The following is a 46,373-nucleotide window of genomic DNA, read 5'->3' as shown; positions in this document are numbered from 1 at the left end:
CGGTGGTCATAGCGGAGGGGAAACGCCCGGTCTCATTCCGAACCCGGAAGCTAAGCCCTCCAGCGCCGATGGTACTGCACTCGGGAGGGTGTGGGAGAGTAGGACGCCGCCGGACTCAACGTGACAGCCGAGGGCCGCCCCGAAATCGGGGTCGGCCCTCGGCTGCTTTTGTTTGTTCGTACCCGAGTAGTTTGAACGTCGAGGCAAGCCCGCCACGCCAGGAGGGCCGGCCGTATCGGAAGGATTGATCCGTGACTACTGGACCCCAGGACGAGGGCGGCTCCGCCCCTCGCGACGACGAGCGCCGAGGCGGACGCGGTCGCGAGGGCGACCGCGGCGGCTTCCGGGGTGACCGGGGCGGTGACCGTGACCGCGGCGCCTCCTCCGGTGGTGACCGCGGCGGCTTCCGAGGCGGCGACCGTGACCGTGGTGGCTCGTCCGGCGGTTCCGCCGGTGGCTTCCGCGGCGGCGACCGTGGCGGCTTCCGCGGTGGTGACCGTGACCGCGGCAGCTCCGCCGGCGGCGACCGGGGTGGCTACTCCGGTGGTGGCGACCGGGGCGGCTACCGGGGTGGTGACCGTGACCGTGACCGTGGCGGTTACTCCGGTGGTGGCGGCTACCAGGGCGGCGACCGGCGTGGCGTGACCGGCGGCGACCGCGACCGTGGTGGCTACCGCGGCGACCGTCCCCAGAGCGGTGATCGTCCGACCGGTGGTGGCTACCGCGGCGACCGTCCCCAGAGTGGTGACCGTCCGCAGGGTGGCGGCTATCGCAGTGACCGTCCGCAGGGTGGCGGCGGCTACCGCGGCGACCGTCCTCAGAGTGGTGGCTACCGTGGCGACCGCCCGCAGGGTGGTGGCTATCGCGGTGACCGCCCGCAGAGCGGCGACCGTCCCACCAGCGGTGGCTACCGCGGTGGCGACCGTCCGCAGAGCGGTGACCGTCCGCAGGGCGGCGGCTACCGCGGCGACCGCCCGCAGAGTGGTGCCTTCCGCAGCGACCGCCCCCAGAGCGGTGGCTATCGCGGTGACCGCCCCCAGAGCGGTGGCTACCGTGGCGACCGCCCGCAGAGCGGCGACCGTCCCACCGGTGGCGGCTACCGCGGTGACCGTCCGCAGAGTGGTGGCTTCCGCGACCGCGAGCGTGGCGGTTTCCAGGACCGGGGTGACCGTCCCCAGGGGGGTTACCGCGGCGGCTCGTCCGATCGTGGTCAGAGCCGGGACGACCGTGGCGGCTTCCGCGGCGGCGACCGCCCGCAGGGCGGTGGGTTCCGGGACCGCGATCGTGGCGGCTTCCAGGACCGTGGTGACCGTCCCCAGGGTGGCGGCTTCCAGGACCGTGGTGACCGTCCCCAGGGTGGCGGCTTCCAGGACCGTGGTGACCGTCCCCAGGGCGGTGGCTTCCGTGACCGTGGCGGCTACCAGGACCGCGGACCGAGCCGGGACGACCGTGGCGGTTTCCGCGGCGGTGACCGTCCGCAGGGTGGCTACCGCGGCGACCGCGAGACCGGTGGCCCGCGCGGCAGCTTCCAGGGCGGCTCCGGTGGCTCGGGCGGCTATCGCGGCGACCGTGACCGTGGCGGCTTCCAGGACCGTGGCGACCGTGGTGGTTTCCAGGACCGTGGCGGCTTCCGGGACCGGCCGCAGAGCGACCGGCCGGGCAACCGCGGCGGCAGTGGCTTCCGGGACCGTCCCCAGGGCGACCGCCCGCAGGGGGACCGGCCCAGCGGTGACCGTCCGCAGGGCGGCGGCTTCCGCGACCGTGACGACCGTGGTGGCTACCGCGGCGACCGCGGCCCGCGTGAGGGTGGCTTCCGCGACCGCGACGACCGTGGGCCCCGTGACGGTGGCTTCCGCGGTCGCGAGGACCGGGCGCCGGGTGTCCGGGACGACCGGGAGAGCCGGCACCCCGCCAACGAGGAGCGGGACCGCGACGACCACCAGGCCTTCGTGGCGCCCGAGATCCCCGAGGACATCGAGGCCGCCGACCTCGACAAGGAGGTGCGCACCGAGCTGCTGTCGCTGGCCCGGGAGATCGCCGACAAGGTCGCGCGGCACCTCGTGGCGGCCGGCCAGATCATCGACGAGGACGCCGAGCTGGCGCTCCAGCACGCGATCGCCGCACGGCGGCTGGCGTCCCGCATCGCCGTGGTGCGCGAGGCCGTGGGCCTGGCGGCGTACGCGGCCGGGGACTGGACGACCGCGATCGCCGAGCTGCGCACCTATCACCGGATGACCGGGCTGCAGACGCACCTGGCCGAGCTGGCCGACTGCGAGCGCGCGCTGGGCCGTCCGGAGCGGGCGATCGACCTCTACCGTGGCGCCGACGTCGAGAAGATGGACAAGTCCGGGGCGATCGAGCTGCTGATCGTGGCGGCCGGCGCCCGCGGTGACCTCGGCCAGCACGACGCGGCCGTGTCGATGCTGCAGGTGCGCGAGCTCAACACCGATGAGGACGCCGAGTGGGCCGCGCGCCTGCGGTATGCGTACGCCGATGCCCTGCTCGCCGCCGGCAAGCGCGAGGAGGCCCGGCAGTGGTTCACCCGGGCCGCCGCGGCCGACGACGAGGGTCTCACCGACGCGGCCGAGCGCCTGCTCGAGCTCGACGGTGTGACGCTCGAGGACGAGGACGTCGACTCCGCCCAGGGTGACCAGCGCAGCGGCACGACCGCCGGCGAGAACGAGGACGAGCGGGCGGCCCTCGACGAAGACGACGACTACGACGAGGACGAGGACGAGGACGAGGACAGCGACGACCTCGCCGCCCGCAACGACGACCTCGACGACGAGGACGAGGACGACGAGCCCGCCGCCCGCAACGACGACCTCGACGACGAGGACGACGAGGACGACGACGAGGCTGCCGCCCGTAGCAGCGAGCTCGACGACGACCTAGCCGCCGGAACGGACGACGAGCCTGCCGCCCGCGACGGCGAGCTCGACGACGACGAGCCGGTCGCCGCGGCGGACACCGACGTCAACACCGACCCGGTCGCCGTCGAGGACGTGGCCGAGGAGCTCGAGGCCGACGCGGAGGACCTGGCCGACGAGCAGCGCGAGCGGGCGGCCGGCGGCGACGTGAAGGCGGCCGGCAAGGACGACGAGGGCGACGAGTTCGTCAGCGAGCCGAAGCAGCCCAAGGAGTGAGCGGCGATCTCGCGGCCGGCTACGACCTGGTCATCTTCGACCTGGACGGCGTCGTCTTCCTGATCGACAAGCCGATCCCGGGGGCCGCCGAGGCGGTCGAACGGCTGCGGGAGCGCAAGACGCCGGTGGCGTACGCGACGAACAACGCGTCGCGTCGCGCCGCCGACGTCGCCACCCTGCTCACCGGCATGGGTGTGCCGGCGCAGCCGGCCGAGGTGCTCACCTCGGCCGGCGCGTCGGCCGCCGTGCTGGCCGAGAAGCTGCCCGCCGGCTCGCCGGTGCTGGTGGTCGGCGCGGACGCGCTGCGGGACGAGGTCACCGACGCCGGGCTGACCCCGGTCGACAGCCTGGGCGACAAGCCGGTCGCGGTCGTGCAGGGCTACGGCCCCGAGGTGGGCTGGCAGATCCTGGCCGAGGCCTCCCTAGCGGTGCGCGCCGGTGCGATGTGGGTCGCCACCAACACCGACCGCACCCTGCCCAGCCCGCGCGGTCCGCTGCCCGGCAACGGCTCGCTGGTCGCCGTGCTGCGCACCGCGCTCGACCGGGAGCCCGACCTGGTGGTCGGCAAGCCCGAGCCGGCCCTGTTCACCACGGCCGCTTCGCAGTCGCAGGCCAAGCGTCCGCTGGCCGTGGGCGACCGGCTGGACACCGACATCCAGGGCGCGGTCGGGGCGGGCATGGACAGCCTGCTCGTACTGACCGGGGTGAGCGGCCCGGCCGACCTGCTGGCCGCCGACGAGTCCCGCCGTCCCACGTTCGTCGCGGCGGACCTGTCCGGCCTGTTCCGCCCGGCCGAGGAGGCCGCCGTGCCGCTGACCGCGGACGAGGCGGGCGGCTGGCGGGTCGCCCGCGAGGGTGAAACGGTCACCCTCGACGGCGCCGGCGATCCGGTCGTCGCCTTGCGTCTGCTGTGCGCGGCCACCTGGAACGGCGTGCCGTCGACCGGCATCGAGCCGGCTTCGGAAGCCGCCCGGGGGCTGCTCAAGTCCTGGGGCCTCTGAACGCTGCTCGCCCGGCCCGGCCGGTGCCCGGATGCAAAACCCGGACACCGGCCGGCTCCGATGCGACGTCCGGGATCCGGTCGGAACGGACCCGACACCCGTGGGCACGGCGTCCTCCGCGGGGACGCGACGTCTGAAAGCCGCCAGCCCCGGGACCGGCCGGCGGGTCAGCATGGGGCATGCATGTCGTACCGGGTCTCAAGGTTCTTTATTTCGGCACTCCTGTCGTGCTGATCAGCACGCTCAACGTGGACGGCACGGCCAACTTGGCACCCATGTCGTCGGCCTGGTGGCTGGGTCAGACGGCGATGCTCGGGATGGGTGACCGCAGCCGCACGGCCGAGAATCTGCGGCGCGAGCGGGAGTGCGTGCTCAATCTGCCCTCGTCGGCGCTGGTGGCGGCGGTCGACCGGATCGCGATGACCACGGGACGGCCGGACGTGCCGGCGGCCAAGGCCGAGCAGGGCTACCGGTACGTGGCCGACAAGTTCACGCTCGGCGGCCTGAGCGCACAGGCGTCGGTCCTGGTCGCGCCGCCGCGGGTGGCCGAGTGCCCGATCCAGCTGGAGGGCCGGGTCGTCCGCGCGCACGGCCTCACCGGGGATCTGCACGCCACGGCGTACGAGATCGAGGTCCTTCGCACCCACGTCGACGACCGCCTGCTGATCCCCGGCACGGCCCACGTCGACCCGCTGCGCTGGGACCCGCTCATCATGAAGTTCACCGAGTTCTTCGGCGGCGGCGTCAACCTGCACCCGTCCCGGCTGGCCGCGGGCTGGCGGATGCCCGCGCTGGGGCACATCGGACGCTGAGCAGCAGACGACTTCGCGGCGTCAGAGGAGTTTGCGCAATTTCAGCAGGTCGAAGGGGTTGGCCTTGATCTGGATCTGCCGGCTGGCGATGGCCCGGGTGACGTCGAGCTTGCCGGCGATCAAGGCCAGCAGGTCGTCGCCGGCCGCGATCAGCGCGATCTTGGCTTTGGGGTCGTCGCCGTCGGCGATGTCGGTGAGCGTCCCGCCCGTGAGCCGGCCGTGGAAGGCCGTCCCGAGGTCGGTGACGCGGCATGCCAGCGTGCGGTCGAAGTCGAGCCGGCCGCGCGTTTCCGCGTTGCGCTCCAGCCTCGCCGCCAGGTCGTGCAATGCCTGCCGGCACTCGTCCACGGTGGCCATCGGTTCCCTTTCCTCACGACACCCGGTACGCGTACCGCACCGTACCTCACGAAGTCCTGCGAACCGCCCGGTAGCGTGGCACCCGACGAGCCGTGAGAGGAGCGGAACATGCCGGACGCATGGCGGGCGTATCTGGAGATGGCGCTCGGACTGACCGAGACACCGCGTAAGCGCGCCCAGAAGGTTGCGGGCGAGCTGGTGAACCGTGGCGGCGCCACGGCCGCGCAGTTGCAGGGCCTGGTCGACGATCTGCTGTCGGCCGGTATGGCGAACCGTGAGGCGTTGACGAACATCGTCCGCTACGAGGTGGACAAGGCGCTCGGCGTGGTCGGCCTGGCCACCGCCGAGGAGGTCACCGAGCTGACCGACCGCGTACGGGATCTGGAACGGCAGCTGCGGGACGCGGAGTCGCGCGCCCAGGGCGGCGTGTCGGCCGACGCTCCCAGCGCGGGAGTGGGCGGCACCCGGATCGACGAGCCGGCGCCGATCCCGCGCCCGGCCAAGAAGGCGGTGGCCAAGGCGGTGCCCAACGCGATGCCGTCGGCCGGCACCACCCCGGCGCAGCCACCGGCCAACACCGCACCGCGCACCGACACCCCGGCCAAGAAGGCGGTGGCCAAGAAGGCGGTCGGCAAGAAGGCGCCGGCCAAGGCCGTCCCGCCGCCCGACGAGGTGATCCCGGCCGGGAAGCGGGCCACCGCGAAGGTCGCTCCGGCCACCGTGGAGGCCGAGCAGCAGGGCACGCCGGCGCAGAAGGCGGCGGCCAAGCGGACCGTGGCCAAGAAGGCGGTGGCCAAGGCGGCCCCGGCCAAGAACGCTGAGCCGCCGGCCAAGAAGGCGGCGAAGAAAGCGGCCAAGAAGGCCACGCCGGGCGCACCCGCGGGCACCGCCGAGTCGCCGACCGCGGGCGTCCGGGACGCGGCCGCCGCCACCGAGCTGCCCCCGGTGACCCCGACCGAGCCGCGGCCGGAGGCGTGAGCCGATGACCTTCCCCAAGCCCGGCCCGATGCCCGGGGGTTTCCGCCCCGGGCCCCCGCCGGTGCCGCGTCCGCCGGTGCAGCCGGTCGCCCCGCAGGGGGTCGCGGTCAGCCTGCCGCCGGCGGTCGACGAGGCCACCGGCGAGATCGTGCGGGAGACCGGCCACCCGGCCGTGGACGCCGTGCTGAGCTCGCTCGAGAACGCGGCCCGGCTGGCGCCGTCCGAGCAGATCGCCGAGTACGAGGCCGCCCACCAGGTTCTCCAGGAGACCCTGGCGAGCATCGACCGGTGAGGCGCTGATGGCCCGTCGGGCCCGGCTCGACGCCGAGCTGGTGCGCCGCAAGCTGGCCCGCTCGCGGGAGCAGGCCGCCGCGCTGGTCGAGGCCGGCCGTGTGCAGGTGCGCGGCACGGTGGCCCGCAAGGTGGCCGCGATGATCGACCCGGCCGACCCGGTGATCGTCACCGGCGAGGACCCGGCCACCGAGTACGTGTCGCGCGGCGGTCACAAACTGGCCGGGGCGCTCGCCGCGTTCGGCCCGCGCGGCCTGGTCGTCGAGGGTCGCCGCTGCCTGGACGCGGGCGCCTCGACCGGTGGGTTCACCGACGTGCTGCTGCGCGCCGGCGCCCGGCAGGTGGTCGCCGTCGACGTCGGCTACGGCCAGCTGGCCTGGCCGATCCGCACCGACGAGCGGGTGGTCGTGATGGAGCGGACCAACGTCCGGGCGATCACGCCCGAGTCGATCGGCGGCCCGGTCGAGCTGACTGTGGCGGATCTCTCGTTCATCTCGCTGCGGCTGGTGCTGCCCGCGCTGGCCGGGTGCACCGCGCCCGCCGGCGACCTCGCGCTCATGGTCAAACCCCAGTTCGAGGTGGGCAAGGAGCGGGTGGGTGCGGGCGGGGTCGTACGGGACTGGACGTTGCGGGCCGAAGCGGTGCTGGACGTGGCGACGGCCGCCGCCGAGCTCGGTCTCGGGGTGGCCGGGGTGACCGCGAGCCCGCTGCCGGGGCCGAGCGGCAACGTCGAGTTCTTCGTGTGGTTCCGCCGGGACGCGCCGCCAGCCGATCGAGCGGAGATCGAAGAAGTTGTCGCCGCCGGGCCGGGGAGCAAGGTAGCTTCTGCCGGGCCGGAGCAGACGGCCGCCCCCTTGGAGGACTCATGACCCGCTCGGCCCTGCTGGTCACGCACACCGGCCGGCGGCAGAGCACGCAGCACGCCCGCACGGTCGCCCAGGACCTGCTGGCCGCCGGCTTCCAGGTCCGCGTGATCGCCGAGGAGGTGGCCGACCTCGATCTGCCGCCCGAGGTGACCACGGTGGACGGCCCGCACGCGGCCGACGACGTCGAGATCGTGCTGGCGATGGGCGGCGACGGCACGTTCCTGCGCGCCGCCGAGCTGGCCCGCCCGGTCAAGGCGCCGCTGCTCGGCATCAATCTGGGCAAGGTCGGCTTCCTCGCCGAGGCCGAGATCGACCACCTCGACGAGGCCGTCAAGGACGTCGTCGAGGGCGCGTACAAGGTGGACGAGCGGCTGACGCTCGACGTGCGGGCCGAGTACGGCGGCCGGGTGATCGCCGAGTCGTGGGCGCTCAACGAGGTGAGCGTCGAGAAGGGCCAGCGCGCGCAGATGCTCGAGCTGCTGGTCGACGTCGACGGCCGCCCGCTGGCCCGCTACGGCTGTGACGGTGTCGTGTGCGCGACGCCGACCGGCTCGACGGCCTACGCGTTCTCGGGCGGCGGCCCGGTGGTCTGGCCCGAGGTCGAGGCGCTGCTGCTGGTGCCGATCAGCGCCCACGCGCTGTTCAGCAAGCCGCTGGTGACCGCCCCGACGTCGACCTTCGCGCTGACCGTCGACCCATACACCTCTTTCGCCGTGCTCTGCTGTGACGGTCGCCGCACCTGGGACCTGCCACCGGGGGCCAAGGTCACCGTCGAGCGCGGCCGGCTCCCCGTACGCCTGGTGCGGCTGCAGCCCAGGCCATTCACCGACGTGCTCGTGGCCAAGTTCGCCCTGCCGGTGGAGGGCTGGCGCGGCAATCGACGCTGATCGGCGGTTCGGTACCGCCCGGTTTTCCCCGCGGGAAGCACGGCCGGTGGGCAAATGTCGGGGGGCACCGATACTGTCTGCCGTGTGCTGGAGGAACTGCGCATCACCGGGCTCGGCGTCATCGACGACACGACGCTGCGGCTGACGGCGGGCATGAACGTCATCACCGGTGAGACCGGTGCAGGCAAGACGATGGTGGTGACGGGTCTGGGGCTGCTGTTCGGCGGCCGGGCCGACGCGGGACGTGTGCGGGCCGATCCGGGCCGCGCGGTCGTCGAGGGCCGGCTGCGGCTGGGCGGCAAGCTGGCCGACGAGGTCGGCACCCGCATCACCGACGCGGGCGGCGAGATCGACGACGACGGTTCGGTGCTGCTGAGCCGCACGGTGACGATCGAGGGCCGCTCCCGCGCCCATGTCGGCGGCCGGAGCATGCCGGTGTCGATGCTCAGTGATCTGGGTGAGCGGGTGCTGGCCGTGCACGGTCAGTCCGATCAGCTGCGGCTGCTGCGACCGGCCGAGCAGCGCGGCGCGCTCGACCGTTTCGCCGGTCCCGAGCACGAGAAACTTCTGGAGACCTACCGCGAGGCGTACGGGCGGTGGCGGGCCGTGGTCGACGACCTGGCCGACCGCCGGCGCAACGCGCGGACCCGCTCGCAGGAGGCCGACCTGCTCAAGCTCGGCCTCGACGAGATCAGCCGGGTCGACCCCCAGCCGGGCGAGGACGACGACCTGCGCGCCGAGGTGCAGCGGCTCGAGCACGCCGAGGGACTGCGCGTGGCCGCCGCGCTGGCCGCCCAGGCGCTGGCCGGCGGCATCGAGGTGACCGACGAGGCGCCCGACGCGACGCAGCTGCTGGGCACGGCCCGCCGCACGCTCGAGGCGCAGGCCGCGGTCGACCCGATGCTGGGCGAGCTGGCCGGGCGCATCGAGGAGGCGGCCACCCTGGTCGGCGACGTCTCGGCCGAGCTGTCGGCCTATCTGGGCGGTCTCGACGCCGACCCGGCCCGGCTCGAGGAGATCTACGAGCGCCGGGCCGCGCTGCGCGCGCTCACCCGTAAGTACGCCGACGACGTCGAGGGTGTCATCGTCTGGGCCGAGGAGGCCCGCACCAAGCTGGCCGCCCTCGACTCGTCCGACGAGCTGCTCGAGGAGCTCGACAAGGAGCGTCAGCGGCTGGCCGTCCAGGTCGGCGAGCTGGCCGCCCGGCTCACCGAGGCGCGCACCGAGGCCGCGGGCCGTTTCTCCGAGGCGGTCAGCGTCGAGCTCGCCGGCCTGGCCATGCCGCACGCCAAGGTCGAGGTCGCGGTCGTCCCGCGGGTGGCCGGCCGCGACGAGCCGACCGCCGGCGACCTGCCGGTCGGTCCGGACGGGGCCGACGAGGTCGAGTTGCGGCTGCTGGCCCACCCGGGCGCGCCGTCGCTGCCGCTGCAGAAGGGCGCGTCGGGCGGTGAGCTGTCCCGGGTGATGCTGGCGATCGAGGTCGTCTTCGCCGGGGCCGGCGGTCCCGAGACGCTGGTGTTCGACGAGGTCGACGCCGGGGTCGGCGGGCAGGCCGCGGTCGAGATCGGCAAGCGGCTGGCCCGGCTCTCGCGCACCCATCAGGTGCTGGTGGTGACCCACCTGCCGCAGGTCGCCGCGTTCGCCGACCGGCATCTGGTCGTCGCCAAGGACACCGGCGGGGCGATCACCACGAGCGGGGTGCGGATCGTCGAGGAGACCGAGCGGGCGCGCGAGCTGTCGCGCATGCTCGCGGGGCTGCCCGACTCCGATCTGGGCATTGCTCACGCGGAAGAGTTGCTCGCGGTCGCGGGGCGCGAGAAAAGGGCCTGACCAGCACGTTCGGCCATGGCACCATGGCTGAGAGGGACTAGCGGGGCGAATGCCCCTTTTGTGGGTGAGATCGCGCATGTCGCGTGCCAGGCGGGTGACGCGGCATGTCAGGATGGCCGTGATGCGACTTCCCACTTTGCGCCGCGCGCGGAGCACCGATCCCGATGCCCTCGCCGGCACCGCCCGCCTCGACCGCCGGACCAAGCGTCTGACCGGCCGGCTGCGTCCCGGTGACATCGCCGTGATCGATCACGTCGACATCGACCGGGTGGCGGCCGATGCGCTCGTCGCCGTCGGCGTGTCCGCCGTGCTCAACGCGAAGCCGTCGATCTCGGGCCGTTATCCCAACCTCGGCCCCGAGGTGCTCATCAAGAACGGCGTCGTGCTCATCGACGACCTCGGCGAGGAGGTCTTCGAGCGGCTCAGCGAGGGCGCCTCGGTGGTCATCGAGGGCGACACGGTGCTGCTCGACGGTGAGCCGGTCGCCTCCGGGGTGCGGCAGGACGCCGAGACCGTGGCGCGTTCGATGGCCGATGCCCGTGAGGGCCTGTCGGTACAGCTCGAGGCGTTCGCGGCCAACACCATGGATTACCTCAAGCAGGAACGTGACCTGCTGCTCGACGGCGTGGGCGTGCCCGATGTGCAGACCCGGATCGCCGGGCGGCACGTGCTGATCGTGGTGCGGGGTTACGACTACAAGGACGACCTCGACGTCCTGCGGCCCTACATCCACGAGTACAAGCCGGTGCTGATCGGCGTCGACGGCGGGGCCGACGCGCTGGTCGAGTCGGGCTACACCCCCGACATGATCATCGGGGACATGGACTCGGTGACCGACGACGTGCTGCGCTGCGGGGCCGAGGTGGTCGTGCACGCCTATCCCGACGGGCGCGCGCCGGGCCTCGAGCGGGTGCACAACCTCGACGTGGCCGCGCTGACCTTCCCGGCCGCGGCCACCAGCGAGGACCTGGCGATGCTGCTGGCCGACGACAAGGGCGCGACGCTGATCGTGGCCGTGGGCACGCACGCCAACCTGGTCGAGTTCCTCGACAAGGGCCGCGGCGGCATGGCCTCGACGTTCCTGACCCGGCTCAAGGTCGGCGGCAAGCTGGTCGACGCCAAGGGCGTGAGCCGGCTCTACAAGCAGAACATCTCCGGCTCGGCGCTGCTGCTCCTGGTCCTCTCGGCGACCGCCGCGATGGCTTCGGCGGTGGCCGTGTCGACGGTCGGGAAGGCATACCTGACCGTGGTTTCCGAGTGGTGGGACAATCTCGTCTTCCAGCTCGGGCATCTTTTCTGACGACGGGGCTTGTGTCGTGATCAACTTCCGGTATCACGTGGTGTCGCTCACCGCGGTCTTCCTGGCCCTGGCCATCGGCCTGGTCGTGGGCACCGCCGCGCTCAACGGTCCGGTGGCCGACAACCTCAAGAGTCAGATCACCGCGCTGAACAAGGATCTCGGCAACAAGCGCGACGAGATCAACCAGTACCGCGAGGAGATCAACCGCAGCCAGGAGTTCGCCACCGAGCTCGCGCCGACCGTGCTCAACGGCCGGCTGGCCGGGCGCAAGCTGGCCGTGCTGGCCCTGCCGGGCACCGACCAGTACGCCGACAAGGTGATCACGATGCTGACGATCGCCGGCGCGACGATCACGGCGAAGGTCACGGTGCAGGACAAGTTCTTCGACCCGGCCGTCGGGCTCGACCTGCTCGACCTGGCCAACGCGTCGTCGCAGCCGACGATCCCGATCAACCTGGTGCCGCTGAACAGCGACGGCGTCGAGACGGCCAGCGCCCAGCTGGCGCTGGCGCTGTTGCAGCGCACCGGCGCCGCCACCACCCAGCCGGCCGCCGGTGATGTGACGGCGGTGCTGACGGCGTACAGCGAGCAGGGTTACATCGCCGTCGACGACAAGGCCGTGGGCGGGGCCGAGGCCACCGTGATGATCAGCGGCGCGCCGGCCGTCGACAAGGACGCGGCCAAGAAGTCGCAGTCGACGGTCACCATGGCCAACGAGACGAGCAAGAACCGGCCGCTGGTGGTGGCCGGGGTCGGCGTGGGCGAGGGCAACCTGATCTCGGCCGTGCGTGGCGACCCGACGCTGGTCAAGGCGATCTCCACGGTGGACAACGCGAGCACCGCCGACGGCCAGGTCGCGACCGGCATGGCTACCGTCGAGCGGGTGGTCGACAACAAGGTCGGTCAGTACGGTCTCGCCGCGGGCGCCGCCTCGCTGGTGCCCAAGGCCGCGTCCTAGCGGTCGGTCTCTAGACTTCGCAGCCATGGCCAATGCTTCAGTTCCTTTCGGTTTTCCGCCGCGGGGAGGCTCTAGTAGTTTCCGGTCGTTCAGCGTCGGCACGGCCGTCGCCCGAGCCGCCCTCGCCTGGATCCGCCGCGACCAGCACGCCGCCGCCCTGGAGCGCACCAACTTCCACGGCCGCACGGTCACGCTGGCCGGTGGGCCCGCGCTCGCCCTGGGTGCGACCGCGGCGGCCGCGCTCGGCGCGCCCGGCGGCCGGCTCAGCGCCGCCATCGTCACGGCCGGCGCGGTCTCCGGGGCGGTCGGCCTCTACGACGACATCGTCGGCAACCGGCCCGAGCAGAAATCGGCCAAGGGCTTCGCCGGTCACCTGGGCGCGCTGCGCGAGGGCCGGGTCACCAGCGGCCTGGTGAAGATCGCCGGGGTCGGGGCGGCCGGTCTGGTGGCCAGCTCGCTGATCGGCAGCCGCCGGCCGGGCCGGGCCGGGCGGGCCGCCGACGTGCTGGTCGGCGCCGGGGTCATCGCCGGTCTGGCCAACCTGGTCAACCTGCTCGACCTGCGGCCGGGCCGGGCGATCAAGGCCGGGATGATGATCGGCGCGCCGCTGGCCGTGGGCCGGGGTGGCGGCCTGGCCGCGGGCGCGCTGGGCGCCTCGGCGGCGCTTCTCCCCGACGACCTGGGCGAGGAGATCATGCTGGGCGACTCCGGGGCGAACGCGCTCGGGGCGCTGCTCGGCGTGGCTCTGGTGGCGCGCAGCGGGCCGGCCGGGCGCCTCGCCGCGCTGACCGTGCTCGGCGCGCTCACCGCGGCCAGCGAGAAGGTCAGCTTCACCAAGGTCATCCGGGACACGCCGTGGCTGCGCTACGTCGACGAGCTGGGCCGCCGCCCGCCGCAGGCGTGAGCGACAGCCGCGGGAGCGAGCTCGGCGAGAAGCGGGGCGTCGCCGCGGGTCCGGCTGCGCGGATAGCGGGCGCCGCGGTGCTGATCACCGTGCTGACGGTGGTCGCGCGGATCGCCGGGTTCGGGCGCACCTTCGTCTTCCTGCACACCGTCGGCCACGGCGACCTGGGCGACATCTACAACGCCGCCAACACGATCCCCAACATCATCTTCGAGCTGGTCGCCGGGGGCGCGCTGGCCAGCCTGGTGGTGCCGCTGTTGGCCGGCGCGGTCGTGGCCGGCGACCGTGAGCGGGTCGGCGCGGTGGCCTCGGCGCTGCTCGGCTGGGTCCAGGTGCTGCTCGTGCCGCTCGCGATCCTCGTCTTCGTGCTGGCCGGCCCGATCGCCGGCCTGCTGCCCGGCGTGCCGGTCGAGCATCAGGAGACTGCGGCGAGCATGTTGCGGGTCTTCGCTTTCCAGTTGCCGCTCTACGGGCTGGGCATCGTGTTCACCGGCGTGCTGCAGGCCCACCACCGGTTCGCCTGGCCGGTGATCGCCCCGCTGTTGTCCAGCGTCACCGTGATGGGCGCCTACCTGGCCTACGCGTCGGTCGACGGCGTCGAGACCGGCTTCGCCGGGCTGAGCCGCTCCGGCGAGCTGATCCTGGCCTACGGCACCACCGCCGGGGTCGCGGTGCTGGCGCTCTGCCTGTTGATCCCGCTCGTCAAACTGCGGTTGCCGCTGCGGTGGACGTTGCGTTTCCCCGGCGACGAGGGCCGCCGGGCGGTGCGGCTCGGCTGGGCCGGCGCGGTCACGGTCGGCTCGCAACAGGTGATGATCGTCGTGGCGATCGCGCTCACCGCCAGTGGCGGGCTGGCGCTCTACAACGCCGCCCAGACTGTGTTCCTGCTGCCCTGGGCGGTCCTGGCGGTGCCGGTGGCGACCGCGGTGTATCCGTCGCTGTCGGCCGCGGCCGATCAAGGTGACGAGGTGGCGTACCGGAAGGCCTTGTCGGGCACCGCGCGGTCGGTGATGCTGCTGGCCGGGCTGGGCGCCGCCGCGCTGGTCGCCCTGGCCGGCCCGGTGGCGTACCTGATCGGCGCCGCCCCGGCCGCGGCCGGCATCGCCGGTTTCGCCCCGGGGCTGCTCGGCTACGCGCTCTTCGCGCTGCTCTCCCGGGCTCTCTATGCGCGGGGCGCGACGGTCGCCGCCGCCGGCTCGACCGCGGCCGGGTGGCTGGTCGGCGCCGGGGTGGCCCTCGCCCTCTCGGGAATCGGCGACGACGTTCTCACCCTGGGCCTCGCCAACGCCGTCGCCATGTCGGTGATCGGACTGATGCTGGTCGTCGCCGTGCGCCGGCACGCCGGCTCCGGCGCGCTCGACGGTCTTGGACGCACCACGCTGATCACCCTGGTCGCGGCCGGCCTCGCCGCACTGGCCGGCCGGGCGGTCGTGGCCGGTCTGGCCGGGCTGGGGGGCGACACCCCGCAGGCTGTTCCCAGCATCGTGCAAGGCATATTGGGTGGGCTCGCCGTGCTGGTGGTGTTCGTGGGCGTCGCCTACCTGCCGGCCCGGCACGACCTGGCGCCGCTGGTCCGCCGCCTGCGGCGCCGTGCGGCCTGACGAAAAAAAGGGGAGTTCGTGGGCGACGACTGGCGTGGTTCGGTGGCTCTGGTGCTGGCCTCCAGCACGGGCGGGGTCGGCCAGCACGTCGCCTCGCTGGCCCGCGGCCTGGTCGCGGCCGGTTGCGACGTGCTGGTGGGCGGTCCCGAGGCCACCGACGAGCTGTTCGGTTTCGCGGCCGCCGGCGCCACCTTCGTCCCCGTCGAGATCCCGGCCGGCCCGGGCCCGCAGGACGCGAACGCCGTCCGCCGGCTCCGTGGCGCCCTGGCCGCGCGGCGCCCCGACGTGGTCCACGCGCACGGCTTCCGGGCCGGTTTCGTCGCGCAGCTCGCCCGCTCCGGCACCCCGCTGGTCGTCACCTGGCACAACGCCGTGCTGTCCCGCAAGGGGCTGCGCGGGCAGGCCGCCCTGCTGGTCGAGAGGGTGGTCGCCCGCAGCGCCACGCTCACGCTGGGCGCCTCGGAGGACCTCGTCGAGCGGGCCACCGAGCTCGGCGCCCGGCACGCCCGCCTGGGCGCCGTCGCCGCGCCGGCCCTGCCGCTGCCCAGGCGCACCCGGGCGGCCGTGCGGGCCGAGTTCCGCCTGCGCCCCCGGACGCCGCTGATCCTCTCGGTCGGCCGCCTGCACCCGCAGAAGCGTTACGACCTGCTGGTCGACGCGTCGGCCCGGTGGCGCGAGCTCGACCCGGCGCCGGTCGTCGTGGTCGCCGGGTCCGGCCCCAGCTACATGTTCCTGGCCCAGCGGGCGTCGCGGAAGCACGCGCCGTTCCACCTGCTCGGGCGGCGCAACGACGTCGCCGACCTGCTGCTCGGGGCCGACCTCGCGGTCATCACCAGCGACTGGGAGGCCCGTCAGCTGTTCGCCCAGGAGGCCCTCGAGTCGGGCGTCCCGCTGATCAGCACGGCGGTGGGCGGGCTGCCGGGGCTGGTCGGTGACGCGGCCGTGCTGATCCCGCCCGACGACGTCGACGCGCTCGACAACGCCGTCCGCGACATGCTCTCGGACCCGGCGCTGCGTGCCGATTACGCGGCCCGCGGGCCCGAGCAGGCGGCGACCTGGCCGCGGGAGGCCGACACGGTCGCCGACGTGCTGGCCGCGTACGCCGAAGTGACGAGCGCCCGGTGAAGGCCCTCGACCGGTTCCGCCGGGTCCGCCGCGTGTCGGCGCCGGCCGGGCGGCGGACCGCGGCCTGGGTGCCCTACCTGATGGTCGGGCTGATCGCGGTGGCCTCCCTGGCCGGTCTGGCGGTGCGCCCGGCCGCCGACAACAACACCGGCAGCGCCGACTACGTGATCGTGGCCGCATCGGCCGGCCTGCGCTGGGACGACCTCGACCCGCAGCGCACGCCCACGCTGTGGCAGGAGGCGACCAAGGGCTCGATCGGCTGGCTGTCGGTGCGCTCGGCGATGCGGGTGACCTGTCCCTCCGACGGGTGGCTCACGCTCGGCGCGGGCAACTACGCGGCCTGGCCCCGGCGCGCCACGGGCAGCCGGTGCGATCCCGCCGGGCCGGCCCTGACCCAGCCCGACGACATCGGCGCCAACCTCACCGAGCAGCGTTCCGTGGTGCAGAACAACCAGGACCGGCTGCCGTACGGGGCCGTGCCCGGCGCCCTGGCCGAGTCGGTGCGCTGCACCTACGCCTTCGGGCCGCCCGCGGCGATGGCCGCCGCCCGCCCGTTCGGCCGGGTCGACAAGTACCGGCCGTCGCTGCCCGCCGACCCCGCGGGCCTGCTCACCCAGTGCAACCTCAGCGTCGTCGACCTGGGCACGGTGTCCGGCTCGGGCGACCAGCGGCAGCAGGCCGTGCGCGCGGCCGACGCCACCCTGGCCCGGGTCGTCGCGGCCCGCCCGCCCCGCTCCCTGCTGCTGATCGCCGGGGTGTCCGACACCGAGCGCCCGGCGCGCCTGCACGTGGCCATCGCCGAGGGGGACGGCTGGAACGGCGGCTGGCTCACCTCGGCCGGCACCGGCCGCGACGGCTACCTGCAGCTGATCGACCTGGCCCCGACGGTGCTCACGGCGCTGGGCCGGCCTGCCCCCGAGAAGCTGTTCGCCGGACGACCGGCCACGGTGGTCGAGGACCGGCCGGCCGACGTCGCCGACGCGATGCTGGGCGTGCACAACGCCGACCAGCGGGCCCTGGCCCAGAACGCGGTCGCCGGCATCTTCTTCAAGGTGCTGGCCGGGCTCCAGATCCTGCTGTTCCTGCTGGCCGTCCCCGTGATGGTGCGCGCGCGCCGGCACACCGGGCCGCGCGGCCCGGCGCTGCCGCCGGCGCGGCTGGTCGCCGTCCTCGAGCTGGCCCTGATCGCCGCCGCGCTGGCCATCCCGGCCGCCCTGCTGGCCGACGCGACGCCGTGGTGGCGGTTCGGCCACCCGGCCTGGGTGTTCGGCGGCGTCACCGGGTTGTTCATCGTGATCGGCACCGCGCTGGTGCGGTTCGCGCCCCGGTACGGGCGCACCCTGTGGCCGATGGGCGCGGTCGCCGCCATCGGCGCCCTGGTCGTCGGGCTGGATCTGCTCACCGGCGCCCAGCTGCAGCTCAACGGGGTGGCCGGCTACTCGGCGGTGTTCGGCGGCCGGTACGCGGGCGTCGGCGGCGTGGGTCTGGGCGTCTTCGTCACCGGGCTGCTCGTGCTGGCCGGCTCGCTGGCCCAGTGGGTCACCAAGCAGTGGCGCCCGGTCGTCGTCGTGCTGCTCGGCGGGATCGGCGTGGTCGTCGTCGGCAGCCCCTACATGGGAGCCGACCCGGTCGGCGCGATCGCCGTGACGGCCGGCGTCTGCGTGGCCGCCGCGATCACCACCGGCGGCTGGCTGACCTTCCCCCGTTTCGCCTGGGCCGCGCTCGCCGGTCTGGCCGTCACCATCGCCTTCGCGGTGGTCGACCTGCGCCGCCCGGCGGCCGACCAGGGCATCGTCGGACGGCTGCTGACCGAGCTGGGCAACGGCACCGCCGGGCCGGCCATGCAGCGCACCGCCACCGCCAACGGGCAGGCGCTGCTGGACAGCCCGCTGACGATCCTGGCCATCGCCGGGGTGCTGATGCTGGCGTTCTGCCAGTTCTCCCCGTGGGGCGGCCTCAACCGGCTCTTCGGGCTGCATCCGGCGCTGCGGGCGGCCGGCGCCGGGGTGACGGTGGCGACCCTGATCGCGGGCGTGCTCAACGGATCGGCGCTGACCGTCGCCGGGGCCGCGGCGGCCGCAGCGGTGCCGACTGCGGTGCTCACCGCGCTCCGCGTGTTGCAGCACGCGGCCGACCGTACGCGGCCCGAAGGGGAGACGGATGGCCCCGGCGGGCCAGGCTTGCGCGAGCCGGAACCTACCGCTTCACCCGTTCGGGGTGTGTAATCGCGTGACTGCGGACACGCGTCGCGAGCAGGCCGAACGTGCGGCCGTCGCCGCAGGTGTTACGGTGGACTCCCGTGGATGGGGCCCAGGCCCCGGCCGCAGTCACAATCAGGCGACCACGGGAGCAGGGCCTTGGCCTCATCAGTGCGCGAAACGCGGCACATCTTCGTCACCGGGGGCGTCGCCTCCTCGCTGGGCAAGGGCCTGACCGCCTCCAGCCTCGGTAATCTTCTGACCGCGCGCGGGCTCCGGGTCGTCATGCAGAAGCTCGACCCCTACCTGAACGTCGATCCGGGCACCATGAACCCGTTCCAGCACGGCGAGGTCTTCGTGACCGAGGACGGGGCCGAGACCGACCTCGACGTCGGCCACTACGAGCGGTTCCTCGACCGGTCGCTGTCCGGCAAGGCGAACGTCACCACCGGTCAGGTCTACTCGGCGGTCATCGCCAAGGAGCGCCGCGGCGAGTACCTCGGCGACACCGTCCAGGTCATCCCGCACGTCACCAACGAGATCAAGTCGCGCATCTTCGCGATGGCCGACCCCGACGAGAGCGGCCGCAAGCCCGACGTCGTGATCACCGAGGTCGGCGGCACGGTCGGCGACATGGAATCGCTGCCGTTCCTCGAGGCGATCCGCCAGGTGCGCCACGAGGTCGGCCGCGACCGGGTGTTCTACCTGCACGTCTCGCTGGTGCCCTACCTGGCCCCGTCGGGCGAGCTCAAGACCAAGCCGACGCAGCACTCGGTGGCGGCGCTGCGCAACATCGGCATCCAGCCCGACGCGCTGGTCTGCCGCAGCGATCGCGAGATCCCCGAGAAGCTCAAGCACAAGCTGGCGCTCTACTGCGACGTCGACCGTGAGGCCGTGGTGGCCGCGCCCGACGCGCCCAGCATCTACGACATTCCCAAGGTGCTGCACCGCGAGGGGCTGGACGCCTATGTCGTACGGCGGCTGGGTCTGTCCTTCCGCGACGTGAACTGGACGACGTGGGACGACCTGCTCAACCGGGTGCACCACCCGAAGCGCACCATCACCGTCGCGCTCGTCGGCAAGTACGTCGACCTGCCCGACGCTTACCTGTCGGTCAGCGAGGCCATCCGGGCCGCCGGCTTCGGCAACAACGTCAAGATCCAGCTGCGCTGGGTGCCGAGCGACGACTGCGAGACCACGGCCGGCGCGGCCGCGGCTCTCAAGGGCGTCGACGGCATCGTCATCCCCGGCGGCTTCGGCGTCCGCGGCATCGAGGGCAAGATCAACACTTCCCGGTACGCCCGGGAGCACCAGATCCCGATCCTGGGCATCTGCCTCGGTCTGCAGTGCATGACGATCGACGCCGCCCGGCACCTGGCCGGGCTGGCCGGGGCCAACTCCCTGGAGTTCGACGAGCAGGCCCCCTACCCGGTGATCTCCACGATGGCCGACCAGGAGGACATCGTGGCCGGCAAGGGCGACCTGGGCGGCACGATGCGGCTGGGCGCCTACCCCGCCGCGCTGCAGGAAGGCTCGATCGTCGCCGAGGTGTACGGCTCGACCGACATCTCCGAGCGGCACCGTCACCGCTACGAGGTCAACAACGACTACCGCGCGAAGCTGGCCGACGCCGGCCTGGTCTTCTCGGGCACCTCGCCCGACGGCCGGCTCGTCGAGTTCATCGAGCTCGACCGCGCGACCCACCCGTACTTCGTGGCGACGCAGGCGCACCCCGAGCTCAAGAGCCGGCCCACCCGTCCCCACCCGCTCTTCGACGGCCTGGTCAAGGCGGCCATCGGGTACGCGGCGGCGGACGAGCTGCCGGTGGAAGCGTCGTGACCTCGTTCCAGCACGAGACGCGCTCGCGGGTGGCCAAGTACGAGGGCCCGATCTTCAGCGTCTTCACCGACGAGGTGACGATGTCCAACGGGCGCACCGCCCAGCGCGACGTCGTGCAGAACAAGGGCGCGGTCGGCGTGGTCGCGCTCGACGAGGTCGGCCGGGTCGTGCTGATCAAGCAGTACCGGCACGCGGTGGGGCAGCGGCTGTGGGAGCTGCCCGCCGGGTTGCGCGACGTCCAGGGTGAAGGTCTGGAAGTGGCGGCCGCCCGCGAGCTGGCCGAGGAGGCCGACCTGCGGGCCGGCCGGTGGCACCTGCTGATCGACCTCTACACGTCGCCGGGCTTCGCCGACGAGACGATCCGGATCTTCCTGGCCCGGGAGCTGACGCCGGTGCGGGAGGACGAGCGCTACGAGCGTACGGACGAGGAAGCCGACCTCGAGATCGCCTGGATCGACCTCGACGAGGCCGTGGCCATGATCTCGCGCGGCGAGATCACCAACGCGGCGGCCGTGGGCGGTCTGCTCGCGGCGGCGCGGGCGCGCGACGAGGGCTGGGCGACGTTGCGGCCGGCCGACACACCGGCCATCTGATCCGGGCGAACGCGGGCCGGCCGCCACCGGCCCGCGTTCGATTCCTGCCAGTCGGTCCGCCCATGGCCCGTGATGTGATGCCATCGCGGTCGAGTGCCGGGACCATCGAGGTGCCGCGATTTCGGCCGTTATCTGGCATCGGTGCGCCGACTCCGCACCGCGCCGCCTCGTGGAGCCGGTCCATTTTCGATGCCGACCTTGCCCGGCGGCGGATCGGCGTGTCGGACCCTATACTCCCTCGATGGCCGCTCTCAAGAAACCATACGTCTTTGTGGAACAGTGGGGCGCGCCTTTACCTGTAGAGCAGGTCTTCGCGCGAATGGTGGCAGAGGTGGAACTGTCGAAGGGTTCCGTCGACCATTCGTCCGCAAGCAAGATTGTGGCGCATTTCGGATCCAGGCTCCGACTGAGGCTATGGGGAATATTTCAGTCCGATCTCGCGTCCCGGTTGCCGATGAGGGCTGAAATAACCCTGGACGACAACGGGTCGTCGACCGGGATCACCGTCGCGATGAGCAGCGACGAAGGTTGGTACCTGGGCCGCTTGCCGCAGCTGGCCGAGGAATACCGGTTGGCCTTTGCGGCCAGGGCCACAGCATGGAAAAGCGCCACCGTGGCGTAGGAAGCGTTTCGAGGGCGCATCATCCCTGTAGAGCTCTGTCGCTGGGAAAGCAGGTCGGGTGCGGCTGCCACCATCGGCAGTCGCGCCGGAGAAGTGGCGGCCAGGAGACCAGTACTCTTTGGAGCTGACAATCCGGGCTTTGCGCGCAGCTTCTTACCCGTGCTGTGACCCGACGCCGTCATGAGATAACGGCGTCGGGTCATTCCGGAAAATCTATTCCGCGCGGGGTCACCGTTGACACTTTCGCCTTCTGTCGTGACCGTGACCGGCGGGCATTGCCCGACCGGCGTCACATACGGGACTGCGCGCCGACGTGGCCGGCGCTGGTTGAAACGGCGTAGGCAGATCAGGGCCCGGCTCCACCGCCAACTTGTCACGAGCGTCGGCCTGTCTCGTGGGTGGGTGGACCAGGCCCCGGCCGGAGGTGCTCATCGCCGTCCTCTCTGTGGGCGAGGGAGGCGGTCGCTGCCCCGCGGCGCGCTAATTTTCAAGATTTTCTAGCAGGCAGTCTGAGCTGGGCATTTGCTGGCCTGCAAGCGTCGTTTTGGGGGGTCTGGTGGGGAAGGGCGTTGAACCGGGCGGCGGGTGAGCGCCGTACTGGCCCGCAACACCGGTGACATCGACGTCCGACGACGAGGAGTGGTCATGAGGTCCCGCACGTACCGACGAGGGAACGACGGCAACCGGCGTAAGACAATCGGCGCGGTGGTGGTCGCGGGCGTGGTTGTCGCCATGGGTGTGGCCGGGGTGCAGCTGGCTTCGGCCGCCACCGACACCAAAGCTGTGGACCTCGTGACTGTGGACGGTCAGCAGTTCGACGTGTCGCAGTGCACGGACGTGCAGGTCAACGCCGGCGCGGTGGTCTGCGACGGCGAGGAGCTCGCCCCGGCCGAGGAGCAGGCGCCCGGCGACGCGGCCGCCGCTTCCGCCGCGACGTTCGTGGCTGCCTGCGACACTTTCGCGGCCGACGCGGCGGCTGCCGCTGGCGGCGGTGAGGAAGCCGGCGAGGAGGCTGCGGCCGGTTCTCCCGCGGCCAAGGCCCAGAACAAGGCTCAGGCCAAGAAGTGGGCCAAGACCCTGAAGGCCGGCGCCGCGAAGGGCGAGAAGGCGGCCGGCGAGAAGGCCGGTGCGGCCGAGGACGCGGGCGCTGGTGAAGAGGCGGGTGCCGGCGAGGAAGCGGGCGCCGGCGAAGAGGCCGGTGCTGGTGAAGAGGCCGGCGCGGGTGAAGAGGCTGGTGCCGGTGAGGAAGCGGGCGCGGGCGAAGAGGCCGGCGCTGGTGACGCGGCCGCTGCTGCGGCCAAGGCTGTCGCCTCCGCGCAGCAGAGCCTGCTGCAGGCCTGCCTGGCGCTGGCCGACGCCAAGGCTGCGGCCGGCCTCGGCGGCGAGGACGCGGGCGCTGGTGAGGAAGCCGGTGCCGGCGAGGACGCTGGTGCCGGTGAAGAGGCCGGCGCGGGCGAGGAAGCCGGCGCTGGTGAAGAGGCCGGTGCCGGCGAGGAAGCGGGCGCGGGTGACGAGGCCGGCGAGAGCGCGGCCCCGGCTTCCAAGAAGTAGCAGCGGCCCGGCCAAGAGCTAGAGGCAGCAGCGGCAGGCCGGAGCAGCAGGCAACAGCGGCAGGCCGGAGCGGCAGGCGGCAGCGGCAGGCCGAGAGAGTAAGAAGCGGCAGCGGTAGGCCAAGAATCGGCAGTAGCAGAAGCGCGGCGGTGTGGGGCGGTCCCGACCCACACCGCCGCTTCTCGTTGCGGTGGTCCGCGGTCCAGAACACCGCGCCTCGCCGCCGGCGTTCAGGCGCCCGGTAACTGTCGCCTCGCGCGTCCGGTGACACAACTCCTTGATGTGCCGCAGCGCATGAGCATTCCCCTTCGGTGAACGGCTGGTCGCTTTCCCGCGATCAGTCGTTCACGTTTGTCGCGAGCCATTCCCGGAGCATCGTGAGATGGCCGTCTCAGCGCGCTGAACAGGCGATATGCAATTAAATCAATGCCGCGTCATTTCTCCCTCGTACGGGTCCGATCCGGCGCACAGGCTGCGGCCGTACTCGCCTGTAGCAGCCGGCCGATGGTCGATTGCGGGGATGAAGGAGGGCAAGGAAATGGCGAGAAGGCGTGTGGGGGCCAGGAAGAGCAGGCGCTTCCTGACGGCCGGTATCTGTGCCGCTGTGGTGGCGACCGGCGCGGTGGTGACGCCGCAGGCGTTCGCGGGCACGACCGGCAGTTCGTCCGCGAGCGCGGGCGGCGGTTCGTTCATCGAACGGCTGCGGGCCCGGTTCGGCCAGGGCGGCAACGCCGGCGGCGGCAACACGGGCGGCAACGCGGGTGGCAACACCGGTGGCAACGCCGGCGGTGGCAACGCCGGTGGTCAGAACGGCGCGGGTTGTTCCGATGTGGAGCTGGTGTTCGCGCGAGGCACCGGTGAGCCGCAGGGGCTGGGCATCCTCGGGCGTCCGCTGGCTCAGGCGCTCGCCGACGAACTGCCGAACCAGTCGGTCGGCTCGTTCGCCGTCGTCTACGCGGCCGCGAGCAATCAGCGCAGCGCCGGGCCGGGCGCCACCAACATGACCCAGCACATCCAGCAGGTGGCCCAGAGCTGCCCGGAGACCCAGTTCGTGATCGGCGGATATTCGCAGGGCGCCTCCGTCACCGACATCGCCATCGGCATCCGCGGCGCCGGCACCCAGGGCGAGGCCATCCCGGCCGCGCTGCGCGACCGGGTGGCGGCCGTGGTCGTCTACGGCAACCCGCTGGGCATCCGGCGGCAGACGATCGCCCGGGCCGCGCCGGAGTTCGCGGACAGGGCGGTCGAGTTCTGCGCGACCGGCGACCCGGTCTGCGGCGGTGGCAACAATTTCTCCGCGCACCTCTCCTACGCCCGCAACGGCGACGTCCAGGACGGCGCGGAGTTCGCCGCCGGCAAGATCGGCGGCTGATCCTCCGAGGCGGGCCGGTCGCGCTCGGCGCGCCCGGCCCGCTTTGCTGTGCATCAGGCTTTAGGGAAGCGGCCGGCGCAGCAGCGCGATCGGGCCGAAGTCGGTGACGACCGTGCGGATCTGCTCGAAGCCGGCGGTCACGGCCTCGGCCACGACGTCGGCGATCGGCCGGGCGAACGCCAGCCCCTGGGCGTGGGCGACGAGGCGGCGCAGCGTGAAGGCGGACTGGTCGCCGGCCGGAGCGGCGTCGAGCTGCTGCACCAGCAGGAGGCCGCCGGGGCGCAGGCTGCGCAGGATCATCGCCAGGGTGCCGGCCCGGGTCGGCTCGGGAAAGAACGGCTGGGCCCAGAACGCCGCTTCGTAGGCCGCCGGCTCGTCGAAGTCGCGGGCGTCCGTCACCCGCGCGTCGATCCGGTCGGCGACGCCGAGTTCCCTGGCCCGCGCGACGGCGACGGCGGCCACCTCCGGTACGAGCTCGATCGTGGTCGCTCGCAGGCCGGGCAGCGCCGTGGCCGCGCTGAGCACGAAGCCGCTGACTCCGCTGCCGACGTCGAGCAGCCGCCCGCCGTCCATCGCTTGCCACATCTCGGGCACCGACTCGAACAGCTTCTCGACCAGGGCGGCGGCGCCGGCCGCGGTCGGCCGCAACGCGTTGGCGTGTCCGACGATGACGGCTTCGGCGGCCGTCAGCGGGGCTTTCCCGGTACGGATCACCGCCGCCACCTGACGGGCGGCGAGCTCGGCTTCCTCGATCTTGGCGACGAGGTCGGAGGGTCCGGACAGTGCGGCGGCCAGGTCGTCGGTCAGGCTGAACCGGCCGTCCGACTCCGCAGCCACGCCGTGGGCGACCAGGGCCGCGAGGACATCCTCGGCCGTGCCGCCGGGCAGCCCGGAGAAGGCCGCGAACTCCGGGACCGTCCGCGGTCGGGCGAGGTAGGTCAGATAGCCCCGCTCCTGCGCCGCGCTCAGCAGGGCCAGGGCCTGAGCGCCGTGCGCCCACGTCGCCAGGGAATCGGTCACCATCACCGCATGATCGCACTGTGGCCTGGTGGAGGGCGTGTCCTACCTTGACGGCTGTGATGGTCGTCGCGACAGTGGCGTTCTGCCTCGGGGGCGTTCTGCTCGGTGGCGCCGGCATCTTCGTGCTGCTCAACCTGGGTGACTACCGGGCGCTGCGCACCCTGCGCCGCATGACGCCCGTGGCGCTGTCGTCCGTGCGGGGCGGCCGGGTCGCCGTGCAGGCCCGGACCGAGTACGGGCCGTCGGGGCGCCACCTCGCGCCGGTCACCGGTGAGGACTGCGCCTGGTTCCACGTACGGCTGATCCGGGAGCCCAGCCGGCACTACGTGGGCAGCGACGATCCCGACCACGACGTGCTGGCCGACTTCACGTCGCCGGACGGGTTCGCGCTGGCCGATCCCAGCGGGCGGGTACCCGTCGATCCCGCCGTCCTCGACATCTCGGACGTGGCCGGCCCCCGGGTGCCGGTGACGACCACTCTGGAGCACCGGCTCAAGGCTCCGATCGCGTTGCCCGCCGTGGTGCCGCGGGAGGTCGTCGACGATCTGCGCAAGAGCGAACGGCTGACGCTCACCGAGGTCCGGGTGCCGCGGGCCGTGCCGGTCTTCGCCCTCGGGCGGGTCTCGCGGGGGCAGTTCAAGCGAAGCCTGGCCGGGCTGACGGCCTTCACCACGAGCGGCCGGGAGCGGGTGATCGCCGGCCTCGAGGACAGCATCCGGCACGTGTCCCGGGTGATCGTCGTCTTCGCGCTGGCCGGGCTGGTGCTGGCGGGCGGCGGCGCGGGTTACCTGACCACGCTCGCGTGACGCGGGTGACGGCGTGCGCCGTCACCCGCGTACGGGTCAGGACCTGGTGATTTTGACGTTGTCGACGGCCGCCTCGACCAGCGACGCGGTGGAGGCGTCGGCCGCTTCCACGCTCAGGCGGACGGTCTGGCCGGCGAACGCCGACAGGCCGGCCGAACCGGTGGCCCAGGCCGCGGCCCGGTCGGTGGCCGACGCGGACTGGGTGAACACCGTGGTCGTGGTGCTGCCCGAGACGACGCGGATCCGCAGGTAGTCGGCGCTGCTCGCGTTGTTCAGGTGCGAGAGATACCAGCTGAAGCCCAGCGTCAGCGTGCCGGTGGGCAGGGTGATCGACGGGGACAGGATCGTGGTCGTGCCGCCGTCCACGTCGTTGGCGCCGGCGCTGCTGCCCGCGGTGGCCCCGGTCACCAGGTCGTAGGTGCCGCCGGCCGCGGTGCCCAGCTGCGAGGTGGTGGCGGCCGGGTCGGCCCGCTCGAAGCGGCCCGACGTGGCCGTGTCGCCCGTGCCCGCCGTCCAGCCCTTGGCCGTCTCGAACGTGTCCTCCCACACTGTCGTCCCGGTCGGTGGGGGAGTGGTCCCGCCGTCGGCGAGAGTCCAGACCGCGTACGCGATGGCGTCCGAGTTCCGGTCGAGCGCGGTGTCGTTGATGTTGGAGATGGTGTCGCACGAGGCGTGATAGCAGGGGTCGAACGCCGCCGTCGTGCCACCCCACAACTGCACCTGCGCGGCCGTCTTGCGGCCCTCGGCGCCGGTGAAGATGCCGCCGGCGGGGATGCCGTTGGCGATGAACGGGCCGTAGTCGCTGCGCCCGTCGAAGTCGGTGCCGCGGGTGGGCACGCCGATCGACGTGAAGTAGGCAGCCAGGGTCGACTCGATCTGGGCCGAGCCGGACGGGCCGGGACCGGCGCCCGTGCCGTCGGAGTTGTCGCCGTCGTACAGGAAGTAGCCCGGGTTGGGCGAGCCGACCATGTCGAAGTTCAGGTAGCCGGTGATCTCGCGTTTCTGGGCGGTGGTCAGCGAGTTGACGTACGCGGTGGAGCCGCGCAGGCCCAGCTCCTCGGCGCCCCACCAGGCGAAGCGCAGGTGCCGGTCGGGCTGGAAGCTCGTGCGGGCCACGGCCAGCGCCACCTCGAGGTTGGCCGCCGAGCCCGAGCCGTTGTCGTTGATGCCCGGGCCGGCGGTGACGCTGTCGAGGTGCCCGCCGATCATCAGGGTGTCGGCGGTGTCGCCGCCCGGCCAGTCGGCGATCAGGTTGTAGCCGGTGGCGCCGTTGTAGGTGAACGACTGCTGGCGGGTGGTGTAGCCGGCCGCGTCGAGCAGGTTCTTGACGTACGTGACCGAGGCGAGGTAGCCGGGCCGGCCGTGGGCGCGGTTGCCGCCGTTGGCGGTGGCGATGCTCTGCAGCTGGGTCAGGTGCGCCTTGACGTTGCCGACGGGGATGTCCGGCGCGGCGACGGCTTCAGCCTGGGCGGGGGCGGTGGCCAGGCCCAGGATCAGCGCCGCGGCGCCGAGGACGAGTGGTGCTCGCACGAAGGTCCTCCGTGAGGCTCGGGGGTGTGCCCGCGAGCATGGCAGCGGAGGAGAGTCATGCACTCATCCCAATCAATACATATCAGGATGCTGCTTGAAAGGGCCCGTGCAGGGCGGCCCACTGCAGCAGCATGACGGTCTTGGCGTCGGCGATGCGGCCGTCGGTGGTGCCGCGCAGCGCGTCGTCGAAGTCGAGCTCGACCGGTTCGATGTCCTCGCCCTCGTCGGCCACGCCGCCGCCGGGGCCGGTGCGGTCGGCCGCCGTGTAGGGGGCGGCGTAGAAGTGCAGGCGTTCGGTGACCGAGCCGGGGCTCATCCAGACGCCGAACACGTGCTGCAACTCGCCGACGGTCACGCCCAGTTCCTCGGCCGCCTCGCGCCGGATCGCGCTGGCCGGGTCGTCGTCGTCGAGCAGGCCGGCGGCGGCCTCGACGAGCATGCCGTCGGGGTGGCCGTTCACGTAGGCCGGGTAGCGGAACTGCCTGGTCAGCAGCACGGTGCGGCGCTCCCGGTCGTACAGCAGGATGGTCGCGCCGTCCCCGCGGTCGTACGTCTCGCGCTGTTCGGTGGTCCACCGGCCGTCGCGGTGGCGGTAGTCGAAGGTGGTGCGGCGCAGCACGTGCCAGGCGGTGGCCAGCAGTTCCACGTCACGGATGACCACGTCGGGGTTTCCGGTGAGATCGCGGCCGATCCGGTCGAGGCCGGTACGCCCGCGGCTGTCGGGCCGGTCGATGCCCTTGATTCCGTTCATGGTCCGGTACGCTAGTCATCAAACGCGCAACAGTCGACAACAATGAGGAGAAACACGTAATGCTGCCGGCCGAGCGCCGCGATCTGCTGCTGACCCGCCTGCGCGTGGACGGCAAGATCGTGGCCAAGGACATCGCCGTCGAGCTCGGCCTGCCCGAGGACACCGTCCGGCGTGATCTGCGCGAGCTGGCCGCGGCCGGTCTCTGCCAGCGGGTGTACGGGGGAGCGCTGCCCGCAGCGCCGGCGGCGGCCGACTACCAGACCCGTACGGCGGTCGCCCCCGACAGCAAGAAGCGGGTCGCCGCCACCGCCGCGGGCCTGATCCGCCCGGGCGCGACCGTGCTGCTCGACGGCGGCACCACCGCGCTGGCCGTCGTGGACGCGCTGCCCGCCGACCTGTCGGCCACGGTCGTCACGCACAGCGTCACCGTCGCCGCCGCCCTCGTCGGGCACCCGGGCGTCGAGGTGCTCGTGCTCGGCGGCCGCCTCTTCAAGCACTCGGCCGTCACCTGCGGCGCGATCACCGCCGAGGCCGCGCGGGGCGTCGCGGCCGACCTGTTCCTGCTCGGCGTCACGGGCGTGCACCACCGCGCCGGGCTCACCACCGGCGACGCCGACGAGGCGGCCCTGAAACGGACGCTCTCGTCGCGCGCCGCCGAGACGTACGTGCTGGCCAGCGCGGAGAAGATCGGGGCGGTCTCGCCGTACACGGTGCTGGCGTTCGAGGAGGTCGCCGGCGTCGTCACCGATGTGCCCGCGGACGACCTCGAACTGGCCCGGCTGGGCGCCGCCGGGGTGCCGATCGTGCGGGCCTCCTGAACTCGCCGCGCCGTCTACCGTTGAGTCCATGAAGCAGTTCCGCCGTGACTCCGGCCCCGGCAACTCGCAGTGGGGCCTCGACATGCTGCGCGCCGAGGTGGCCCGCCTGGGCGCGCTGATCGACGCCCCCGCAGCCGACCTGGTGGCCTTCGAGCCCGACGACGCCGGCCGGCCCTATGTGCTCGTCGACGCCGACGGCGCCTATCACTGGCTGGTGGCCGAGGGCGGCGAGATCCGCGAGGACCGCACGACCACGTCCCGCGACGAGCTGCTCTATTGGTCGTTCGACGCGACGACGTACGCGATGGCCGGCGCCTCGGCGACCCGCAACCCGGTCGAGGGACAGGAGTTCCGGGTCACGATCTGGCTGAAGCAGTTCGAGCTGCTGCGCGCCCTGGATCCCGGCTGGGAGCAGCGCCGCCGCCGCGAACTGGCCGACCACGTCGCCGACCTGCCGCCGCTGCCCTGACCATTCGGCCTACCCAAGGCCCCGGGTCCGGGCGATGTGCTCCACGGCGTCCTTGGCCTCGGCCAGGCTCACCCCGGTCCGCTCGCGGTAGACCTTGATGGCGTGGATCTTCTCGCCCTTCACGAGGTGGGAGACCACGTCCGGATCCTGCGCGGGCGCCGGCTCCTCGATGCCCAGATGCCGCATGACCGCGTCCAGCTTGCGCTCGATCGCCGCCAGCCGCGCGGTCTCCACGCTGCTCCTCCGCGCCTTTCCGGACGCCAGGATCAGAACCAGCCCGACGACGGCGATGACGATGGCGACCACGGTTGTTGCGTCCATGCGCCCATCGAAGCAGCCGCGCGCCATCCCACCCGGCTTCGTCAGCGAGCTTCCGGTTCCGTTGAGGGCGAGCGGAAACGGGTATACGCCGATCATGAGCGATGCCAGCACCGAGCAGTACGAGGAATTCGTGACCGAGGACGGCCCGGGTTCGGCCGACGGCAAGGCGGCGCCGGCCGAGCAGGAGGCCCACGGCGGCAGCATGGCCCCGGGCCTGGTCGACGACGCCGGCAACCAGGTCGCCGAGCCGCCGCCCAACCCGCAGGACCGCCTCTGAGTCAGGGAAGCGCTTTGCCGAAGCGCGCCGCCACCGTCGCCACGGCGGCGCGCAGTTCGGGGCCGTCCTCCACGGTGAAATCGATCGGCACGGCGGCCAGCCACTCCTGGGCGTACATCCGGGGGTTGCCGGTCGTCCCGGTCAGCACACAGCGGTCGCCGTCGGCCTCGAGCCGGCCCATCGGCGGGCGGATCCACGGGGCCACCTCGTCCAGCGGCGCGTGGAAGACCACCCGGGTGGCGTATTTCCAGCCCACCCCCAGGTTCTGATCGAGGGCGGCGACCGGGTCGAGGTCGGCGGGCGGCGTGAAGGACTGCGGCAGCCGGTCGACCGCGCGGATGCGGTCGACGCGGTACGTGCGGATCGCGTCGGCCCGGTGCGAGTGGCACAGCAGATACCACCGGCCGAACCGCACCACGACCGCCCACGGGTCGACCTCGGCGTCCCACGGGTCGCCGCTCTCGCCGCGGTAGGTGATCAGCACGCGGCGGCGGTCGGCCACGGCCGCGACCAGCGCGCTGGTCAGGGCCGGATCGGGGCGGGAGGCCTTGCGGTCGGGGGCGGCTGAGGCGTACGCCCGCAGGGCCGCGGCCTGACGTCCGATGCCCTCCGGCAGCGCGCGGATCACCTTGCTGAGCGCCGCGCCGACCAGGTCGTCGGCGTCGATCGCGGCCGGCTGCCCGTCGAGCACGGCCATGACCAGCCCGAGCGCCTGTTCCTCGGTGAAGACGACCGGCGGCAGACGGGTGCCGCGGCCCAGCCGGTAACCCCCGTACGGCCCGCGTTCCGCCTCGACCGGGACGCCGGCCTCGCGCAGGATGCCGATGTAGCGGCGCGCGGCCCGCTCGGTCACGCCCAGCTGCTCGGCGAGCTGGCCCGCGGTCGTGCCCGGGCGCGCCTGCAGGATCTCGAGCGTGCGCAGGGCCCGCGCGGTGGGACTCGAACCGGTCGGCACACCGACGACCGTACCGGAAGCCGAACGTCCTGATCAGGTCCTACGTTGGTCGCATGACTGGAGAACAGATCGTGCTGGCCGCCGGCTTGTGGCTCGACGCCTCGGCGTGGACCGGCGTGGTGTCCGAGGTGGAGAAGCGTGACCGCCGCGCGGTGCCGGTGACGCTGCCCGGCCAGGGTGACGGCAACACCTCGGCGACGCTCGACGACCAGGTGGCCGCGGTGCTCGCCGTCGTCGACGCGGCGCCGGGGAAGTCGATCGTGGTCGGCCACTCGGCCGCCAGCGGGCTGGCCTGGCTGGTGGCCGACGCCCGGCCCGACCGGGTGGCCAAGGTGGTGCTGATCGGCGGCTTCCCCGCCGCCGGCGGCGGGGAGTACGCGAACTTCTTCCCGATCGTCGACGGCGTCATGCCGTTCCCCGGCTGGGAGCCGTTCGAGGGCGCCGACGCGGCCGACCTCGACGAGCCGGCCCGGCGGGCGTTCGCGGCCGCGGCCATCGCGGTGCCCGAGGGCGTGGCCAAGGCGGTCGTCCGGCTGACCGACGAGCGGCGCTATGACGTACCCATGGTCCTGATCTGCCCGGAGTTCACGCCGGAGCAGGTGCGCGAGTGGCTGGCCGAGGGTGAGCTGCCCGAGCTGGCCAAGGCCAAGCACCTCGAGCTGGTCGACATCGACTCGGGTCACTGGCCGATGCTGACCCGCCCGGTCGAGCTGGCCGGCCTGCTGGCCGCGCTCTGACCCGGCCGCCGCCGGGGGACAACCCGGACCGATCGATGGATCGGGCCTCGCAAAAGGGGCGTTCCGGATCGGGCGCGGAGTAGTCTTCGGCCGAGGCGGGCCGGGAGGCGGCCGGCCGGGGGACGTCACTCAGCGTTGAGAAAGGACGGTGTCGGCTCGATGAAGGTCGGCATTCCCAGCGAGGTCAAGAACAACGAATTCCGGGTGGCCATCACGCCCGCGGGGGTCTACGAGTTCCGCCGGGCCGGGCACGAGGTGCTGGTGCAGGCCGGGGCCGGGACGGGGTCGTCGATCACCGACGGCGACTACATCGCGGCCGGCGCGACGATCGCCGGCACGGCCGACGACGTGTGGGGCGAGGCCGAGCTCATCCTGAAGGTCAAGGAGCCGATCGCCGAGGAGTACCCGCGCATGCGGCCCGGCCAGGTGCTCTTCACCTACCTGCACCTGGCCGCGTCCAAGGAGTGCACCGACGCGCTGCTGGACCGCAAGGTCACCGGCATCGCCTACGAGACGGTCGAGCTGCCGGACCGCTCGCTGCCGCTGCTGGCCCCGATGAGCGAGGTCGCGGGCCGGCTGGCGCCGCAGGTCGGGGCCTACCACCTGATGCGCTCGGGCGGTGGGCGCGGCGTGCTCATGGGCGGTGTCCCGGGCGTGTACGCGGCCAAGGTCGTGGTCATCGGCGCCGGCGTCTCCGGCATGAACGCCGCCGCGATCGCGCTGGGCATGCAGGCCGAGATCCTCGTGCTCGACCGCAACATCGCCCGGCTCCGGGCGGCCGACGCCGACTACCGCGGCCATCTGCAGACGGTGGCCTCCAACGCGTACGAGGTCGAGAAGGCCGTCCTGGACGCCGACCTGGTCATCGGCGCGGTGCTGGTGCCCGGGGCCAAGGCCCCCAACCTGGTCTCCAACGAGCTGGTGTCGCGGATGAAGCCGGGCAGTGTGCTCGTCGACATCTCGATCGACCAGGGTGGCTGCTTCGAGGACTCGCGGCCCACGACGCACGCCGACCCGGTCTACCAGGTGCACCAGTCGATGTTCTACTGCGTCGCCAACATGCCGGGCGCAGTGCCCCACACCAGCACCTACGCCCTGACCAACGTCACCCTCCCGTACGCCCTGGAGCTGGCCAACCTCGGCTGGCGCGACGCCCTGCGGGCCGACCACGCGCTCGCCCAGGGTCTGAACACCCACGACGGACGCGTCACCTACGGACCTGTCGCGGAGGCGCACGGCATGTCGGCACTCGACCTGGCCGAGGTGTTGAGCTGACCGTCCAGCGCGTCCTGACCGCCTACCTCGACCACCTCACGGTCGAGCGTGGGCTGTCGCGCAACACCCTCGCGTCGTACCGGCGCGATCTGGAACGGTACGCGCAGGCGCTCGCCGCGGACGGGATCGACGATCTCGCCGCGGTGCGCGCCGGCCAGATCACCGGTCACCTGGCCACGCTGCGGGCCGAGGGGCTGGCCTCGTCGTCGGCGGCCCGGGCGATCAGCGCGGTCCGCGGCCTGCACCGCTTCGCCGCCCGCGAGGGCCTGGTCGCCGCCGACGTGTCGGCCGAGGTCCGCCCGCCCGCGCCGGCCAAGCGGCTGCCCAAGGCCCTCGACGTCGAGCAGGTCGGCCGGTTGCTCGACGTGCCCGCCGACAGCCCCCTCGGCCTGCGCGACAAGGCCCTGCTGGAATTCCTGTACGGCACCGGCGCGCGCATCTCCGAGGCGGTCGGGGCGGCCATCGACGACCTCGACCTGGGCGACGACGCCGCCGCCGTCCTGCACGGCAAGGGCGGGCGGACCCGGGTCGTGCCGGTCGGCGGGTACGCGAAGGCCGCCCTGGGCGCCTACCTCGTCCGCGGCCGCCCCACCCTCGCGGCCAACGGCAAGGGCACCCCGGCGATCTTCCTCAACGCCCGGGGTGGACAGTTGTCGCGGCAGAGCGCGTGGACGATCCTGCACCGCGCCGCGTCCGCCGCCGGCCTGCCGGTCGAGGGGCCGCACGCCGTGAGCCCGCACACTCTGCGGCATTCGTACGCCACCCACCTGCTCGACGGCGGCGCCGACGTCCGGGTCGTCCAGGAGCTGCTCGGGCACGCCTCGGTCACCACGACGCAGGTCTACACGCTGGTCACCGTGGACAGGCTGCGCGAGGTCTACGCGACCGCACACCCGCGCGCTCGTTAAAGCTTGCGCACCCATAGACAGCGACACGCCGACGGGCTGGCCCGGATCGACGGCGCGCGTGGCGTACAGTCGGGCATCGGCTCCAGCGGTACGAGTCGGCGAGGGGGCGAGGGCATGGCGGGTAACGATCGGGCAGAGGCCTGGACCTCGGCACTCCGCGAGCAGCAGGGCTCCTTGGATCTCGGCGCCGACCTCGGCCCCGCGGACCCCACGGCGTACACGATGCGCCGTCCGATCCCCGAGCCGATGCCGACCGACCGGCACGGCCCCGCGCGGATCATCGCCCTCGCCAACCAGAAGGGCGGCGTGGGCAAGACCACCACGACGATCAACCTGGGCGCGGCCCTGGCCGAGTACGGCCGCAAGGTGCTGCTCGTCGACTTCGACCCGCAGGGCGCCTGCTCCGTCGGCCTCGGCGTAAACCCGCACAACCTCGACCTCAGCATCTACAACCTGCTCATGCAGGACGACGTGGCCGCTGAGGACGTCATCATCAAGACCGACGTGGCCGGGCTGCACCTGCTGCCGGCCAACATCGACCTGTCGGCCGCCGAGATCCAGCTGGTCAACGAGGTCGCCCGCGAGATGGCCCTGGCCCGGGTGCTGCGCTCGGTCCGCAAGGAGTACGACTTCATCCTGATCGACTGCCAGCCCTCGCTGGGCCTGCTGGCGATCAACGCGCTGACCATCGCGCACGGCGTGCTCATCCCGCTGGAGTGCGAGTTCTTCTCGCTGCGCGGTGTCGCGCTGCTGCTCGACACCATCGACAAGGTCCGCGAGCGGCTCAACTTCGACCTCGAGCTCGAGGGCATCCTGGCCACCATGTACGACTCCCGCACGACCCACTGCCGCCAGGTGCTGCAGCGTGTGGTCGAGGCGTTCGGCGACAAGGTGTACCAGACCGTCATCACCAAGACGGTGAAGTTCCCCGAGTCCACCGTGGCCGGCGCGCCGATCACCACGCTCGACCCGGCCTCGTCCGGCGCCCGCAACTACCGGCAGCTGGCCCGCGAGGTTATCGCCGCCAAGGACGAGCGCGGCTGATCCTGTGTTGTACGCCCTCGGGGAACCGGTGGCCTTCGTCGCCCTGGTCGCCTCCTTCCTGCTCGCGCTCCTGCTCCGCGCCGTCGCCATCCGGCTGACCGCGCGCAGCCTCGGCCTGGCCGAACGGGGCGACTCGATCACGCCCCGCCTGCGCGAGGACATCGACCCGTTCGGCGGTGTCGCGGCGGCGATCGGCGGCATGGGCTGGGGCAAGATGCTGTCGGTGGACGAGGTGCCCCGCTATCGGGGCAAGGCGCGGGCCATCGCGGTGTTCGCGGCCGGGCCGGTCCTGTGCATCGTGCTGTCGCAGTTGCTGCTGGTGGGCTACGCGCTGGCGTTTCCCGACAATGTTCTGTCGATAATCGGACCGGCCGACGTGCTGCTCGGCATCGGCCTGCCGATCGTCCACCAGGTGCTGCTGTCGCTGGCCGTCGGGCTGCTGTGCTTCGGCATCCTGGCGCTGATCCCGATCCCGCCGCTGGACGGCTTCGGCATCCTCTACAACGCCGTGACCAGGCCCGGCCGGGCACTGCAGTGGATGCGGCTGTGGTTCGAGGACAAGAACATCGGCGTCCTGGTGCTGCTCATCCTGTGCCTGTTCCCGTTCAGCGCGCCGCTCCTGCTGCGGATCCTCAACGCTCTCGGGCTGGTCTTCGTCCGCGTCTGGGGGTAACCCCCGATTCGTGCCCCGGGGGGAAACCTGGAGGCGATCGGTGGCGCCGGGGGCGCACTCTGAGGTCGTAGCTCTTCCGCTCGTACGACCGGAGATGATCGAGATGCGAAGCCAGATGCTCGCCGCCCGCGCCGCCGCCCTGTTCGCCAGCGATCTGCCGTCGGGCTCACGGCCCGGCGCCGCCCTCATCGAGGACGCCATCGTCCGGTCGGTGCGCCGCTGCGGCGGCACGAGAGGCTGTGTGGCCGCGCTCGCCACCGCGTACGGCGACTACCCGGAGACCGCCGTGGTGCGGATGCGCTGGGCGCGCAGTGCGGTCCAGAGCGCGTACGACCGGAAGCGCGCGCCGGTCGAGCTGGCGCTGGCCGCCTGAGACCGGGGGGAGCGGCCGTCGCGACCGCTCCGCCGCCGGTCGTGGTGGCCGGCTCTCCGTCAGGTCACCGGTGTGGTGGCCGGCTCTCCGTCAGGTCAGCGGCGGGTGATGACGGCCATCGGGAACTTGCGGTCGGTCTTCGTCTCGTAGTCGGCGGCGTCCGGCCAGTACGCGCGCCAGGTGGCGTAGAGCGCCTCCCAGTCGTCGTCGCGGCCCGGGCGGGCGACGCGGTGGTCGGCCTGCACCGTCTCGGTGCCGAGCTCGACGGTGACCGGGCCGTCGAGGGCCTCCAGGTTGGCGACCCACTGCGGGTCGTCCGGAGCGCCACCGGCACTGCCACAGACCAGATACGAGCCGTCTTGCGGACAGGCCACGAGCGGGTTGATGGTCACCTTGCCGGATTTGCGGCCGGGAGTGTGCAGGAGAATGGTCTCCTTGCCCTCCCAGTGGCCGCCGAGCACGCCGTCGTTGGCCCGGAAGTTCTCGATGATCGTGTCATTGAACGATGCCATGGTGAGCACAGTAGTTGACCGAGAAAATACCACCATGGACAGTGACTCTTTGCCTACCGAATTCCGGTATGCCCGTTCACGGCAGTCACTCCGCGCGCACTTCGGCGTTGATCACCACGAGTGATGGGGGTGACCTGTGAGCCGGGAGCAGGTTGTCGGTGCCGTGGTCTACGGTCAGTTCGTGCCTGAAGAGTCGACCCATCCACCGGCCGAGAGTCCCGTGCCGGTGACCGACGCCGAGCCTGACGCCGCCGCCGTGGCTCCGGTTCCGGCTCCGGTTCCCCTTGAGGGCGTTGTGCTCGACGCCGAGGGCAACCCGGTCGACGACGGCAAGTTCCTGGTGCGGCTCGACAACTTCACCGGCCCGTTCGACCTGCTGCTGCAGCTGATCGGCAAGCACAAGCTCGACGTCACCGAGGTCGCGCTGCACCAGGTGACCGACGACTTCATCGCCTACATCCGGGCCATGGGCGACGACTGGGATCTCGACGAGGCCAGCGAGTTCCTGCTGGTCGCGGCCACCCTGCTCGACCTCAAGGCGGCCCGGCTGCTGCCCGCCGCCGACGTCGAGGACGAGGAGGACCTCGCCCTGCTCGAGGCCCGTGACCTGCTCTTCGCCCGGCTGCTGCAATACAAGGCCTACAAAGAGGCCGCGGCCCACATCATGGATCTCGAGAGCACCGGCCTGCGGCGCTGGCCCCGGGCGGTGTCGATGGAGCCGCGCTATGCCGAGGCGCTGCCCGAGCTGGTCCTCGGCATCGGGCCGGAGCGGCTGTTCAAGCTGGCGCTCAAGCAGTTCGTCCCCAAACCGGGCCCGCCCCAGGTGTCGATCGCGCACATCCACCAGGTCCGGGTCAGCGTCCGCGAGCACGCGGCCCTGCTGCGCGACCGCCTCCGCCGGGCCGGCCAGGCGACGTTCACCCTGCTCGTCGCCGACTGCGACAACACCCTCGAGGTGGTGGCGCGGTTCCTGGCGCTGCTCGAGCTCTACCGCGAGGGCCTGGTCGACTTCGACCAGCCGGTGTCCCTCGACGAGTTGACCGTCCGCTGGATCGGCGGCGACGCCGACGCCACCGACCTCGACATCGACGACTACGAGGGCAGCAAGCCCGACCCAGCCGCCGACGCCGAACCGGCCACCACTGACCTCGACATCGACGACATCGACGACATCGACGACATCGACGACATCGACGGCGATGAGGGCGGCGAGCGCGGCCCGGCTGCCGTCGCCGGACGGGCCGCCATTGATTTCGACATCGACGAAGACGACGAGAGCAGTGAGCCCCACCCGGCCGCCGACGCCGACCCGGCCGCCGATGCCGGACGGGCCACCATTGACATCGACGACGAGGGCGGCGAGCCCGACTCAGCCACCGACGCCGGACCGGCAGTCACCGATGAGAGCAACGAGCTTGACCTGACGGACGAGGACGAGGTCAACCCGGTCTCTGGCTACGCCCCCGCAGGGGTGAGCACCGAGCCCGGCCTGGCCGACCCCGCCCCCGATCCGCCCGCCGCTGATGAGAGCAACGAGTTCGATCTGGCGGAGGACGACGACGAGCCGGTCTCTGACTACGCCGCTGCGAACGAGAGCAGCGGGCTGGGCTCGGCCGCAGGTGGTTTGCAGGACGCCACTTCTTACTACGCCTCTGCCGTGGGCGAGTCCGGTGCCGAGGATGGCGTGCTCGACGATGTCACCGCCGAGCGGTCGCCTGGTGCGGCCGAAAGTGACCGGCGCGCTGCGAATGAGGCGCACGCCGCCGTCCGGGAATCGTATGCCGACGCGAGAATGTCGGATGTCCCGGTAAGTGGGTGGGGTGATGCCGCCTGGGATCTCGACGCCGCCGACGATGTGCCCAACGTTCCGGGTGAGGGCGTTGAGCCACAGTTGCGCACTTCGGAGGCGAACGCCGTTGCCGGCCGGCTTGGCGTCGTTCCCGGTAATTCGGGTGCTGCGGAGCGCGGCCTGTCTGCCGTCGAGGGGAGGCCGGGCGCTGCCGTCGACGAGTCGGGTGCTGCGGCAGCGGCGCGGGGTCATGCCGCGGGGAACGCGCCGGGGATCGCGACGGATGAGGGCGACGGGCCACGGTTGGGTAATCCCGAGGCGGATGCCCGACTTGACGGGGGCGCTCGGCTCGATGATCTTGGCGGGGACGACGACGACGCGGAGGAACGATCGTGAGCGACGACGAGCGGCAGGACTCACTCGCGGCGCAGGCGGCTGCCTGGGTGCCGCCGTGGGAACGCGCCCCGCGTACGCCGGACCGGGCCTACCAGGCCGCAGCCGAGGAAGAGGCGCGGGCGGGGCGCGGCACCGACGACGTGCCGGCCGAGGAGCGCACGAACGAAGCCGGGACTCCCGCCGACGAAGCGGTTGAGGCCCAGGCGGTTGAGGCCCAGGCGGTTGAGGCCCAGGCGGTTGAGGCCGACGCGGTGGAGGCCCCGGCAGTCGCGGTCCAGACGGATGCGCCGGTTGAGGCTCGGGCGGACGACGAGGTCACGGCTCGGGCGGCCGGGGGAGCGCCCGACTCCGGGCCGGCGGTCGGCGCGCCGGAAGACACGGAATCGCGGGACGAGTCCGGGCTCTCGGATGACGACGACGACTTCGACCCGGCCTTTGAAGGGTCCGACCCGGCGGTGGAGACCGGCGACGAGCCGACGGTGGAGACCGGCGACGAGCTGACGGTGGAGACCGGGGACGACGCCGCGGGGGTCGATGTGGAGGTCGACTTCACCGGGGCGGTCGAGGAGACCGAGCCGGTCGACGTCGAGCCCGGGCCTGAGTTGCCGCTGCCCGAGTCGATCGAGGAGGCCGTCGAGGCGGCGGACGAGAACGAGCCGGGGACGCCGGTCGACGCGCCGATGCCGCCCGAGGGTGACGACGCCGGCGATGTCTTCGACGTGGCGGCCGACGACGACGTCAGCGACGACGGTGAGATGGACCTGCCGTTCGCCGACGAGGTGCCGGTGTCCGACACCGAGGACGACCCGGACGACGACATCGTGGAAGTCGGCTACGACGACGATGACGACGACCGGGACGACGACGACATTCGGGACGACCCCGAGGTGCCGGCCGCGACCGCCGACGCGCCCGCGCCCGAGTCGGCGGTGCCGGGGCAGACCCGCCGCGTCGCTCAGCCCGCCGTGGCGATCGAGGAACCCCTGCGTACGACGGAACTCGATCTGCCGGGGTTGAGCGAGGACGCGGAGCTCGCGGCGGCGCTGGAGGCGATCATGCTGGTCGTCGACGAGCCGGTCGCCGAGCTGCAGCTGGCGCAGATCCTGGAGCAGCCGACCGAGCGCATCGCGCGGATGCTCGACAACCTGTCGGCCAGCTACACGGCGGCCGGGCACGGCTTCGACCTGCGGCGGGTCGCCGGTGGCTGGCGTCTCTACACGCGGCCGGAATACGCGGCGTACGTGGAACGGTTCGTACTCGACGGGCAGTCTGTGCGGCTGACCCAGGCGGCGCTCGAGACACTGGCAGTGGTCGCCTACAAGCAGCCTGTGACCCGTTCCCGGATCAGCGCCATCCGCGGTGTGAACTGCGACGGGGTCATGCGTACGCTTGTCACTCGCGGCCTGATCGAGGAATGCGGCACCGAGAGCGAAACCGGGGCACACCTGTATCGCACGACGGGGCTTTTCCTCGAGAAGCTCGGCCTCAACTCGGTCGACCAGCTGCCGCCGCTCGCTCCGTTCCTGCCCGACGACGTGGAAGAAGTGCTTGATGCCACAGGCTGACACCGCCGAACGCCTCCAGAAAGTCCTGGCGGCGGCCGGTGTTGGATCCCGCCGCGCCTGCGAAGACCTGATCTTCCGCCGGCGCGTCACGGTCAACGGCAAGGTCGCCAAGCTCGGCGACAAGGTCGACCCCGCCACCGTCGAGATCCTCGTGGACGGGCAGCGGGTGATCACCGACACCAAGCTCGTCTACCTGGCGCTGAACAAGCCTCGCGGCGTCGTCTCCTCGCTCGACGACGAGAAGGGCCGCTCCGAGCTCGCCGACTTCATCGCCCAGTTCGGCCAGCGGCTGCACCACGTGGGCCGGCTCGACGCCGACTCCGAGGGCCTGCTGCTGATCACCAACGACGGTGAGCTGACCAACAAGCTCACCCACCCCCGGTACGGCATCCAGAAGACGTACCTCGCCGAGGTGATCAACGGCCCGCTGCCCCGCAACGTCGGCCGCCAGCTGCTCACCGGCGTCGAGCTCGAGGACGGCCCGGCCAAGGTCGACGGGTTCAAGCTGGTCGGCGCGCTCGGCAAGACGGCGCAGGTCGAGCTCGTCCTGCACGAGGGCCGCAAGCACATCGTGCGCCGGCTCATGGAGGCCGTCGGCCACCCGGTGACCCGCCTGATCCGGACGTCGGTCGGCCCGGTCAAGCTGGGCGACCTGCGCCCCGGTGGCTTCCGTCACCTGTCGAACGCCGAGATCGGCGCACTGTTCAAGGCCGCCGGAGATTGATGTTTGTGCCCGGTTATGCCGGGCACCCGGTCCGTCCCCACAGAAAGGACGGATCGCATGGCCAGCCACTCCACGGCAGGCGTTCCCGCAGCCGTACGCAGCCCTGTCCGTACCACGGCCATGGCCGTCAGCATCGTATTCGTGCTGGTCGGTCTGGCCGGGTTCATACCTGGCATCACCACCAACTACGGCGACATGACGTTCGCCGGGCACCACTCCGACGCGCTGCTCCTGGGCGTGTTCCAGGTGTCGGTGCTGCACAACATCGTCCACCTGCTGTTCGGGGTGGCCGGGCTGGCCCTGGCCCGCACCGCGTCCGGCGCCCGAGCGTTCCTGATCGGCGGCGGCGCGGTGTATCTGGTGCTGTGGCTCTACGGCCTGGTGGTCGGCGAGAACTCGAGCGCCAACTTCGTGCCCATGAACAACGCCGACGACTGGCTGCACCTGTTCCTCGGTCTCGGCATGATCGCGCTCGGCTTCCTGACGTCCCGGCGAGTCGATCCGGCTCGGCGCTGACCTCGTACGCACCTGACGGCCCGCCACGGCGGCGACCCGGGAAACCGGGCGTCACCGAGGCGGGCCGTCGCCGTTCGGCGGTTGGCGGTTGCCGGCAACCTGCGATGTGGTCGGGCTCGGCGCTGACCATCTTGGGCTTCCGGGCGACGCCCTTGTCGGAGTCGGTGCGCGGCCGGCATCGCTTGCCGGCGACGGGTATGTGTCGGCGCACGAAACAGGGAGCCGGATCGCCCCGGCTCCCTGCGTTGTCTGCGTCCGGTTCAGTCCGGTCGGTAGTTCGGCGAGTCGCCGGCCACCGTGCGGGTGTCGTAGCCGGCGCGGTCGACCTCGGACGGCTGCGGGCCCTCGTCGCCGGTGCCGCGCTTGTCCTCGGGGGCCAGGTCGCCCTGGTCGTCCTCGGAGAACTCGATCGAGCGACCGGGCGGCTGCAGCGACGCCTCGTAGGCCGTGGTGCCGTCGGGTTCGTCGGTCGGGTGGATGTCGATGCGGTGAGGTTGCTCGGTCATGCGGCCCGGGTTCCCGCGTGGTCGTCCGACAAACGGCCACCGGACAAAACGGTCGGCGCGCGGCCAGGTGTAATCGGCGGCCGGCCGGGCATGCCGCCGCCATGAACGCGGTTGCTGCGTCGAGCGAATGGATCGGACCGGACGGTGTGCGCCAGCCCGGCGGCGAAGTGCACGCCTGGCGGCAGGGCACCAACCAGACCGTGTGCGGGCTGCAGCTGAGCCGCACCCGGCTGCGGCGCTTCCCGCACGTGCCGTTCGACTTCCGCTCCACCGACGTGATCACCCCCGAGGACCAGGTGCGCCACATCTGCCCCCGCTGCGTGGCCGCAACCTCGAAGCGCGGCGCCCGAAACTGGACCCGCGTCTCACCCAGACCATGATCAGCATGTTCCGGACGGTGCGCCCGCCGGCGAAGTCGGTCGGCGTCGCCTGAACGGCGTCGCTCAGCGGACGAGCATCCGTGATGTGCGGGGTGCAGGTTTTCACAACGGGGCTTCGGCGTCAGCGCGGCGACCTCCGCCATGCGGCCCGGGTGCCTGCCCGCTGCCGGGCGCATACAGCGGTGGCCTGGAGCCCAGCCACCCACCATCACGTGCGTGCGCAACGGCCTGGCCACCCACCCGGGTCGCAGCGGCAGCCGCCGAAGGCGGGGAGCTGCGCTGGTGCGGTTGCGGGAGTCGACGTGGCGTACGTCAGCGGTCGGGTCTTGATCTGTTGCCGTTGACTGTCAGTCGAGCGTGCGCAGGGCTTCGAGCACGGGCGCGTACAGGCGGGTCTTGATCGTTTCCAGCGTCGGGCCGGCCTTACCGGCCTGGGCGGCGGCCAGGGCGATGGCCGAGCTGAGCACGTCGGTCTCGCTCACCGCGTGGTCGACGATCTGCCGGGCGTACGCCTCGTCGCCGCCGAAGCGACGGGCTGTGACCATCGCCTCGTGCGCTGTCTGCGGGGTCAGGCGAGACTGGACGAGTGCGGACATCCCGGGCGTGAACGGGATGTTGATGTCGGCTTCGGGCAGGCACCAGAAGCCCCGGTCGGCGCGCATCACCCGCAGGTCGTGGGCCAGAGAGAGCATCGCGCCGGCGGCGAAGGTGTGGCCCTGCAGCGCGGCGACCGTCACGCAGGGGAGGGTCAGCACGCGGGCGAAAAGCGCCTGCACACGTACGCCGTACGCGGTGAACTGCTCCGGGTTCTCGCCGAGCCACTCCAGGTCGAGGCCGTTCGACCAGATCTTGCCGCGCCCGGTGGTGACCAGCGCGTGCGGTCCGTCGGCCTTCGCGATCTCGTCGAGCGCCGACTCGACGCCGGTCAGCCAGTCGGGGTGGAAGCGGTTCTCGCCGTCGCCCAGATCGAGGATGAAGACGGCATCGTGGCGCTCGAGCGTGGGCATGGCGGCCTCCCGGGACGTTACTTGCCGGTAACATACCCTAGTTCGTCGCTCGCCGGTGCTCCGGGCACAATGGGACGGTTGGTCGTGCGGCAAACTCAGGAGGAACGGTGGCGGAAGAAGTACGGCCGGAGAAGTGTGTGGTCGCTGTCGACGGACCCTCCGGTTCCGGCAAGTCCACCGTGTCCCGGCGGCTCGCCACCCGGATCGACGGCGTCTACCTCGACACCGGCGCCATGTACCGGGCCGTGACCTGGGCCGTTCTGCAGGCCGGCGTCGACCTCACCGACCCCGACGCGATCGCCAAGATCGCGCTGGAGACCGAGCTGTCGATCGGCACCGACCCGGCCGCCCCCCACTTCGCCGCCAACGGCGTGAACGTCGACGCGCCCATCCGCGGAGCCGAGGTCACGCAGGCCGTCTCGGCCGTGGCCGCCGTCCCCTCCGTACGCAAGCAGCTGGTGGCGTTGCAGCAGGCCATCATCGCCGCCCACCCGCGTATCATTGTGGAGGGCCGCGACATCGCCACGGTCGTCGCGCCCGACGCCGACCTCAAGGTCTATCTGACTGCCTCGTCGGCGGCGCGCGCCCGCCGGCGCAGCGCCGAGGACGCGGTCGATGTGGCGGCGACCGAGGCCGACCTGGCCCGGCGCGACAAGCTCGACTCCTCCCGCGCGACCGACCCGTTGCGTCAGGCCTCCGACGCGATCGAGGTCGACACCACCGGCATCGGCATCGACGAAGTGGTCGCGCACCTCCTGGACCTTCTGAACAGCAAGGTGAGTTCGTGACTGAAGTACCCTTCCCGGCTGTCGACGACGCCGTCGACGACGAGGCCCCCGAGGGCCCCGTGCCGGTGGTCGCCGTCGTCGGCCGCCCCAACGTCGGCAAATCAACCCTGGTCAACCGCATCATCGGCCGCCGCCAGGCCGTCGTCGAGGACGTCCCCGGCGTCACCCGCGACCGCGTCCCCTACGACGCCCAGTGGAACGGCCGCCACTTCACCGTCGTCGACACCGGCGGCTGGGAACCCGACGCCCGCGACCGCGCCGCCGCCATCGCCGCCCAGGCCGAGATCGCCGTGCAGACCGCCGACGTCGTCGTCTTCGTCGTCGACGTCACCGTCGGCGCCACCGACGTCGACGAGGCCGCGGTCAAGATGCTGCGGCGCTCCCACAAACCGGTCATCCTGGTCGCCAACAAGGCCGACAACCAGAACCTGGAAATGGAGGCGGTGTCGCTCTGGTCGCTAGGCCTCGGCGAGCCCCACCCCATCTCCGCCCTGCACGGCCGTTCCTCCGGCGACCTGCTCGACGACATCCTCAACGCCCTGCCCGAGCCACCCCCCATCGTCGAGGGCGGCCCCCGCGGCCCCCGCCGCGTAGCCCTGGTAGGCCGCCCCAACGTGGGCAAGTCCTCCCTGCTCAACAAGGTGTCCAAGGAGGAACGGGCCGTAGTCGACTCGGTAGCCGGCACCACGGTCGACCCGGTGGACAGCCTGGTCGAGATGGACGGCGAACTCTGGCAGTTCGTCGACACAGCCGGCCTGCGCAAACGAGTCAACCAGGCTTCCGGTACGGAGTACTACGCCTCCCTACGCACAGCCGGCGCCGTGGAAGCCGCCGAGGTGGCCGTCGTGCTCCTGGACGCCGCCGAGGTCATCTCCGAGCAGGACCAGCGCGTGCTCACCCAGGTGGTCGAGGCCGGCCGAGCGCTGGTGATCGCCTTCAACAAGTGGGACCTGGTCGACGACGACCGCAGATTGTTCCTCGACAAGGAAATCGACCGCGAACTCAAGCGCATCCCCTGGGCCATCCGAGTCAACATCTCCGCCAAGACCGGCCGAGCCGTCGACAAGCTGGCCCCCGCGCTGCGCCGTGCCTTGGAGTCGTGGGAGCAGCGCATCCCGACAGGTGCGCTCAACCAGTGGCTGACCGCGCTGACCCAGGCCACCCCCCACCCGGTACGCGGTGGGCGTGCTCCGCGCATCTTGTTCGCCACGCAGGCGGGGGTGGCGCCGCCGCGGTTCGTGCTCTTCACGACGGGCCCACTGGACGCGGGGTATCTGCGCTTCATCGAGCGCAAGCTGCGCGAGGAGTTCGGGTTCGTGGGCTCCCCGATCGAGGTGTCGGTGAAACCGCGCAAGAAGACCGGGCCGGGGGGTCGCGGCAAGGCGCACGGGTAGGGTTGCTAGGCTGTACGAGTTGCCGCGCGGTGTTCTGCCGGGCGGCGGCGGGCTGTAGCGCAGCTTGGTAGCGCACTTGACTGGGGGTCAAGGGGTCGCAGGTTCAAATCCTGTCAGCCCGACCGGTGGTGACCAGGGGATATGCCGCAACAGGCATATCCCCTGCGATCGTCGAGGGGCGGTGTTGTCGCCTCGCTGTCGCAGACCTGCACGCAGCCTACACCCGCTCAGGCGGCTTCGGCGTCAGCGGCCTTCAGGGCGGCGCAGGTGGCGCTGACCCCGTCGTCGGCGGCGTCGCGGGTGAGGTGGCCGTAGAGGTCGACGGTGGTGGCCACGTTCTTGTGCCTCAGCGTCTTGGACACCACCGCCAGCGGCACCCCCTCGTTGATCATGATGGTGGCGGCGATGTGCCGCAGGTCGTGCACTCGGATGGCCGGCAGTCCGGCGTCGGCGGTGAGCCGGCGCAGGTGGTCGAGCACGTACTGCGATCGCAGCGGCTGCCCGTCAGTGCGTGCGAACACCAGGTCGAGGTTCTCGTAGTGGCGGGCGGCCAACTGCTGCTGGCGCTGCCGGCGGCGTTGCCGCTGCAGCGCCTCGACGGCCCGGGC

Annotated in this window: 43 protein-coding genes, 1 tRNA gene, 1 rRNA gene and 3 pseudogenes; 38 read left to right on the top strand and 10 right to left on the bottom strand. The window is 72.2% G+C overall.

All coding sequences use genetic code 11. From position 1 onward, the window contains the following. The 4 genes from rrf to HJC40_RS43380 form a co-directional block, all read left to right on the top strand. Positions 1–115: ribosomal RNA gene (gene rrf, locus HJC40_RS43395) — 5S ribosomal RNA — on the top strand; the annotation flags it as partial. A gap of 136 nt (positions 116–251) precedes the next feature. Continuing rightward, entirely contained in the window at positions 252–3,146 is a 2,895-nt protein-coding gene (locus HJC40_RS43390) for a hypothetical protein (protein WP_250009678.1), read from the top strand. Continuing rightward, positions 3,143–4,147, top strand: a complete 1,005-nt coding sequence (locus tag HJC40_RS43385) for an HAD-IIA family hydrolase (RefSeq protein WP_250009677.1) — start codon at positions 3,143–3,145, stop codon at positions 4,145–4,147. Before HJC40_RS43390 ends, HJC40_RS43385 begins: the two co-directional genes overlap by 4 nt. Before the next feature lie 179 nt (positions 4,148–4,326). After that, a complete protein-coding gene (locus HJC40_RS43380; RefSeq protein WP_250009675.1) occupies positions 4,327–4,959 on the top strand; it encodes a flavin reductase family protein in 633 nt (210 codons plus the stop codon). A gap of 21 nt (positions 4,960–4,980) precedes the next feature. Here HJC40_RS43380 and HJC40_RS43375 read toward each other — a convergent pair whose 3' ends face one another. Further along, positions 4,981–5,316 carry an SCP2 sterol-binding domain-containing protein gene (locus HJC40_RS43375; RefSeq protein ID WP_250009673.1) on the bottom strand — a complete coding sequence of 112 codons (336 nt, stop codon included), beginning with the start codon at positions 5,314–5,316 and terminating at the stop codon, positions 4,981–4,983. A 108-nt stretch (positions 5,317–5,424) separates the two neighbouring features. Between HJC40_RS43375 and HJC40_RS43370 the strand changes: the two genes are divergently transcribed. The 16 genes and pseudogenes from HJC40_RS43370 (at position 5,425) to HJC40_RS43295 (ending at position 24,231) form a co-directional block, all read left to right on the top strand. Continuing rightward, the gene (locus tag HJC40_RS43370; protein ID WP_250009672.1) at positions 5,425–6,294 is read left to right on the top strand and encodes a phasin family protein; all 870 of its coding nucleotides are present in this window, start codon (positions 5,425–5,427) and stop codon (positions 6,292–6,294) included. 4 nt (positions 6,295–6,298) lie between these two features. Beyond that, positions 6,299–6,586, top strand: a complete 288-nt coding sequence (locus HJC40_RS43365) for a hypothetical protein (protein WP_250009671.1) — start codon at positions 6,299–6,301, stop codon at positions 6,584–6,586. A 7-nt stretch (positions 6,587–6,593) separates the two neighbouring features. Next, the gene (locus HJC40_RS43360; protein WP_250009670.1) at positions 6,594–7,454 is read left to right on the top strand and encodes a TlyA family RNA methyltransferase; all 861 of its coding nucleotides are present in this window, start codon (positions 6,594–6,596) and stop codon (positions 7,452–7,454) included. Continuing rightward, positions 7,451–8,338: an NAD kinase gene (locus HJC40_RS43355; protein WP_250009669.1), complete on the top strand. Its 888-nt coding sequence runs from the start codon at positions 7,451–7,453 to the stop codon at positions 8,336–8,338. The genes HJC40_RS43360 and HJC40_RS43355 overlap by 4 nt, the downstream gene beginning before the upstream one ends. Positions 8,339–8,422: 84 nt before the next feature. Then, a complete protein-coding gene (recN, locus tag HJC40_RS43350; RefSeq protein WP_250009668.1) occupies positions 8,423–10,168 on the top strand; it encodes a DNA repair protein RecN in 1,746 nt (581 codons plus the stop codon). Between the two features lie 121 nt (positions 10,169–10,289). Then, a complete protein-coding gene (steA, locus tag HJC40_RS43345) occupies positions 10,290–11,468 on the top strand; it encodes a putative cytokinetic ring protein SteA (RefSeq protein WP_250009666.1) in 1,179 nt (392 codons plus the stop codon). Between the two features lie 16 nt (positions 11,469–11,484). Beyond that, the gene (locus HJC40_RS43340) at positions 11,485–12,426 is read left to right on the top strand and encodes a copper transporter (protein WP_250009665.1); all 942 of its coding nucleotides are present in this window, start codon (positions 11,485–11,487) and stop codon (positions 12,424–12,426) included. 25 nt (positions 12,427–12,451) lie between these two features. Continuing rightward, positions 12,452–13,330 (top strand): hypothetical protein, encoded by an 879-nt coding sequence (locus HJC40_RS43335; RefSeq protein WP_250009664.1) that lies wholly within the window; start codon positions 12,452–12,454, stop codon positions 13,328–13,330. After that, positions 13,327–15,023: pseudogene (gene murJ, locus HJC40_RS43330) on the top strand (murein biosynthesis integral membrane protein MurJ); the annotation flags it as partial. The gene HJC40_RS43335 and the pseudogene murJ, both read left to right, overlap by 4 nt. Next, entirely contained in the window at positions 14,950–16,056 is a 1,107-nt protein-coding gene (locus HJC40_RS43325; protein ID WP_250009662.1) for a glycosyltransferase family 4 protein, read from the top strand. The pseudogene murJ and the gene HJC40_RS43325, both read left to right, overlap by 74 nt. Positions 16,057–16,136: 80 nt before the next feature. Further along, positions 16,137–18,281 carry a hypothetical protein gene (locus HJC40_RS43320; protein WP_250009684.1) on the top strand — a complete coding sequence of 715 codons (2,145 nt, stop codon included), beginning with the start codon at positions 16,137–16,139 and terminating at the stop codon, positions 18,279–18,281. 132 nt (positions 18,282–18,413) lie between these two features. Next, a complete protein-coding gene (locus tag HJC40_RS43315; protein ID WP_250009661.1) occupies positions 18,414–20,093 on the top strand; it encodes a CTP synthase in 1,680 nt (559 codons plus the stop codon). Beyond that, on the top strand, positions 20,090–20,686 hold the full coding sequence (locus HJC40_RS43310; RefSeq protein WP_250009660.1) for an NUDIX hydrolase: 597 nt from the start codon (positions 20,090–20,092) through the stop codon (positions 20,684–20,686). Before HJC40_RS43315 ends, HJC40_RS43310 begins: the two co-directional genes overlap by 4 nt. A gap of 241 nt (positions 20,687–20,927) precedes the next feature. Next, on the top strand, positions 20,928–21,308 hold the full coding sequence (locus HJC40_RS43305) for a hypothetical protein (RefSeq protein ID WP_250009658.1): 381 nt from the start codon (positions 20,928–20,930) through the stop codon (positions 21,306–21,308). 645 nt (positions 21,309–21,953) lie between these two features. Next, the gene (locus HJC40_RS43300; RefSeq protein ID WP_250009657.1) at positions 21,954–22,859 is read left to right on the top strand and encodes a hypothetical protein; all 906 of its coding nucleotides are present in this window, start codon (positions 21,954–21,956) and stop codon (positions 22,857–22,859) included. A 538-nt stretch (positions 22,860–23,397) separates the two neighbouring features. Further along, the gene (locus HJC40_RS43295) at positions 23,398–24,231 is read left to right on the top strand and encodes a cutinase family protein (RefSeq protein ID WP_250009656.1); all 834 of its coding nucleotides are present in this window, start codon (positions 23,398–23,400) and stop codon (positions 24,229–24,231) included. A gap of 60 nt (positions 24,232–24,291) precedes the next feature. On the opposite strand, the gene HJC40_RS43290 is transcribed toward HJC40_RS43295, so the two are convergent. Next, positions 24,292–25,254: a methyltransferase domain-containing protein gene (locus HJC40_RS43290; protein WP_250009655.1), complete on the bottom strand. Its 963-nt coding sequence runs from the start codon at positions 25,252–25,254 to the stop codon at positions 24,292–24,294. A 53-nt stretch (positions 25,255–25,307) separates the two neighbouring features. On the opposite strand from HJC40_RS43290, the gene HJC40_RS43285 reads away from it, so the two are divergent. Beyond that, positions 25,308–26,057 carry a hypothetical protein gene (locus HJC40_RS43285; protein ID WP_250009654.1) on the top strand — a complete coding sequence of 250 codons (750 nt, stop codon included), beginning with the start codon at positions 25,308–25,310 and terminating at the stop codon, positions 26,055–26,057. 36 nt (positions 26,058–26,093) lie between these two features. Here HJC40_RS43285 and HJC40_RS43280 read toward each other — a convergent pair whose 3' ends face one another. Together HJC40_RS43280 and HJC40_RS43275 are read right to left on the bottom strand one after the other, a co-directional pair. Beyond that, positions 26,094–27,587 carry a M28 family metallopeptidase gene (locus HJC40_RS43280; protein ID WP_374273674.1) on the bottom strand — a complete coding sequence of 498 codons (1,494 nt, stop codon included), beginning with the start codon at positions 27,585–27,587 and terminating at the stop codon, positions 26,094–26,096. A gap of 82 nt (positions 27,588–27,669) precedes the next feature. Continuing rightward, positions 27,670–28,338: an NUDIX domain-containing protein gene (locus tag HJC40_RS43275; protein WP_250009653.1), complete on the bottom strand. Its 669-nt coding sequence runs from the start codon at positions 28,336–28,338 to the stop codon at positions 27,670–27,672. Positions 28,339–28,397: 59 nt separating this feature from the next. On the opposite strand from HJC40_RS43275, the gene HJC40_RS43270 reads away from it, so the two are divergent. Together HJC40_RS43270 and HJC40_RS43265 are read left to right on the top strand one after the other, a co-directional pair. After that, positions 28,398–29,156 (top strand): DeoR/GlpR family DNA-binding transcription regulator, encoded by a 759-nt coding sequence (locus HJC40_RS43270; protein ID WP_250009652.1) that lies wholly within the window; start codon positions 28,398–28,400, stop codon positions 29,154–29,156. A 28-nt stretch (positions 29,157–29,184) separates the two neighbouring features. After that, positions 29,185–29,625, top strand: coding sequence for an Imm63 family immunity protein (locus HJC40_RS43265; protein WP_250009650.1), 441 nt, complete (start codon positions 29,185–29,187; stop codon positions 29,623–29,625). Positions 29,626–29,634: 9 nt separating this feature from the next. On the opposite strand, the gene HJC40_RS43260 is transcribed toward HJC40_RS43265, so the two are convergent. Next, on the bottom strand, positions 29,635–29,946 hold the full coding sequence (locus tag HJC40_RS43260) for a ribosomal protein L7/L12 (RefSeq protein WP_250009649.1): 312 nt from the start codon (positions 29,944–29,946) through the stop codon (positions 29,635–29,637). 94 nt (positions 29,947–30,040) lie between these two features. Between HJC40_RS43260 and HJC40_RS43255 the strand changes: the two genes are divergently transcribed. Then, positions 30,041–30,223: a hypothetical protein gene (locus HJC40_RS43255; RefSeq protein ID WP_250009648.1), complete on the top strand. Its 183-nt coding sequence runs from the start codon at positions 30,041–30,043 to the stop codon at positions 30,221–30,223. A 1-nt stretch (position 30,224) separates the two neighbouring features. Here the strand turns inward: HJC40_RS43255 and HJC40_RS43250 are convergent, their stop codons facing one another. Further along, complete coding sequence (locus HJC40_RS43250) at positions 30,225–31,178, bottom strand: WYL domain-containing protein (RefSeq protein WP_308201007.1); 954 nt, start codon at positions 31,176–31,178, stop codon at positions 30,225–30,227. Between the two features lie 53 nt (positions 31,179–31,231). On the opposite strand from HJC40_RS43250, the gene HJC40_RS43245 reads away from it, so the two are divergent. The 6 genes from HJC40_RS43245 to HJC40_RS43220 all read left to right on the top strand — a co-directional run bounded on the left by HJC40_RS43245 (position 31,232) and on the right by HJC40_RS43220 (position 36,188). Further along, positions 31,232–31,915 (top strand): alpha/beta fold hydrolase, encoded by a 684-nt coding sequence (locus HJC40_RS43245; protein WP_250009647.1) that lies wholly within the window; start codon positions 31,232–31,234, stop codon positions 31,913–31,915. 159 nt (positions 31,916–32,074) lie between these two features. Next, entirely contained in the window at positions 32,075–33,190 is a 1,116-nt protein-coding gene (gene ald, locus HJC40_RS43240; protein ID WP_250009646.1) for an alanine dehydrogenase, read from the top strand. Continuing rightward, the gene (locus tag HJC40_RS43235) at positions 33,187–34,098 is read left to right on the top strand and encodes a site-specific tyrosine recombinase XerD (protein WP_250009680.1); all 912 of its coding nucleotides are present in this window, start codon (positions 33,187–33,189) and stop codon (positions 34,096–34,098) included. The genes ald and HJC40_RS43235 overlap by 4 nt, the downstream gene beginning before the upstream one ends. Positions 34,099–34,212: 114 nt before the next feature. Further along, positions 34,213–35,142 (top strand): ParA family protein, encoded by a 930-nt coding sequence (locus tag HJC40_RS43230; RefSeq protein ID WP_250009645.1) that lies wholly within the window; start codon positions 34,213–34,215, stop codon positions 35,140–35,142. A 4-nt stretch (positions 35,143–35,146) separates the two neighbouring features. After that, entirely contained in the window at positions 35,147–35,815 is a 669-nt protein-coding gene (locus HJC40_RS43225; RefSeq protein ID WP_250009643.1) for a hypothetical protein, read from the top strand. 103 nt (positions 35,816–35,918) lie between these two features. Then, positions 35,919–36,188, top strand: coding sequence for a hypothetical protein (locus HJC40_RS43220; protein ID WP_250009642.1), 270 nt, complete (start codon positions 35,919–35,921; stop codon positions 36,186–36,188). A gap of 95 nt (positions 36,189–36,283) precedes the next feature. Here the strand turns inward: HJC40_RS43220 and HJC40_RS43215 are convergent, their stop codons facing one another. After that, positions 36,284–36,700 carry a nitroreductase/quinone reductase family protein gene (locus HJC40_RS43215; protein ID WP_250009641.1) on the bottom strand — a complete coding sequence of 139 codons (417 nt, stop codon included), beginning with the start codon at positions 36,698–36,700 and terminating at the stop codon, positions 36,284–36,286. Between the two features lie 295 nt (positions 36,701–36,995). On the opposite strand from HJC40_RS43215, the pseudogene HJC40_RS43210 reads away from it, so the two are divergent. The 4 genes and pseudogenes from HJC40_RS43210 to HJC40_RS43195 form a co-directional block, all read left to right on the top strand. Beyond that, positions 36,996–37,806 (top strand): annotated as a pseudogene (locus HJC40_RS43210) (ScpA family protein); the annotation flags it as partial. Positions 37,807–39,907: 2,101 nt separating this feature from the next. Continuing rightward, positions 39,908–40,450: pseudogene (gene scpB / locus HJC40_RS46815) on the top strand (SMC-Scp complex subunit ScpB); the annotation flags it as partial. Beyond that, positions 40,437–41,174, top strand: a complete 738-nt coding sequence (locus HJC40_RS43200) for a pseudouridine synthase (protein ID WP_250009639.1) — start codon at positions 40,437–40,439, stop codon at positions 41,172–41,174. The pseudogene scpB and the gene HJC40_RS43200, both read left to right, overlap by 14 nt. 57 nt (positions 41,175–41,231) lie before the next feature. Next, positions 41,232–41,690 (top strand): DUF4383 domain-containing protein, encoded by a 459-nt coding sequence (locus tag HJC40_RS43195; protein ID WP_250009638.1) that lies wholly within the window; start codon positions 41,232–41,234, stop codon positions 41,688–41,690. A 260-nt stretch (positions 41,691–41,950) separates the two neighbouring features. Here the strand turns inward: HJC40_RS43195 and HJC40_RS43190 are convergent, their stop codons facing one another. After that, complete coding sequence (locus HJC40_RS43190) at positions 41,951–42,196, bottom strand: hypothetical protein (RefSeq protein WP_250009637.1); 246 nt, start codon at positions 42,194–42,196, stop codon at positions 41,951–41,953. A 101-nt stretch (positions 42,197–42,297) separates the two neighbouring features. Between HJC40_RS43190 and HJC40_RS43185 the strand changes: the two genes are divergently transcribed. After that, positions 42,298–42,576, top strand: coding sequence for a hypothetical protein (locus tag HJC40_RS43185; protein WP_250009635.1), 279 nt, complete (start codon positions 42,298–42,300; stop codon positions 42,574–42,576). Positions 42,577–42,923: 347 nt separating this feature from the next. Here the strand turns inward: HJC40_RS43185 and HJC40_RS43180 are convergent, their stop codons facing one another. After that, complete coding sequence (locus HJC40_RS43180) at positions 42,924–43,583, bottom strand: enoyl-CoA hydratase-related protein (RefSeq protein WP_250009634.1); 660 nt, start codon at positions 43,581–43,583, stop codon at positions 42,924–42,926. Between the two features lie 107 nt (positions 43,584–43,690). Here HJC40_RS43180 and cmk point away from each other — a divergent pair, with 107 nt between their 5' ends. From cmk to HJC40_RS43165, 3 genes are all read left to right on the top strand, one after another. Then, positions 43,691–44,371, top strand: a complete 681-nt coding sequence (gene cmk / locus HJC40_RS43175; protein WP_250009633.1) for a (d)CMP kinase — start codon at positions 43,691–43,693, stop codon at positions 44,369–44,371. Further along, the gene (der, locus tag HJC40_RS43170) at positions 44,368–45,765 is read left to right on the top strand and encodes a ribosome biogenesis GTPase Der (protein WP_308201006.1); all 1,398 of its coding nucleotides are present in this window, start codon (positions 44,368–44,370) and stop codon (positions 45,763–45,765) included. Before cmk ends, der begins: the two co-directional genes overlap by 4 nt. Before the next feature lie 48 nt (positions 45,766–45,813). Next, a tRNA-Pro gene (locus tag HJC40_RS43165) sits at positions 45,814–45,887 on the top strand. Between the two features lie 105 nt (positions 45,888–45,992). On the opposite strand, the gene HJC40_RS43160 is transcribed toward HJC40_RS43165, so the two are convergent. Further along, on the bottom strand, positions 45,993–46,373 hold a 381-nt coding region (locus HJC40_RS43160), incomplete at its 5' end, for a tyrosine-type recombinase/integrase (RefSeq protein ID WP_250009632.1).

Origin of the sequence: Actinoplanes sp. M2I2 (assembly GCF_023544445.1) — a bacterium.
In the GTDB taxonomy this organism is placed as follows: domain Bacteria; phylum Actinomycetota; class Actinomycetes; order Mycobacteriales; family Micromonosporaceae; genus Actinoplanes.
Note: the sequence above shows the minus strand (reverse complement) of the source record. Positions and strands in the feature narration are given on the sequence as shown.

What these genes read in the sequence shown, in the direction of transcription:
- HJC40_RS43220 (WP_250009642.1), top strand. Translation starts at nt 35,919, where the DNA reads ATGCGAAGCCAGATGCTCGCCGCCCGCGCCGCCGCCCTGTTCGCCAGC.
- HJC40_RS43185 (WP_250009635.1), top strand. Translation starts at nt 42,298, where the DNA reads ATGAACGCGGTTGCTGCGTCGAGCGAATGGATCGGACCGGACGGTGTG.
- HJC40_RS43380 (WP_250009675.1), top strand. Translation starts at nt 4,327, where the DNA reads ATGCATGTCGTACCGGGTCTCAAGGTTCTTTATTTCGGCACTCCTGTC.
- HJC40_RS43195 (WP_250009638.1), top strand. Translation starts at nt 41,232, where the DNA reads ATGGCCAGCCACTCCACGGCAGGCGTTCCCGCAGCCGTACGCAGCCCT.
- HJC40_RS43375 (WP_250009673.1), bottom strand. Translation starts at nt 5,316, where the DNA reads ATGGCCACCGTGGACGAGTGCCGGCAGGCATTGCACGACCTGGCGGCG.
- HJC40_RS43320 (WP_250009684.1), top strand. Translation starts at nt 16,137, where the DNA reads ATGGTCGGGCTGATCGCGGTGGCCTCCCTGGCCGGTCTGGCGGTGCGC.
- HJC40_RS43265 (WP_250009650.1), top strand. Translation starts at nt 29,185, where the DNA reads ATGAAGCAGTTCCGCCGTGACTCCGGCCCCGGCAACTCGCAGTGGGGC.
- HJC40_RS43305 (WP_250009658.1), top strand. Translation starts at nt 20,928, where the DNA reads ATGGCCGCTCTCAAGAAACCATACGTCTTTGTGGAACAGTGGGGCGCG.
- HJC40_RS43295 (WP_250009656.1), top strand. Translation starts at nt 23,398, where the DNA reads ATGGCGAGAAGGCGTGTGGGGGCCAGGAAGAGCAGGCGCTTCCTGACG.
- HJC40_RS43335 (WP_250009664.1), top strand. Translation starts at nt 12,452, where the DNA reads ATGGCCAATGCTTCAGTTCCTTTCGGTTTTCCGCCGCGGGGAGGCTCT.
- HJC40_RS43260 (WP_250009649.1), bottom strand. Translation starts at nt 29,946, where the DNA reads ATGGACGCAACAACCGTGGTCGCCATCGTCATCGCCGTCGTCGGGCTG.
- ald (WP_250009646.1), top strand. Translation starts at nt 32,075, where the DNA reads ATGAAGGTCGGCATTCCCAGCGAGGTCAAGAACAACGAATTCCGGGTG.
- HJC40_RS43290 (WP_250009655.1), bottom strand. Translation starts at nt 25,254, where the DNA reads ATGGTGACCGATTCCCTGGCGACGTGGGCGCACGGCGCTCAGGCCCTG.
- HJC40_RS43365 (WP_250009671.1), top strand. Translation starts at nt 6,299, where the DNA reads ATGACCTTCCCCAAGCCCGGCCCGATGCCCGGGGGTTTCCGCCCCGGG.
- steA (WP_250009666.1), top strand. Translation starts at nt 10,290, where the DNA reads ATGCGACTTCCCACTTTGCGCCGCGCGCGGAGCACCGATCCCGATGCC.
- HJC40_RS43230 (WP_250009645.1), top strand. Translation starts at nt 34,213, where the DNA reads ATGGCGGGTAACGATCGGGCAGAGGCCTGGACCTCGGCACTCCGCGAG.
- HJC40_RS43245 (WP_250009647.1), top strand. Translation starts at nt 31,232, where the DNA reads ATGACTGGAGAACAGATCGTGCTGGCCGCCGGCTTGTGGCTCGACGCC.
- HJC40_RS43200 (WP_250009639.1), top strand. Translation starts at nt 40,437, where the DNA reads ATGCCACAGGCTGACACCGCCGAACGCCTCCAGAAAGTCCTGGCGGCG.
- HJC40_RS43300 (WP_250009657.1), top strand. Translation starts at nt 21,954, where the DNA reads ATGAGGTCCCGCACGTACCGACGAGGGAACGACGGCAACCGGCGTAAG.
- HJC40_RS43355 (WP_250009669.1), top strand. Translation starts at nt 7,451, where the DNA reads ATGACCCGCTCGGCCCTGCTGGTCACGCACACCGGCCGGCGGCAGAGC.
- HJC40_RS43275 (WP_250009653.1), bottom strand. Translation starts at nt 28,338, where the DNA reads ATGAACGGAATCAAGGGCATCGACCGGCCCGACAGCCGCGGGCGTACC.
- HJC40_RS43215 (WP_250009641.1), bottom strand. Translation starts at nt 36,700, where the DNA reads ATGGCATCGTTCAATGACACGATCATCGAGAACTTCCGGGCCAACGAC.
- HJC40_RS43255 (WP_250009648.1), top strand. Translation starts at nt 30,041, where the DNA reads ATGAGCGATGCCAGCACCGAGCAGTACGAGGAATTCGTGACCGAGGAC.
- HJC40_RS43180 (WP_250009634.1), bottom strand. Translation starts at nt 43,583, where the DNA reads ATGCCCACGCTCGAGCGCCACGATGCCGTCTTCATCCTCGATCTGGGC.
- HJC40_RS43370 (WP_250009672.1), top strand. Translation starts at nt 5,425, where the DNA reads ATGCCGGACGCATGGCGGGCGTATCTGGAGATGGCGCTCGGACTGACC.
- HJC40_RS43270 (WP_250009652.1), top strand. Translation starts at nt 28,398, where the DNA reads ATGCTGCCGGCCGAGCGCCGCGATCTGCTGCTGACCCGCCTGCGCGTG.
- HJC40_RS43360 (WP_250009670.1), top strand. Translation starts at nt 6,594, where the DNA reads ATGGCCCGTCGGGCCCGGCTCGACGCCGAGCTGGTGCGCCGCAAGCTG.
- HJC40_RS43190 (WP_250009637.1), bottom strand. Translation starts at nt 42,196, where the DNA reads ATGACCGAGCAACCTCACCGCATCGACATCCACCCGACCGACGAACCC.